This is a genomic window from Paraglaciecola sp. (assembly GCF_039964565.1).
GTDB lineage: Bacteria > Pseudomonadota > Gammaproteobacteria > Enterobacterales > Alteromonadaceae > Paraglaciecola.
The window spans coordinates 173,015-230,685 of the sequence record NZ_JBDVXF010000030.1 but is presented as its reverse complement, the minus strand read 5'-3'; the positions used below and the strand labels follow the sequence as shown (position 1 = coordinate 230,685).

44 protein-coding genes (2 of these 44 running past the window's edge) are annotated in these 57,671 nt (G+C 40.4%); 30 read left to right on the top strand and 14 right to left on the bottom strand.

Annotated elements, in window-relative coordinates; translation table 11 throughout:
* The 5 genes from thrA to ABJK37_RS14190 form a co-directional block, all read left to right on the top strand.
* A protein-coding gene (thrA, locus tag ABJK37_RS14210; RefSeq protein WP_348355072.1) for a bifunctional aspartate kinase/homoserine dehydrogenase I crosses the window boundary here: on the top strand, window positions 1–1,268 show its 3' portion. Its footprint begins 1,195 nt before the window's first position; the window shows 1,268 of its 2,463 coding nt (coding positions 1,196–2,463); its start codon lies off the left edge, out of view; it ends in the stop codon at window positions 1,266–1,268.
* A complete protein-coding gene (thrB, locus tag ABJK37_RS14205; protein ID WP_348355069.1) occupies window positions 1,268–2,263 on the top strand; it encodes a homoserine kinase in 996 nt (331 codons plus the stop codon). Before thrA ends, thrB begins: the two co-directional genes overlap by 1 nt.
* Before the next feature lie 87 nt (window positions 2,264–2,350).
* Entirely contained in the window at window positions 2,351–3,634 is a 1,284-nt protein-coding gene (gene thrC, locus ABJK37_RS14200) for a threonine synthase (RefSeq protein WP_348355066.1), read from the top strand.
* Between the two features lie 9 nt (window positions 3,635–3,643).
* The gene (gene ung, locus ABJK37_RS14195) at window positions 3,644–4,303 is read left to right on the top strand and encodes a uracil-DNA glycosylase (protein ID WP_348355063.1); all 660 of its coding nucleotides are present in this window, start codon (window positions 3,644–3,646) and stop codon (window positions 4,301–4,303) included.
* A 224-nt stretch (window positions 4,304–4,527) separates the two neighbouring features.
* Window positions 4,528–6,165, top strand: a complete 1,638-nt coding sequence (locus ABJK37_RS14190) for an FMN-binding glutamate synthase family protein (RefSeq protein WP_348355060.1) — start codon at window positions 4,528–4,530, stop codon at window positions 6,163–6,165.
* A gap of 103 nt (window positions 6,166–6,268) precedes the next feature.
* Here the strand turns inward: ABJK37_RS14190 and ABJK37_RS14185 are convergent, their stop codons facing one another.
* Window positions 6,269–6,439 carry a DUF3545 family protein gene (locus ABJK37_RS14185; RefSeq protein ID WP_215930539.1) on the bottom strand — a complete coding sequence of 57 codons (171 nt, stop codon included), beginning with the start codon at window positions 6,437–6,439 and terminating at the stop codon, window positions 6,269–6,271.
* Between the two features lie 350 nt (window positions 6,440–6,789).
* On the opposite strand from ABJK37_RS14185, the gene ABJK37_RS14180 reads away from it, so the two are divergent.
* Entirely contained in the window at window positions 6,790–7,635 is an 846-nt protein-coding gene (locus ABJK37_RS14180) for a fumarylacetoacetate hydrolase family protein (protein WP_348355056.1), read from the top strand.
* Between the two features lie 61 nt (window positions 7,636–7,696).
* The gene (locus tag ABJK37_RS14175; protein ID WP_348355053.1) at window positions 7,697–9,958 is read left to right on the top strand and encodes a multiheme c-type cytochrome; all 2,262 of its coding nucleotides are present in this window, start codon (window positions 7,697–7,699) and stop codon (window positions 9,956–9,958) included.
* A gap of 126 nt (window positions 9,959–10,084) precedes the next feature.
* On the opposite strand, the gene ABJK37_RS14170 is transcribed toward ABJK37_RS14175, so the two are convergent.
* Both ABJK37_RS14170 and ffh read right to left on the bottom strand, forming a co-directional pair.
* The gene (locus tag ABJK37_RS14170) at window positions 10,085–12,364 is read right to left on the bottom strand and encodes a bifunctional diguanylate cyclase/phosphodiesterase (RefSeq protein ID WP_348355050.1); all 2,280 of its coding nucleotides are present in this window, start codon (window positions 12,362–12,364) and stop codon (window positions 10,085–10,087) included.
* Window positions 12,365–12,471: 107 nt separating this feature from the next.
* Window positions 12,472–13,848: a signal recognition particle protein gene (gene ffh, locus ABJK37_RS14165; protein WP_348355047.1), complete on the bottom strand. Its 1,377-nt coding sequence runs from the start codon at window positions 13,846–13,848 to the stop codon at window positions 12,472–12,474.
* Between the two features lie 242 nt (window positions 13,849–14,090).
* Between ffh and ccsA the strand changes: the two genes are divergently transcribed.
* Entirely contained in the window at window positions 14,091–14,888 is a 798-nt protein-coding gene (ccsA, locus tag ABJK37_RS14160) for a cytochrome c biogenesis protein CcsA (protein ID WP_348355044.1), read from the top strand.
* 57 nt (window positions 14,889–14,945) lie between these two features.
* The gene (locus tag ABJK37_RS14155) at window positions 14,946–16,247 is read left to right on the top strand and encodes an HlyC/CorC family transporter (protein WP_348355041.1); all 1,302 of its coding nucleotides are present in this window, start codon (window positions 14,946–14,948) and stop codon (window positions 16,245–16,247) included.
* Window position 16,248: 1 nt separating this feature from the next.
* On the opposite strand, the gene ABJK37_RS14150 is transcribed toward ABJK37_RS14155, so the two are convergent.
* Together ABJK37_RS14150 and sixA are read right to left on the bottom strand one after the other, a co-directional pair.
* On the bottom strand, window positions 16,249–16,437 hold the full coding sequence (locus ABJK37_RS14150; protein WP_348355038.1) for a hypothetical protein: 189 nt from the start codon (window positions 16,435–16,437) through the stop codon (window positions 16,249–16,251).
* A gap of 32 nt (window positions 16,438–16,469) precedes the next feature.
* On the bottom strand, window positions 16,470–16,946 hold the full coding sequence (gene sixA, locus ABJK37_RS14145; protein ID WP_348355035.1) for a phosphohistidine phosphatase SixA: 477 nt from the start codon (window positions 16,944–16,946) through the stop codon (window positions 16,470–16,472).
* Between the two features lie 341 nt (window positions 16,947–17,287).
* Between sixA and ABJK37_RS14140 the strand changes: the two genes are divergently transcribed.
* The 3 genes from ABJK37_RS14140 to ABJK37_RS14130 all read left to right on the top strand — a co-directional run bounded on the left by ABJK37_RS14140 (window position 17,288) and on the right by ABJK37_RS14130 (window position 25,120).
* Window positions 17,288–20,044, top strand: a complete 2,757-nt coding sequence (locus ABJK37_RS14140; RefSeq protein WP_348355032.1) for an insulinase family protein — start codon at window positions 17,288–17,290, stop codon at window positions 20,042–20,044.
* Between the two features lie 183 nt (window positions 20,045–20,227).
* Window positions 20,228–24,760: an EAL domain-containing protein gene (locus ABJK37_RS14135; protein WP_348355029.1), complete on the top strand. Its 4,533-nt coding sequence runs from the start codon at window positions 20,228–20,230 to the stop codon at window positions 24,758–24,760.
* Between the two features lie 198 nt (window positions 24,761–24,958).
* Window positions 24,959–25,120 carry a hypothetical protein gene (locus ABJK37_RS14130; protein ID WP_348355026.1) on the top strand — a complete coding sequence of 54 codons (162 nt, stop codon included), beginning with the start codon at window positions 24,959–24,961 and terminating at the stop codon, window positions 25,118–25,120.
* 523 nt (window positions 25,121–25,643) lie between these two features.
* On the opposite strand, the gene fadJ is transcribed toward ABJK37_RS14130, so the two are convergent.
* Both fadJ and fadI read right to left on the bottom strand, forming a co-directional pair.
* Entirely contained in the window at window positions 25,644–27,788 is a 2,145-nt protein-coding gene (gene fadJ / locus ABJK37_RS14125) for a fatty acid oxidation complex subunit alpha FadJ (RefSeq protein WP_348355023.1), read from the bottom strand.
* Between the two features lie 10 nt (window positions 27,789–27,798).
* Complete coding sequence (gene fadI / locus ABJK37_RS14120; protein WP_348355020.1) at window positions 27,799–29,109, bottom strand: acetyl-CoA C-acyltransferase FadI; 1,311 nt, start codon at window positions 29,107–29,109, stop codon at window positions 27,799–27,801.
* Between the two features lie 427 nt (window positions 29,110–29,536).
* Here fadI and ABJK37_RS14115 point away from each other — a divergent pair, with 427 nt between their 5' ends.
* The 8 genes from ABJK37_RS14115 to ABJK37_RS14080 all read left to right on the top strand — a co-directional run bounded on the left by ABJK37_RS14115 (window position 29,537) and on the right by ABJK37_RS14080 (window position 37,983).
* Window positions 29,537–30,493, top strand: a complete 957-nt coding sequence (locus ABJK37_RS14115; protein ID WP_348355017.1) for a MoxR family ATPase — start codon at window positions 29,537–29,539, stop codon at window positions 30,491–30,493.
* A 21-nt stretch (window positions 30,494–30,514) separates the two neighbouring features.
* Window positions 30,515–31,480 (top strand): DUF58 domain-containing protein, encoded by a 966-nt coding sequence (locus ABJK37_RS14110; protein ID WP_348355014.1) that lies wholly within the window; start codon window positions 30,515–30,517, stop codon window positions 31,478–31,480.
* Window positions 31,477–31,980 carry a DUF4381 domain-containing protein gene (locus tag ABJK37_RS14105; protein WP_348355011.1) on the top strand — a complete coding sequence of 168 codons (504 nt, stop codon included), beginning with the start codon at window positions 31,477–31,479 and terminating at the stop codon, window positions 31,978–31,980. Before ABJK37_RS14110 ends, ABJK37_RS14105 begins: the two co-directional genes overlap by 4 nt.
* Window positions 31,973–32,971 carry a VWA domain-containing protein gene (locus tag ABJK37_RS14100; RefSeq protein ID WP_348355008.1) on the top strand — a complete coding sequence of 333 codons (999 nt, stop codon included), beginning with the start codon at window positions 31,973–31,975 and terminating at the stop codon, window positions 32,969–32,971. The genes ABJK37_RS14105 and ABJK37_RS14100 overlap by 8 nt, the downstream gene beginning before the upstream one ends.
* On the top strand, window positions 32,968–34,863 hold the full coding sequence (locus tag ABJK37_RS14095; RefSeq protein ID WP_348355005.1) for a VWA domain-containing protein: 1,896 nt from the start codon (window positions 32,968–32,970) through the stop codon (window positions 34,861–34,863). The genes ABJK37_RS14100 and ABJK37_RS14095 overlap by 4 nt, the downstream gene beginning before the upstream one ends.
* Before the next feature lie 2 nt (window positions 34,864–34,865).
* Window positions 34,866–36,584 (top strand): BatD family protein, encoded by a 1,719-nt coding sequence (locus tag ABJK37_RS14090; RefSeq protein ID WP_348355002.1) that lies wholly within the window; start codon window positions 34,866–34,868, stop codon window positions 36,582–36,584.
* 141 nt (window positions 36,585–36,725) lie between these two features.
* Window positions 36,726–37,283: a sigma-70 family RNA polymerase sigma factor gene (locus ABJK37_RS14085; RefSeq protein ID WP_348354999.1), complete on the top strand. Its 558-nt coding sequence runs from the start codon at window positions 36,726–36,728 to the stop codon at window positions 37,281–37,283.
* Window positions 37,276–37,983: a DUF3379 domain-containing protein gene (locus tag ABJK37_RS14080; RefSeq protein WP_348354996.1), complete on the top strand. Its 708-nt coding sequence runs from the start codon at window positions 37,276–37,278 to the stop codon at window positions 37,981–37,983. The genes ABJK37_RS14085 and ABJK37_RS14080 overlap by 8 nt, the downstream gene beginning before the upstream one ends.
* A 103-nt stretch (window positions 37,984–38,086) precedes the next feature.
* Here ABJK37_RS14080 and ABJK37_RS14075 read toward each other — a convergent pair whose 3' ends face one another.
* A complete protein-coding gene (locus tag ABJK37_RS14075) occupies window positions 38,087–38,527 on the bottom strand; it encodes a GNAT family N-acetyltransferase (RefSeq protein ID WP_348354993.1) in 441 nt (146 codons plus the stop codon).
* Between the two features lie 98 nt (window positions 38,528–38,625).
* Between ABJK37_RS14075 and putP the strand changes: the two genes are divergently transcribed.
* From putP to ABJK37_RS14045, 6 genes are all read left to right on the top strand, one after another.
* Entirely contained in the window at window positions 38,626–40,140 is a 1,515-nt protein-coding gene (gene putP / locus ABJK37_RS14070) for a sodium/proline symporter PutP (RefSeq protein ID WP_348354990.1), read from the top strand.
* Window positions 40,141–40,332: 192 nt separating this feature from the next.
* A complete protein-coding gene (gene cysD, locus ABJK37_RS14065; RefSeq protein WP_348354987.1) occupies window positions 40,333–41,247 on the top strand; it encodes a sulfate adenylyltransferase subunit CysD in 915 nt (304 codons plus the stop codon).
* A complete protein-coding gene (cysC, locus tag ABJK37_RS14060; protein ID WP_348354984.1) occupies window positions 41,247–41,843 on the top strand; it encodes an adenylyl-sulfate kinase in 597 nt (198 codons plus the stop codon). The genes cysD and cysC overlap by 1 nt, the downstream gene beginning before the upstream one ends.
* Entirely contained in the window at window positions 41,843–42,631 is a 789-nt protein-coding gene (gene cysQ / locus ABJK37_RS14055; RefSeq protein WP_348354981.1) for a 3'(2'),5'-bisphosphate nucleotidase CysQ, read from the top strand. The genes cysC and cysQ overlap by 1 nt, the downstream gene beginning before the upstream one ends.
* 2 nt (window positions 42,632–42,633) lie before the next feature.
* A complete protein-coding gene (cysN, locus tag ABJK37_RS14050) occupies window positions 42,634–44,040 on the top strand; it encodes a sulfate adenylyltransferase subunit CysN (protein ID WP_348354978.1) in 1,407 nt (468 codons plus the stop codon).
* A 33-nt stretch (window positions 44,041–44,073) separates the two neighbouring features.
* Window positions 44,074–45,801, top strand: a complete 1,728-nt coding sequence (locus tag ABJK37_RS14045; RefSeq protein WP_348354975.1) for an SLC13 family permease — start codon at window positions 44,074–44,076, stop codon at window positions 45,799–45,801.
* 47 nt (window positions 45,802–45,848) lie between these two features.
* Here the strand turns inward: ABJK37_RS14045 and ABJK37_RS14040 are convergent, their stop codons facing one another.
* On the bottom strand, window positions 45,849–46,241 hold the full coding sequence (locus ABJK37_RS14040) for an OsmC family protein (protein WP_348354971.1): 393 nt from the start codon (window positions 46,239–46,241) through the stop codon (window positions 45,849–45,851).
* Between the two features lie 980 nt (window positions 46,242–47,221).
* On the opposite strand from ABJK37_RS14040, the gene ABJK37_RS14035 reads away from it, so the two are divergent.
* The 3 genes from ABJK37_RS14035 to ABJK37_RS14025 all read left to right on the top strand — a co-directional run bounded on the left by ABJK37_RS14035 (window position 47,222) and on the right by ABJK37_RS14025 (window position 52,300).
* Window positions 47,222–47,833, top strand: coding sequence for a hypothetical protein (locus tag ABJK37_RS14035; protein WP_348354968.1), 612 nt, complete (start codon window positions 47,222–47,224; stop codon window positions 47,831–47,833).
* Between the two features lie 137 nt (window positions 47,834–47,970).
* A complete protein-coding gene (locus ABJK37_RS14030; protein WP_348354965.1) occupies window positions 47,971–51,777 on the top strand; it encodes a M4 family metallopeptidase in 3,807 nt (1,268 codons plus the stop codon).
* Between the two features lie 70 nt (window positions 51,778–51,847).
* Window positions 51,848–52,300, top strand: coding sequence for a hypothetical protein (locus ABJK37_RS14025; RefSeq protein WP_348354961.1), 453 nt, complete (start codon window positions 51,848–51,850; stop codon window positions 52,298–52,300).
* A 166-nt stretch (window positions 52,301–52,466) separates the two neighbouring features.
* Here the strand turns inward: ABJK37_RS14025 and ABJK37_RS14020 are convergent, their stop codons facing one another.
* A complete protein-coding gene (locus tag ABJK37_RS14020) occupies window positions 52,467–52,715 on the bottom strand; it encodes a DUF3297 family protein (protein WP_348354959.1) in 249 nt (82 codons plus the stop codon).
* 218 nt (window positions 52,716–52,933) lie between these two features.
* On the opposite strand from ABJK37_RS14020, the gene ABJK37_RS14015 reads away from it, so the two are divergent.
* Window positions 52,934–53,647, top strand: coding sequence for a 2OG-Fe(II) oxygenase (locus ABJK37_RS14015; protein ID WP_348354956.1), 714 nt, complete (start codon window positions 52,934–52,936; stop codon window positions 53,645–53,647).
* 106 nt (window positions 53,648–53,753) lie between these two features.
* Here the strand turns inward: ABJK37_RS14015 and rluF are convergent, their stop codons facing one another.
* The 4 genes in view from rluF to ABJK37_RS13995 are tightly spaced (at most 3 nt apart) and all read right to left on the bottom strand, a layout consistent with a single transcriptional unit that may run on beyond the window.
* Window positions 53,754–54,488, bottom strand: a complete 735-nt coding sequence (rluF, locus tag ABJK37_RS14010) for a 23S rRNA pseudouridine(2604) synthase RluF (RefSeq protein ID WP_348354953.1) — start codon at window positions 54,486–54,488, stop codon at window positions 53,754–53,756.
* On the bottom strand, window positions 54,485–57,298 hold the full coding sequence (locus tag ABJK37_RS14005) for a DUF349 domain-containing protein (protein ID WP_348354950.1): 2,814 nt from the start codon (window positions 57,296–57,298) through the stop codon (window positions 54,485–54,487). The genes rluF and ABJK37_RS14005 overlap by 4 nt, the downstream gene beginning before the upstream one ends.
* A complete protein-coding gene (locus tag ABJK37_RS14000) occupies window positions 57,288–57,581 on the bottom strand; it encodes a DUF1315 family protein (protein ID WP_348354947.1) in 294 nt (97 codons plus the stop codon). The genes ABJK37_RS14005 and ABJK37_RS14000 overlap by 11 nt, the downstream gene beginning before the upstream one ends.
* A 3-nt stretch (window positions 57,582–57,584) precedes the next feature.
* Window positions 57,585–57,671, bottom strand: the end of a protein-coding gene (locus ABJK37_RS13995; RefSeq protein WP_348354944.1) for a zinc ribbon domain-containing protein. 240 nt of this gene lie beyond the right edge of the window; the window shows 87 of its 327 coding nt (coding positions 241–327); its start codon lies beyond the right edge, outside the window; it ends in the stop codon at window positions 57,585–57,587.

Below are 57,671 nucleotides of genomic sequence, written 5' to 3'. Positions count from 1 at the left end.
TTACCTTAGTGGGTGATGGAATGAGACATTCTCAAGGTTTAGCTGCTAAATTCTTTAGTTCCTTAGCTCAAGCTAGAGTCAACAATGTAGCCATTGCACAAGGCTCGTCAGAGCGTTCAATTTCTACTGTAATTGAATCAAGTAAAGCGAAGAAAGCCGTTAAAGTAGTCCATCAGAATTTTTTCTCTAATCTACATGCCATAGACGCTTTTTTAGTAGGTAGCGGCAGTGTTGGTAAGGAATTATTGGCCCAAATCGCTCGTCAGCAAGCATCTTTGCTCGAAAAAAATATCAGTTTAAAAGTGTTTGGCATTGCCAACAGTAAAAAATTATTGTTGGAATCTAATGGCATAGACTTAAATATATCTTGGCAAGAAGCTCTGCAGCAAAGTGAAAAACAATTTTCCATCGAAACCTTAATGAATTTTGTACATGACAATAGTTTAATTAACCCAGTTATTATTGATTGCACCAGTAGTTCACAAATTGCAGAACAATATCCACAAATGATGCTTGATGGTTTTCATGTTGTCACTCCAAATAAAAAGGCCAATACCGCCAGCACTGAATTTTATGATTTATTGCGAGAAACTGCTCAGCAAACTAATCGCCAGTTTCTTTATGAAACTACTGTAGGAGCAGGTTTACCTGTTATCGATAATTTACAAAACTTATTTTATGCTGGAGATGAATTAGTCCGGTTTGAGGGAATCTTATCTGGGTCATTGTCTTTCGTTTTTGGAAAGTTAGACGAAGGCTTGAGCCTTTCTCAAGCAACGGAAATTGCTAAAGAAAATGGATTTACTGAACCTGATCCCCGCGACGATTTGAGTGGTATGGACGTCGCACGTAAACTGCTGATTATGGCTCGTGAGTCAGGGCTAACGCTAGAATTATCTGATATTACCATAGAGCCAATATTGCCGTCTTCGTTTGATGCCAGTGGCAGCATTGAAGACTTCATGTCGCGGTTACCTGAATTAGACGGCCACTACGCCGAAAAAGTGGCTGCTGCGAAAGAAGAAGGCAAAGTACTGCGGTATGTGGGGTCGATTGAACATGGTAAATGTGTGGTTAGTATTGAAGCAGTTAACGAGGCGCACCCACTATACATGGTAAAAGAGGGCGAAAATGCTTTGGCCATCCATAGTCATTATTACCAACCAATACCTTATGTTATTAGAGGATACGGAGCCGGTGCTGCAGTAACGGCCGCGGGTGTATTTGCTGATGTAATGCGCACTATGCCATGGAAACAATCACTATAATGTCAAATGCTAAAATGAAAGATACTATCTTAAAGGCCTATGCGCCTGCTTCTATCGGCAATGTAAGTCTAGGGTTTGATTTACTTGGCGCAGCATTAAAACCAATAGACGGTAGTTTATTGGGAGACGAAGTTGAGATTGAAATAGCAGAGCAGTTTAGTTTAGTGGTGAAAGGACGTTTTGCAGACAAGCTGCCGCCTGACGCCAAAAGTAATATAGTGACACGTTGTTACCAGCACTTCATCGCTGAGTTGCAAAAGCAAGGTCATCCCCAGAATACCTTGCCCGCGCTGAAAATAACTTTGCATAAACATTTGCCAATTGGCAGTGGATTAGGCTCAAGTGCCAGTTCAATTGTCGCGGCGTTGTGCGCTTTAAATCAGTTTTTTACTGAGTATTTGGGTCACGCTCCGTTCGATAACAATGAGTTGTTGTTAGTGATGGGGAAACTCGAAGGGCAAATAAGTGGCAGTGTACATTACGATAATGTTGCACCATGCTTCCTTGGTGGTCTAACCTTAATGGCCGAACATCAAGATCAGGTAGCGTTGCAATTACCTGTGTTTGAAAACTGGTATTGGGTGTCGTGTTATTCTGGGATCAGCGTTTCTACGGCAGCAGCAAGGGATATTCTACCCAAACAGGTTTCAATGCCTAATACTATCCAGTTTGGCCGTCAATTAGCTGTGTTTGTTGATGCGTTGTACCGTAATGACGAAAAGCTCGCAGCTGCTATGATGTTTGATGTGATTGCCGAACCTTACCGCAAGTCACTGTTGCCAAAATTTGACGAATCGCGTAGCTTCGCAGAACAACATGGGGCGCTGGCTTTTGGAATTTCTGGTTCTGGCCCAACGGTATTTGCTGTATGTGACAATTTAGAAAACGCTAAAAGAATTAATCAATGGCTAGCTGATAACTATATTCAAAATGACACGGGTTTTAGTCATATCTGCCAGCTAGACACGAGTGGAGCATCCGTTAGCCACTCTTGAAAGCGTAACGCTTTCTTACGAGCTAGTTACATTGAGCTAAACAGCACATAACTAGCGCAATATTATAAGTATTAAAAAGGTAGTAAAGTGGAACTTGTTAATTTAAAAGACGCCTCAGAGCAAGTAACGTTCGCAGAAGCGGTTAAAAAAGGTTTAGGAAATAACCAAGGTTTATTTTTTCCCAAACATTTACCAAAGTTTGATGATATAGAATCACTATTGGCCAAGCCTTTTGTTGAGCGAAGTGTAGAGATACTAAGTGCTTTAATTGGTGATGAGTTGCCTCGAGAAACGGTTGCCGGCATAGTTGAGCGCGCATTTGTGTTTGATGCCCCTTTGGCTAAAGTCACTGATAATGTGTATACCTTGGAATTGTTTCATGGTCCTACGCTGGCATTTAAGGATTTTGGTGGTCGTTTTATGGCCCAGTGTTTGGTCGAAATTTCCGACGGGCAACCCATCACAATTTTAACCGCCACCTCCGGTGATACCGGTGCTGCGGTGGCACATGCATTTCATGGTATAGACAATATTAATGTCGTGATTTTGTATCCAAAAGGTAAGATCAGCCAGCTCCAAGAGAAGTTATTTACTACGCTTGGAGACAATATTCACACTGTTGCAGTTGAAGATGATTTTGATGCCTGTCAGCAGCTAGTTAAAAGTGCATTTGATGATCCTGATGTACGTGATGGATTACACTTAAACTCTGCAAACTCTATTAATATTAGCCGTTTAGCAGCTCAGGTATGTTACTACTTTGAAGCAGTTTCTCAGCTTACAGTGGCAGAGCGCGAAGACTTAGTCATTTCGGTCCCTAGCGGTAATTTTGGTAATTTGACTGCCGGCTTAATCGCAAAAGTGATGGGGCTTCCAGTCAAACATTTTGTAGCCGCTACTAATCTTAACGATACGGTTCCTCGTTATTTAAAAACGGGTGAGTGGCAGCCAAAAGATACCGTTGCGACTTTGTCTAATGCTATGGATGTCAGTCAACCCAACAACTGGCCGCGTATAGAAGCCTTAATTGAACTAGGGTTGGTAGATAAATCGGCTATTTCTGGTGACACAGTAGACGAAGATTATACCCAAGTCGCAATGCGTCAACTTGCCCAGCTAGGTTATGTCAGTGAACCCCACGCTGCCATCGCGTACAAAGCGCTGATCAGAAAGATGGAAGAAGGGCAAACGGGTATTTTCTTAGGTACCGCACATCCTGCTAAATTTCGCGAAACAGTTGAAAATGTTTTGGGGCAACCAATCAGTTTACCTAAGCCACTGGCAGATTGCGCGGGAAGAGAAGGCTTGTCAGCTGAATTGCCTAGTGACTATCAGGCGCTAAAAGCGCACTTGTTTAATATTTTAAGTTAACGTGCTTTGATGAGCACTTGGGAAGATTTTTTAGGTCAAGAAAAACAGCAAGCTTACTTTCAACAAATGATGCAATTTGTTGAAAGTGAGAGAGCTGCTGGAAAGACTATTTATCCTCCCAAACAAGATGTATTCAATGCCTTTAGTTTAACTGAGCTAGATAAGGTCAAAGTAGTGATATTGGGGCAAGATCCTTATCACGGTCCTAATCAAGCCCACGGATTAAGTTTCTCGGTATTGCCAAACGTTAAAACACCCCCTTCATTGGTGAACATATATAAAGAGTTGGCCACTGACATCCCCGATTTTAGTCTCCCACAGCATGGCTTTTTACAAAGCTGGGCCGAGCAGGGAGTATTGCTTCTCAATGCCGTGCTCACCGTCGAACAAGGACAAGCACACTCCCATGCAAAAATTGGCTGGGAACAATTTACCGATGTAGTTATTCAACAATTGAGTAAGCAATGCAGTGGGCTGGTATTTTTGCTTTGGGGCAGTCATGCTCAGAAAAAAGGTGAGGTGATTGATACGTCAAAACATCATGTGCTGACTGCACCACACCCTTCTCCATTATCAGCTTATCGTGGTTTTTTTGGCTGTAAACACTTTTCTAAAACAAATCAACTACTTCAACATCAAGGTAAAACTCCCGTCAATTGGCAGGTTTAGATGTTCTCTGCTTGATTGCGTAAGTTGTTGATTAGCGACAATGTCGTTGCATAATTGAAAACCTATAATGACGACGTGTTTGAAGCAAAAAATACAATATTTATTGGTCAGATATTAATATCGTTTACAGATTCTAACCTAGTCATACTAATTTTTGTTGAAAGACAAAGGTGGCTATGTTGTTCTTATGCATTCAAATAAATCTCTCGTCTAAAGGTCATAAAATGAGAAGTATTTTTGTCATCGCTACAGTTACTGCGTGGATACTGATGTTATTACTTGGTATTAAATGGCCAAGCATGCTTTGGGGCAGTCTAGTACTTATCCCAATTTCCCTAGTCGGCTTGTACGACATGTATCAGACCAAACATGCTCTTAGGCGAAATTTTCCTTTTGTCGGTCGTGGACGTTGGGTCATGGAGTTTTTTAGACCTTTTCTACGTCAGTATTTTTTCGAGTCTGAAACTGATGGAGTGCCTATTAGTCGAATGTTTAGATCGGTGATTTATCAACGAGCTAAAGGGGCTCAGGATTCTATTCCTTATGGCACTAAGCTTGACACTCAGGCCGTAGGGTATGAGTGGATTGGGCATTCATTAGCCGCAATTCATGCAGATAAAGAGACCTTAAGTCAGAGAATTGTGGTGGGTTCAGATGATTGTCTGCAGCCATATTCTGCTAGTGTTTTTAATATTTCAGCCATGAGTTATGGTGCCTTAAGCGGCAATGCAATAGAGGCGTTAAACAAAGGTGCCAAAAAAGGTGGTTTTTACCACAATACCGGTGAAGGTAGCGTGAGTGCTTCGCATTTAAAGCATGGAGGGGACTTAGTTTGGCAAATAGGAACCGGATACTTTGGTTGTCGAACTGCCGAAGGCGGATTTGATGCTGATAGCTTTGCTAAAACGGCCATAAAAGATAATATTAAAATGATTGAAATTAAATTATCTCAAGGTGCCAAGCCAGGGCATGGTGGAATTCTACCGGCCCACAAAAATACCATAGAGATAGCTCAAATTCGTCACGTAGAGCCCGGAACTCGAGTTGAATCACCTCCAACCCACTCGGCATTTTCCACTCCCTTAGAAATGATGCACTTTATTAAGCAGCTTAGGGATTTATCAGGTGGTAAGCCAATCGGCTTTAAACTATGCATAGGCCGTAAAAGTGAATTTATTGCATTGTGTAAAGCTATGGTTCAAACAAAAATTAAGCCAGATTTTATCACTGTTGATGGCGGGGAAGGCGGTACAGGCGCTGCGCCACTTGAATATTCTAATTCAGTTGGCATGCCATTACGCGAAGCCTTGGTTTTTGTGGTAGATGTATTGGTTGGCTTTAGTTTAAAAAAAGACATCAGAGTCATTGCTAGTGGCAAAACCTTTACGGGGTTTCATCTTGTCAAAAACTTGGCTTTGGGAGCGGATATGTGTAATAGCGCCAGAGGTATGATGATAGCGCTTGGGTGTGTTCAGTCTTTAATTTGCCATACCAATGAATGCCCAACAGGAATTGCTACCCAAGACCCAACGTTGGCGTCTGGGTTAGTGGTGGGTGACAAAGCCACAAGGATTGCGCGTTTCCATAAAGGAACCGTAAATGCCACTTTTGATCTCGTTTCTTCTGCTGGCCTATCAAACCCAAATCAATTAAACCGTTCACACATTTATCGAAGGGTCAGCCAGTCTCAAATAAAGCGCTATGATGAAATTTATCCCAGTTTAGCAGAAGGTTGTTTGTTGCAGGAAGACTGTCATCCTGATCTGTTTGCGTTAGAGATGAAAGAGGCAACAGTCGATAGCTTTATGCCTAAAAATTATGTGGTAGAAGGGCATTCTGGAGCGGAAAAAGTCGCCAGTTGATCTGAGACAAAAGTGGCTGCAGCCTGATATCGAAAAGACTCAGGCCGAGTTAGTTGTAAAGTCGATGAACAAAAAAAGCCCTGAAAATTCAGGGCTTATAATATTACAAAAATTCTAATTCATCTTCTGGTGACATTCCTAACTCTCTTAGTTCTAGCTTGAGTCGGTGTCTGTCGTGTATGGCTTCAATTTCCCGCCATTTTCGCTTACTTGTTTTGCTTTTGGATGACTTGGTTTCTGAATCTAAGGTAGACAATAATTCGGACTTATCCATTTTGATCTCCTTTATTATTTTTTTCGCGCACTTATTATTAGGATACTCTTTAAGCAATTGTGATTTATAAATAAATCAAAAGCTTATTAACTATGTACCACACGGACAGTTAAAATAGAATAAGTATTTGTACTTTTTATTAACATAACGTGAACATTTAATGACAAAAAACAAGCAGCTACAAGTGTCGAGCAGGGAGCTTCTAGCTTTAAAAACTGATAAGAAAAAGGGGGGTTGATTAAAATATCCTCTTTGATTGCAAGTGAAGTTTACCGTACAACAATACTTGCGTAGCTCGTAGCTCGTAGCTCGTAGCTCAAAAATTTATATTTAACTTACAGGACAACACAATGAAATTATTACGTTTTGGCGAAACAGGCCATGAAAAACCAGGGATAATAGATAACAACGGCGATATCCGCAGTCTTGAAGGGGTTGTGGATGATGTTACTGGTGACATGCTTGGTGCAGATAGTTTAAACAAAATAAACGCATTAGATTTAGCCACCCTACCCTTGGCACCAAAAGGAACCCGCATAGGGCCGTGCGTAGGTAAAGTAGGTAAGTTCATTTGTATAGGTCTTAATTATAGCGACCATGCCGCTGAGTCTGGTATGACACTGCCTGATGAACCAGAAGTATTTACTAAAGCCACCAGCGCAATTTGTGGTCCAGATGACGAGATTATTAAACCCAAAAACAGTACTAAAATGGATTGGGAAGTAGAATTGGCTCTGGTCATTGGTAAAGAAGCAAAATATGTTTCTGAAACCGAAGCGGAAGCCTATATCGCCGGTTATTGTGTATGTAATGATGTATCCGAACGAGCGTTTCAACTTGAACGAGGCAGTCAATGGGATAAAGGCAAAGGTTGCGATACCTTTGGACCAATCGGCCCATGGCTAGTCACCAGCGATGAAGTCGGCGACCCAACCGATTTAGATATGTGGCTCGAAGTAAATGGTAAGCGTTATCAAAATGGTAGCAGTCGTACTATGGTGTTTAAGCCTGCATTCATCGTCAGCTATTTAAGTCAATTTATGAGCCTACAACCGGGTGATGTTATTTCAACGGGCACTCCCCCAGGTGTTGGCTTAGGTCAAAAGCCTCCGGTTTATCTAAATGTAGGTGACAAAATTCAGTTAGGAATTGAAAAGTTAGGCACACAAACACAAACAGTAGTTGGCTATTGTTAGTGTAAATTGGTTATCATGTTTAAAACAGTTTGCGAGTCTTAAACATGCAGTACCGTAATCAATGAGAAATCGTTTTTTTGTTATAATTATTTTATATTCTGTTTGGAGCTGGGGTGATGCCGCAGCTTCATCAAATCAATATATTGGCTCGGACAGTTGTAAAAGTTGTCATGAAATTGAACATCAGCAATGGCAGACTTCTGACCATCATAAGGCAATGCAATCACCTAGCGCTGAATCAGTTCTGGGTGACTTTTCAAATAAAACCGTTGAATTTCATAATATTAAAAGCCGTTTTTTTGTTGAAGATAAACAGTATTTTGTTGAGACCCAAAATAAACAAGGCAAAACGCAAATCTTTCCGGTTATCTATACATTTGGTTTTGATCCATTACAGCAATATATTTTAGATACAGGTAATGGCCATATGCAGGCGTTTAATATCGCGTGGGATACTCGCCCCGATGCCGATGGAGGACAGCGTTGGTATCATCTGCAACCCGACGAATCTATCACCAACGAACATCCGTTTTTTTGGCAACGGCATTTTCAAAACTGGAATAGCCGTTGCGCTGAGTGTCACACCACCGGGTATGACAAAAACTATCAATTAGAAACAAACAGTTACGCCACGCAGTTTGCTGAAGCAACAGTGGGTTGCGAGAGTTGCCATGGTCCAGCGGCTTTACATCAAACACAAGCTACCTCTAACAAATTTGACGCCAATAAAGGCTTTACTCAACAACTGATTAAACCACCTATTTGGGGTTTTGCTCCTAATGATCCCATTGCTAATTTAGTGAGCGAAAGAACCAACCAATACATGCAACAGTGCGCTGACTGTCATTCACGGCGCTTACCTATTGCGGACAAAACACAAACCATCAACAACGCCCCAACAGATTATCACGACACTAATAGCTTAAGTTTATTGTCGACAAATTTATATTTTGATGACGGTCAAATAAAAGATGAAGTGTTCGTAATGGGGTCTTTCTTACAAAGTAAAATGGCCAAAGCGGGGGTGACTTGTTCGAATTGTCACAATCCTCACAGCGGAAAGTTAAAGTTACCGGGGAATCAAACTTGTACTCAATGCCATAGTGCGGCTACTTTCGACATACCCGAGCATCATCAACATAAGGCAGATTCACTGGGTTCTCAGTGTGTTGAATGTCATATGCCATCACGCACTTATATGCAGGTAGATGATAGACGTGATCATAGTTTTGTGCTGCCTAACGCCGCAGTATCGGCCGCTATTGACTCACCCAATGCCTGCATGAACTGCCATCAAAAAGAAGATTTACCTTGGGTAGCAACCCAACTTGCGATCTGGCGCAGCGAACAACCTAAGTCTAGCTCTCCCCTAGCGCAAACTGAGCATTGGACTGACATACATCGACTACCAAACAGCGAACAACTGCCCTTTGCAAAACAACAACTGACAAAAACCTCACCTATAGTGGCTGCAAAATTACTAGAAATCATCAATCGTCAGCCAAGCCAAGAGTCAGTCACGTTAGCAATTGAACAACTCAACTCACAAGAACCTTTGTTAAGGCGCGCTGCCATTGACGTATTACGTGCCTTACCGCCTAATCAGGGCTATCAGTACCTATACCCAATGTTGAAAGATCCCGTAAAATCAGTGCGTTTTCATGCCAGCTCATTATTAGCATCTTGGCTATCACAAATACCCGAAACCTTGTTGCCAGAATTATCCTTTGCAATAGAGGAATATACAGCTTCCTTGTTGCTCACCGCAGATTTTCCTACTTCTCAACTTAGTCTTGCGCAATTGGCTTTGGCGATGGGAGACAACAAAAAGGCGCAACAACATTTCGAGCAGGCGTTAATCATTGCGCCTAACTTGCCTATTGCCATGTTGTCACTTGCAGATTACTGGCGGCAAACCAACAATCAAACAAAAGAGCTGGCGATATTAGAGAAAGCGGTCGCTATACACCACGACTTTGCTGATGTATTTCACCAATATGGTTTATTTTGGGTACGTAAAAAGGAATATTACAAAGCGGCGAAATGGTTAGTTAAAGCCAGTGAACAAAACGATGCGCAACCCTACTACGCCTATGTAGCAGCCACTGCCTTAGATACTATAAAGCGCACTACACAAGCTGTTGATATGCTGCTACAAGCTAACCGTCGCTGGCCGCAACAGAACGATTTGTTATATTCACTTGCGCTTTACAGTGAAAAAACCAAAAACGAGGCGGCACTGAAAATGGCCCTAAAAGATTTACGGTCGTTGATGCCAAACAACCCTCAAGTACAACAGTGGTCGCAACAATATGATCAATAGTTTTGACTATTAAAAACACGCCCTTCGCTGCTAATGCCTTAGGACCGAAGCCAATAGGCTCAAGCAGTAGCTTTATTGCGAAAGTGGCTTAGTATTTTAGCTATATTTTTGATCTTAGGATAACGCTTAGTTTGGTGAAGAAATGACTTGGTGGCGCTCAACAAAATCAATGAATTGTTGTTCTGGAAGTGGTCGACTAAAGTAAAAGCCTTGTATTTCGTCACACCCCATTGAGGCTAAAATATCCTGTTGTTCGAGCCCCTCAACTCCTTCGGCGATAACTTTTAATTCTAAGTTTCGGCCTAATTCAATAATGGTACGCACAATCGACTGGTCTGCAGCTTGATGCTGGATATCTTGAATAAACGACTGATCAATCTTGAGTTTATCAATATTGAATTTACGAAGATAACTGAGGGAAGAGTAGCCAGTTCCAAAATCATCTATTGCTAGGTGTACACCTAGTTTTTTAAGCTCCTCTAAAGTTTCAATGGCCTCAAGTTCATTATATATGATGACCCCTTCGGTCACTTCTAGCTCTAGGTTTTTCGCTTCCAATCCAGTCTCTTTTAATACACCTTTTACTTTGCTCAGAAAATCTTTACGGCCAAATTGTAGAGGAGAGATATTGACAGCCATAACCAAATCCTTCCAACCTGAATTTACTAAATTCTGTGCTTTCTTACATGCGGTATGTAATATCCAATCACCTAGAGAATCAATAAGGCCGTCACGTTCTGCCAAAGGAATAAACTCACCTGGGGCAATCCACTGCCCATTTCTTTCCCAGCGAATAAGTGCTTCAGCACCAATTATTTTGTTATTCGAAAGCGCTAACTGTGGTTGAAAATACAACTCAAACTGCGCCTTTTCAATCGCCGTCCGCATGTCTTCAACTAGCTGCTGTTGGTAAAATAATTTATCGCCCAATTGAATATTAAATACAACATGACTTTTATCACCGCTTCTGGCCGACTTATCTAACGCTGCTAAGGCATTTTTGTGCAATTGTGTGTAGTCACTGCCATGTTGGGGAGCATTGGCGAAACCAAAATCAAGTTGCACTTGATATTGGCAATGGAAAATTGTCGAACTTATCTTGGCGTCTATTTGTTCAACCAAATTGTTTATTTGTTGGTTATTCAAATCACAGGTGCAAACTAAAGCAAAACTTTTTTCACCGGTATGGAAAATACGGAAACCCGTCTTGTGTATTGACAACAATATGTTGTCCAATGCAGAAGCCACTTCTTTAACGACTGTCGCTGCAACGGTTACCCCTTGACCCGACATCAACTGACTAAAAGAGCGAATTTCAAGCAGTCCAAAAGTAAATGTTTGTTTAGTTTGGCACAGCTCGGTGACAGCTTTCTCTAGTTCATATCGATTAAGTAACCCCGTTTGAGGATTAAAACTCGCTCTATACTGTAATTCTTGTTCAAATTTTTTACGTTCCGTAATATCAGTTAAATGCATATCCCATTGCTGTAAATCTTCAAGCCAATGCAGATCACATTGAAAATAGAGTTCGGCTATTTGATATTCAAATTGTTTAGAATCATTCGCCCCTTCTTCCAAAAGTTGTTTTTGATGCTCTTCAATATCTTTGGCTAGCAACAAATCCACTTTGCCTTCGGCGAACCCTAAATTTTTGAGTAAATTTTCAGTGGCAGGGTTGTAATAGGTCACCACATTTCGATTATCAAGGCTAATTACTGGATTAGGGTTTCGTGTAGAAAAAAGTGAAAGTCGTTGATTATAGACAGAGGTATAAAGATAAGCCTTAATCGCCTTTGCCACTATAAACGCCACAATCAAAGTAGCAAATCCATACAACACCACAAATAATCGAACCAACTCTAGGCCATTTAAAATAACCATTTCCGAGTCTTCAACTTTTTGTTCGGTTAAATTGATTAACTGCTGAATTTGAGGGCTGGTAGCTCGGCGTACATCACTAATGGTGCGCAATTGCTCACGGGCTAAATCCCAGTTGGTTTCGGTGGAAGTAATGTTTGCTACAAACGCTTCTGCAAGTTTGTTCAACTCAACCAGACTAGACTGAGTAATACGTAAAGGTGGTATATCGCCAAATCTAACCAGTAACTCATCAAATGCATTTTGTGCCTGGAGGTTACTTTTGGCGTAACCTAGTTGGAAATCACTTTGTTGCTGGGTCGCATAGAATTCGTACAAGAAGCGTTCTTTTTCTATCAAGCTGCCGTTTAATTTGCTCAACAGATCATATGAAGGAATTTGCTGTGCTATTAAATCAACGGTTTTCTGGGCGATATTCTCACCTTTATAAAAAACCACTCCACTGACGGCCATTCCTAAAACCAACACTAGTGCAAATATTAGGTTGATAAGCTTATTGGAAGGTTGGTTGAGAATATTGATCGACAATGCAAAAAACCTATCTAGGTAACACTTAAGTTAAGATAAACCAATAGGACACTAAAATGAAAAACCCACGTTTATACATTTCCTTGTCCTATCAATTATATCAATGTTTAACGAAACGGCGGCATGCCTCCAGGCCCACCTGGAGGCATCATGCCTTTCATATTACGCATCATTTTTTTCATGCCTCCACCAGACATTTTCTTCATCATTTTTTGCATCTGAGTAAATTGTTTTAGCAACCTATTTACATCTTGAATTTGCGTGCCTGATCCTGCTGCAATGCGGCGTTTTCGTCCGCCCTTTATCACATCTGGGCGAGTGCGCTCACCAGGTGTCATAGAATTAATAATGGCTTCCATTTGTACAAACGATTTATCGTTAGCCTTATCTTTAATTTGCGATGACATATTGCCCATGCCCGGCATTTTATCCATCAACGACATCATGCCGCCCATACTGCGCATTTGCTCCAATTGTTCCTTGAAGTCTTGTAAATCAAACCCTTTACCTTTTTGTACTTTCTTGGCGAGTTTTTGCGCTTTTTGTTTATCAACTTTGCGTTCAACTTCTTCGATTAGGCTTAACACATCCCCCATACCCAAAATACGCGAAGCGATACGCTCAGGATGAAAAGCCTCTAGCGCATCAAGTTTTTCACCCATACCGATAAACTTAATGGGTTTACCTGTGATATGCCTAACTGAAAGTGCTGCTCCGCCTCGCGCGTCACCATCAGCTTTAGTCAAAATCACACCTGTTAGCGGTAACGCATCATTAAACGCTTTAGCGGTGTTAGCGGCATCTTGTCCAGTCATTGCATCAACTACAAACAAGGTTTCTACCGGGTCAATCGCCTTGTGTAGTGCTTGAATCTCGCTCATCATTTCGCCATCAACATGCAAACGACCGGCTGTATCTACTAACAACACATCAAAGAAATTCTTACGAGCAAAATCGATGGCCGCGTTGGCTATATCAATTGGCTTTTGCGTTTCAGATGATGGGAAGAACTCCACGCCGACTTCTGTGGCGAGGGTTTCAAGTTGTTTAATGGCTGCCGGTCGATATACATCGGCACTGACCACCAATACTTTTTTATTTTCACGTTGCTTTAATAACGAAGCTAATTTACCAACACTAGTGGTTTTACCTGCCCCCTGTAAACCTGCCATTAGCACAACGGCGGGAGGTTGTGCAGCCAAATTCAAGGACTCATTAACCTGCCCCATCACCGTCTCTAATTCGGACTGAACAATTTTAATGAATACTTGTCCGGGATTCAGACTTTTACTTACTTCTGTACCTACCGCCCGCGCTTTAACTTGCGCAATAAAATCTCTTACTACCGGCAATGCCACATCAGCTTCAAGCAACGCCATACGCACTTCGCGTAAAGTGTCTTTGATATTATCTTCGGTGAGTCGCCCTTTTCCGCTAATATTTTTAAGGCTTTTGCCTAAGCGTTCGCTAAGATTTTCAAACATGTACAATGCTACCTAGAGTTTTTTATGTGGATATTATATAGAAAATGCTAACAGATAAGAATGCTCAAAAGCATATCTATACAGAGATTTTATCAGTTAATGCTTAAAACTGAATTGGACTATGTTATGTATTGAGAATAAGTGTTATTTTCTTTAGTAACTAGTTGTCACTTTGTTCATGGAAAATTCAATAAGTAAATGTCTATCTCTGCTCTCCTAAATATTGATTCAGGTGGTCTGTCATGTTGACGGTCACCATTTGTTGTATTTTTTATGTGCTGGCATCGAGCATTATTGTCGCTGGTATGTTCCGTGAAAAAGGTCCTAATAAGCCCGCAGCTATTTTAACTGTAGTGGTTGCTATTGCTCTGCATCTTTTTATTTTAAGTAGCGAAATATTAATTGAGCCCGAAATGGGACAAAATATGAGCATGTTAAATGTCGCTTCTTTAGTGGGCTGGCTAATTAGCGTTACTATGCTTGTGGCTTCTTTTAGATTGCCCAATACCATTTTATTACCCGTTGTTTATGGTTTCACTGGGTTATTAGTGTTACTCAACAGTTTGATACCCAACTCCCATGTAATGCAAATCAGCGTTAAGCCGAATTTACTGATTCATATTAGCTTGGCATTGTTTGCCTATGCGTGTTTGGCCATCGCATCGTTATATGCCGTGCAATTGTCTTATATAAATTTACGCCTAAAAGAAAAAAATGCTTCACTGTTACATTCTTCTTTGCCGCCTTTAATGGCAGTCGAAAATATCCTGTTTAAATTATTGCTCGTAGGCACGGTTTTACTGACGCTATCATTAGCCAGTGGTTTCATGTTTTTAGATGATATGTTTGCCAAGGAGCAGGCACATAAAACCCTCCTTTCTCTTTTAGCCTGGGGGCTTTATAGTGTAATTTTGATTGGCCACTCTCGGTTTGGATGGCGCGGAAAACCGGTTATTTGGTCGACAATATTAGGAGGTATATTGCTTACCCTAGCCTATTTTGGAAGTCGATTTGTTAGAGAAGTCATACTTAACGCTTGAATAGCAATTAATTTGCCCTTAAAGTGCGACTTCATTTTTACCATAGGATTTCCATAGTTGGAAGACATTGCCACCAGTAGTTTATTTATAATTCTCGGTGTTTTGATTTTATTCTCTGCATACTTTTCAAGCTCAGAAACGGGTATGATGTCGATTAACCGGTATCGCCTCAAACATCTTGAAAATGAAGGGCATAAAGGTGCTTTGAGAGTACAAAAATTGCTGCAACGTCCGGATAGATTAATTGGACTCATTCTAATTGGTAATAATCTTGTCAATATCGCCGCGTCCTCCATTGCGACTATAATTTGCATGCGTTTATTTGGCCACTTAGGGCTTGGGGTAGCCACAGCTATCACAACCTTTTCTTTGACCTTAATCATTTTGATTTTTGCAGAAGTAACGCCTAAAACACTAGCCGCTTTATACCCTGAAAGAATATCGTTTCCTAGTTCGTTTATTTTATTACCCTTACTGACATTGCTTTATCCTTTTGTGTACTTGGTTAACGGTATATGCAACGGTTTATTAGCGTTGTTTCGAGTTAGGCCCACTGGTAATGATGGCAATAGTCTTAGTCGTGAAGAGCTTCGTACTGTTGTGCATGAAGCTGGCGCGTTAATCCCGCAAAAACACCAAGAAATGTTAATGGGTATTTTAGACCTCGAAAACGTCACCGCAGAAGATATTATGGTGCCACGCAGTGACATTGTATCTATCGACATTAATGATGAATGGAAAGATATTCAGAAAAAATTAGTCAACTCACAGCACACTAGGGTTTTATTATATCGAGATAGCATAGACGACGCAGTCGGGTTTGTGCATGTCAGAGATGCGCTTAGACTACTTTCGAAAGATGAATTCAGTAAAGCGACTTTACTTAGGGCTGTGCGCGAAATTTATTTCACTCCTGAGTCCACCCCGTTACATACCTTAATGTACAAATTTCAAGAAGAAAAAGAACGCATTGGTTTGGTGGTTGACGAGTATGGCGACATACAAGGTCTAGTGACCCTAGAAGATATATTGGAAGAAATTATAGGTGATTTCACAACCAGTTTTTTACCGGACCACAGTAAAGAAGCCAATCTGCAACAAGACGGGAGCGTGTTAATTGACGGCAGTGTCAATATTCGTGAACTCAACAAAGAGTTAGATTGGCAATTCCCAACCGAAGGACCAAAAACCTTAAACGGATTAATTTTAGAGTATTTAGAAGACATACCTGAAGCTAATATTGGGTTGCGCTTAGCCGGTTACCCGATTGAAATCTTAGAAATGAAAGACAATATGGTCAAAACGGTGAAGGTACTACCAGAATTTTATCGTAATGATGAAACCCATTTTTCCGAGTAGTTCACACTTCAGTTTTTAGTCGATTATTTTTAATTTTGTTTTTGAAAAATTCTACTTTTTCGTTCAAATTTGTTAGGCGATCATAAATCCCCTGAAGCTCATCATCGTGAGTCAGTTGCGATTCATTTACATGATATTCCAACGCCTGTTGTAAGACAGCCGGCAAACTTTTGCTAATCATATTCAGCATATCGGTTCGTACAAAGAATTTCTTAAACTAATTTAAACCGGATGATAGATATTTTCAATTACCCCAGTTCCATTGTTAGCATCATAGTCAAGAACCACAAGACTTGATGTGTCGAACAACATAGTTTGTTTGTCTCTGTGCACCTCTTCAAGGAAGTAACTGACAAATGGCATATGGCTTACAATAAGAAAAACATTGATAGAGGGTGTGTTCTCAATTAGGACTCTTACGAAATCATGTGCCACTTTCGGGTCGCCGTCTGGTGTCACATCGTCACAAATTTTTGTCTCCGTTATTGTCACCTCAGAACTAAGTTTTTGTTGTGTTTGCTGAGCGCGAACATAACTACTGGCTAGTGCAAAATCAATTGAAATATCTGCGCCTAAATAATTTGCTAACCATTTACCCGCATCTTTCGCTTGTTTTTCGCCGTGAATCGTTAAACTGCGCGTCTTGTCCTGCACTCGAAACGTTTCAGCTTCGCCATGACGCATTATAATTAATTTCATAGGTCTCGCGGAATTTGTGTTTGCAACATTAAGGTTTGTAACGGCTAATATAGCAAAATATATAATTAAAAATCTGCCCCTTTAAAAATATAGTTTATGCTTGAAATGTCTTATACCAATCAGTATAAAGAATTGCTATTTCAGAAATTTCAGGGCGATTTTGGGCAAAACGTCGCTGATCGGAATAACAATATGAGCTTAGACCAGCTTTGATGGAGCTATTTCGTCAGTAGTTGCATTACTTCTGAGTTTTTTGACCTAGAGCAAAATTTCGAGCTTTGGGTTAACACTTACGCCATATTCATTTCTCAACACGAATTACAATTTAGGAACAGACAATTTTGTTAAAGAGTGCCTACGATAATCGTCAATTTAACCACATAAAATTGGCTAATGGGCTGCGAATTTTGCTAGTACAAGACCCTAATTGTATGAAAAGTGCCTGCTCTATTACTTTTAATGTAGGCCATTTTGATGATGATAAAGACTGCCACGGTATTAGTCATTTATTGGAACATATGCTGTTTTTAGGGAATTTGAATTATCCACGGCCGAATGAATTTAATGATTTCGTTAGCACCCATGGTGGTTGCATTAATGCATTAACAGGCACTGAATACACAAGCTATTTTTATGATATTGCTTGTGAATATGAACAGCAGGCGCTAGTCCATTTACGCGCAATGTTTAATAAACCTCTTTTCAATCCGGCACTTATTGAAAAAGAAATTAATGCAATAGACTCGGAATTTCTATTGAAACTAAAAGACGATTTACGACGTCTTTATCAAGTTCACAAAGAGACATGTAACCCTAACCACCCCTTTAGTCAGTTTTCAGTAGGAAATAAGGATACGTTCGCCCCTTTCAGTTGTGACCAACTGCAACAAAAGTTACAACGTTTGTTCCACGGTTTTTATCAACCGCAAAATGCTTGTTTATGTTTAGTTAGCCAGCATGATTTATCAATTACAGAAGGTTACATTCGTGAACTATTTAGCGATTGGTCTGGAAATTGTAAGTTAACTCGCGACGCGCAACCAGCATTGTACCTAACCTCAAACTTAGGTGTACAAATTAACATATTGCCTTTGCAAAAAGCCAAAAGAATGATTTTAACTTTTGCACTTCCGCAGCAACGGTCACATTACAGAAGTAAACCTTTAAGCGTTTTGAGCCACATTCTAGGTGATGAAGGTGAAGGAGGCTTACTACATTTCTATAAAGCTCAAGATTGGGCAACAAACTTGAGCGCCGGTGGCGGCGTCGAAGGCAGTACTTTCAAAGATTTTAATATCAACCTGCAGTTAACGGATAAAGGAATTGCACAAAGTGATGCGGTAATCACCGCGCTATTTTCCTATATTCAATTGATAAAAGACAATGGAATTGAACCCTGGCGAATTAAAGAAACCGCCACGCTAAATCAGTTAATGTGGGACTTTCCGGATCGGGCAAAAGCGATTGACGAAGCAAACCACTTTAGTCAGGTAATGTTCGAATATCCAATTCATCATCTAGTGGCTGGCGACCATATTTTGGATAAACCAGACGTGGGCATAGTTTTACAAATGTTAGATTTTTTCTGCCCCGAAAATATGCGCATAAAGGCTGTAAACCCTTCAGTGAACGTTAATCAAACTGCCAAGTGGTACCAAACACCTTACAGTGTTGAAAGTATTTCAACGCAGCGAATGCAACGTTTTTTGAGTGGTCAATGGCGATCTAGTTTTATGTTGCCAAAAGCGAATCAATTTTTACCAACATGCAAAACATCACAACCAATTGATAAACATTATGTTTTGCCTAAAAAAATTATCTGTGAAAACGGCTTAGACTTTTGGTACGGGCAGGACAATAAGTTTAAGCAACCTAAAGGCGACTGCTTTTTAACCTTTGATTGTCCCGCCATTAATGAAGGTGTACAGCTGACAACAGCGAAACGACTTTGGGTAGCGCTATTAAACGAAAAACTTAACCAAAAGTATTACCAAGCCAATTTAGCGGGTATGCATTTTCATTTTTACCCTCATCAAGGAGGGTTTTCCTTGCAAACTAATGGGTTTAGCGCAAACCAATTGGAGTTTTGCACTAACCTTTTAACGAAAATAGTCATACACGAAGATTTTTCTAATAGTTTCTCTCAGGTAAAAGCGAAACAGTATCAAGGCTTATCTAACGCGGTTTTGAATAAACCCATCAACCGACTATTTGCGACGCTTGCAGTGATTATGCAGCAACAAAATCAAGCATCATCAGACATGATACAAATAATGGAAAACTTAACCCTTGATGATGTCGAATCGACCAAAATAAAACTACTGAACCAATTTCACTTAGAGGGAATGATGTATGGCGACTGGTCTCAAGAAGACGCTAACCAAGTAAGTGTTGATATTAAAGCATTTAGAAAAAGACATGAACCCGCACAGAAAATCCATAGAGGGGTAGCAGATATTAGACATGATAAAGCTATTTCTTTTGAGGTAGAGTGCCAGCATAAAGATCCAGCGGTTGTCGTATATTTTCAAGCCCCTGATGCGAGTCTTAAAAACGTTGCATTAACCATTTTGGCAGAACAATTATTAGCTACCCCCTTTTTTAATCAATTGCGGACCGAGCAACAACTAGGGTATTTAGTTGGTAGTGGTTACATCCCTTACAATCAGCATCCTGGTATTGGTTTTTATATTCAATCACCACAACACAGTGCAGAATATTTGATAGATGCCATTCACCTATTTTTACAGCAAATCGCTGAAAACATTCATCAGTTTACTCATATTTGGGAGCCGCTCAAAAAAGGAGTGATAAAACAATTAATGGAAAAAGACACTAATTTAAGTATGAAGAGTCAACGATTATGGATGGCAATTGGCAATCAAGATACCCAATTTTCCTACAATGCTAGGATGACTCAAACCATTGAGGAAATTGATTTTTCAGCTCTTAAATCCTATCTCTTTGCATTAGTATCTAGACAAGGCTTTGGGGAAGTCATTTTGTACAGCGCCACTTCATCACAAACACTTTTGAGGTTTCCAACACATGTAATTACAAGCATTCAAGATTTTAAATCAAGCATACAATACATTTAGAAATTGGATTATCTAGTTAAAAAAGCAACAATCAGACACTTTTATCCTTAAGACTCCTGTTTAATCAAGATTAACACTTGTAGCAGCCCTATAAATTAGGCATATTTAGGGGTGGGCGATATGGATATGCTGCCGACAGAACCCAATAATATAAGAAGGTAGAAGACTACCTCAAGGTGAGAATTGCATATTCGTAATTTACTAACATTCCGCAGTTTTTTATTGCCGCTATTTCTGTGCATCTTTCTGGTGCATGCTTCTCATGCAGCAAACAACGTTTTTGTTAAATATTCCAAGTCTCAAGGATTAGTACAAAATACTGTCACCAATATTATTGAAGATCCTAATGGATTCATGTGGTTTTCTACTTTTGAAGGGCTGAGTCGCTTTGATGGATATGAATTTAAGAACTACAGATATTCGAACAAAGACCCTAATTCTCTTCCAAATAACTTTGCCAAAAAACTTCTGCTTGATTCCCAAGGGGAACTTTGGGTTGCGACCGGAAATGGGTTAGCCAAATACAATCCGTTAACAGACAATTTTAAACGTTATACCAAAGATAATAGTCAATTAAATAGTAATGAAATATTTACTATTGCCTTGAATCATGACGGTAACTTATTAGTTTCCACCGCAGAAAACCTATACCTCTACGACAAGCAAGTCGATTCGTTTCTGCCTTACTCAGTTAATGGTGAAAATCTGCCCGCTGATATCAAAGTGATTTTTAGTGAACAAGATAAAACGTGGTTGGGCAGTTTAGCTAGTGGTATTTTTATTTTAGAACATTCCACAAATACTTTATTTAGTATGAAAAAAGATAACCCTTGGAACGTACAGATAAATGCTAATGCTATATTAGATTTAAAAAAGATTGATAATTACTATTGGCTCGCAACAGGAAGTGGAGCTTTTAGGATTGATGCCAATCTTACGTCGGTGAAACTTTTAAATACTCATAGTGAACCAGCAATTATTGGGGACTCAGTATGGAGTATAATAGAAAATAAAAATGGTAATATCTGGATAGGAACAGAAACAGGGATAAGCATATTGACCCCTGATGGCGACCACTCATTCTCATACAACGATCGAAATAATATTAACTTTGGCTTAAAGAGCTCATTTATTCTAAGCCTGTTCATCGACTCCAACAATTCGATTTGGCTAGGCACCTATTCTGGTGGAATTTACCGATACAATGCTGATGGTTCAGAAATAAAACACTTCCGAAAAGAAATTAATGAGTCAACAAAAAGTCCTACTGTAGACGGACTATCTGGAAACAATATTTGGGGAATATCCGAAGATAAAAAGGGCAAAATTTGGATAGGAACTCAAAACAACGGTATAAATCAGCTCGATACTGAAAATTACGTTTTCAAGTCCTTTTTGAGCGAATTTGAACACCATATTTTTGCTCTTGAAGTCGATGACTCCGATCAAATTTGGGTAGCGAGTTCTGGTGGCATTTTCGTTTATTCGCAAACTAGTGATTCAGAAATAACCTTGGTTAAAAATATTTATCCAGAAATGGCTGTTCTAAGACTAAAATATTTTTACGGTCGTATGTGGCTACGCTCTGAAAATGGAATAGTGAGTTGGATTGATCCTAAGAGTTTAGAAACGAACAAAATTAATCTCACTAACGATAATATTAATTACATGGATCCACTTCATGTAGATACTGATAAAAACCTTTGGCTAAATACAAATTTAGGGATGGTACTGTACAACCTTGAAAGCAAATTAATTAAGCAATTAGTCATAGAATTGGAAACTTCTGTTAGGCACTTTAACTCTGTAATTGAAACCCAAGACAGTTATTGGGTATCGTCTTTGACACAGGGAATTATCAAACTAGATAAAAACTCGTATCGTGTGCTCAAAAAACTTAGTGATCAAAATGGACTGGCAAGCAATCAGATCCTCAAATCAATAGAATTCAAAGGTAGCTTATGGGTATCTCACGTAAATGGTGGTATAGATGAGATCTCTTTAGAGACAGGTAAAGTATTGCAGAATATTGCAAATGGGCGATTCGGGTTTAATGAGCTAAACGAGGATTCTGGATTACTCACCAGCACAGGCAATATATTATTTGGAGGTACCGATGGTTTATTAATGTTCGATGCTAACAAATTGTCTTTTAAGTCTAATGAACTAAAAAGCACTATTGAACAACAACCAAAAAGAAAAACACCAACAATTACTCAATTGCGCTTGTTTAATTTACCTATATCAATTCATTCGGATAATTCGCCGCTTTTAATTCCTATCAATTTGTCGAGTAGCATTGAGTTGCCAAATGGGTCTTCCATGCTAAGTATTAAGTTTGCTGAATTGAATCCCGTTAATCCAGAGGCGGTAAGATATCGTTATAGACTTGTGGGTTTATCCGATAAATGGATAGAGACAGATGCAGAATCGTTGAGGCGAGCCGAATTTTCGTACTTGGATTTTGGCAGTTATAAATTTGAGGTCCAAAGTAAGAGCCCCTTAGCTGCTTGGTCTGATTCCAAATCACTACAAATCAACATCGCCCCCCCCATATGGTTAAAACAAAACGCGTTGATTTTATATGCATTTCTAAGCATTTTGATTTTACTTTATTGGTTCAAACAAATCCGCTCTCGGAATGCGATACGCCAATCCATAAAAGAAAACGAAGAACGCTTAAAATTAACGCTCTGGAGTAGTGGAGATGAGCTTTGGGATTGGGACATCTACCAAGGACAAGTTTTTCGTTCAAACACTTGGGGAACGTTAGATTTTCCACAGGATGATATAAGAGTAAACAGCTCATACGAAGCCAATATTCACTCCAATGATATCCAGCGTGTGCAGCAAACACTAAATGAACATCTGAGCGAAAAAACCGAGCACTACGAAATTACCTATCGAGCCAAGACCTATAAAGGTGACTGGATTTGGATCCTTGACCGAGGAAAAGTAGTCTCTAGAGATAACAACCATCAGCCACAAAGGATGACGGGTACATTAAAAAACATTAGTCATCTAAAAGAAGCTGAAGAGCAACTTAAATTATTCAAACGTTCTATTGAAACCATATCTGATGGTGTATTTATCACCGACACCTCTTTTAAATTTATCTCGGTCAATAATTCATATTGTCAGTACACAGGCGAAACTCGCGATCAAGCCTTAGTCAGTTATTTAACATTTCATCAATATCCCGGGGCTTTTACTGAAGAAGTTAAAAAATCATTACAACAAAAAGGTAATTGGTTTGGAGAGGTGGAGTCTAGGCGTTCCGATGGCGAAAAATATGAAATGGAATTGAATATAGATGCGATCACCGATGAAGATGGCAAGATAAGTCATTACGTTGGAGTATTTTCAGATATTACTTCGCGTAAAGTGACAGAAAAAGAATTGCTTAAGTTGTCAAATACCGATCCTTTAACCGAGTTACCTAATCGCTCGTTCTTCCAAGCGAGCCACAACAATATTGTACGCAGAGATACTCAGCATGCTTTAATTTGTTTGGATATGGATAACTTCAAAAAGATTAATGACTCCCTAGGGCACCAAACTGGGGATATATTAATTAAACAAATTGCAAAACGGTTACAGAAAATAGGGGGAACCAAAGCTACCTGTTATCGACTTGGCGGTGATGAGTTTAGTATTTTAATTGATAACTCTACCGATATTCATTACATCACACATTTTGCACAAACAATATTAGATAATATGGCGCGACCATTTATTATCAACAAACAGGAGTTTGTGCTCGGCGCGAGCCTTGGTATTGCTTTTTATCCAGAAGATGGCAGTAATCCACAAGAGCTGTTGAAAAATGCCGACACTGCAATGTATTTTGCAAAAAATTCTGGAGGCAATAAATACCAGTTTTTCAGTGGTGAAATGAACCAAAACGCAGTTCGCCAATTACAAATAGAAAACCTTATACGACATGGTTTAAAAGAAGATTTATTTACGGTTTTTTATCAACCTAAAGTGGATATTGCTACAGGTAAATTAGTCAGCATGGAAGCCTTAGTGCGCTACGAACACCCAGAGAAGGGATTAGTTAGTCCCGCACAGTTTATTCCTTTAGCGGAACAAACAGGACAAATCATAGAAATTGGTGAAGTGGTTCTTAGAAAAGCCTGTGAAGACACTAAACGTTGGGTTGATGCGGGCCTCTTCACTGGCCGTGTCGCAGTGAATATTGCAGCCCGCCAATTTGAGATCCCAGACTTAGATGAGCGTATTGCCACCATTTTACATAAATCCGGTTTATCAGCGCTGCACTTAGAGTGTGAGATTACTGAAGGCACACTGATGCAAAATCCAGAGAATGCACTCAGGATGATGCAACGTTTACGTGAACGTGGTATTCACTTAGCTCTCGATGACTTTGGCACGGGTTATTCATCCCTTGCGTATTTAAAGCGCTTCCCCATTAACACATTAAAAATTGATAAAGCTTTTATAGATGACATTGCGAAAAGTGCCGAAGATAAACATATGACCCAAGCCATTATCACTATTGCCCATAATTTAGGATTGAAGGTAGTGGCAGAAGGTGTTGAGAATGAAAATCAATTGTCAATTTTACGACGCTATAAGTGCGAAATGTTGCAGGGCTACCTTTACAGCAAGCCATTAAATGCCACTAGATTCGAGCGGCTACTAAAAGAAAACCATCAATTACAAAAAGTTATCCAAAGTACTAGCGTTTAAGTCATTTTCAAACGTAACGCCCAATCCCTTACCACATAAGACATCCAGAAAATTAACTACCCGAGAATAAAAACATAACACTGTTTTATATGGTAAATATTATTCACTTTTCAATGTTGGCACAGTTCTCGCTTTTATTACGTTGACCGGCAAAATAATGTCGGCATAAACGTCAATAAAACAACGAGGAAATAAAAGATGTTAAAATCTTATGCGGTAGCACTAGTATTAGCCACAACTACTCCGGTAGCCGTTAAATCAGTAGAAACTGTAGAAGCACCTGCTAAAAACCAGACTGCTACTACAACAACCACTGCAGATACCACTAAAAGCGGTGTAAAAACTGGTAAACATTGGTAAACCGCACTAGATAATCTTAATGCATTGTCTATGTTTGTGTTACTAGTAGTGATTCATCAATAGTGGCTAGCCATCTTACGATGAAACATCTAATTCAGTTAATTGCTAACTGAATTGACTTTAAAAAAACAAAAGAGAAGGATCCTCTTTTTTTTTAAGCTCGGAAAAGCGCTTTACCCATTCCTCTTGCTTTAATTAGTTTTATTCTTTGCCTAGATCTAAACAATGGATAGATAACCGGTCCAAAAACCAACCCCGCCAATGCCCACCTTTTTGCTGTTAAGCCCGTCTTAAAAGACTGTACATAATACATCACGCTAAAACATACTGAACTTATGAAAAACAACAGCAACTTGTGAACTCCTGCGTTAGGGTAATTAAAATGGTATCTACTAGAGCGTACTAAAATAGCAACACTCTTGGAAAATGGGCCGCGATTCTACCAAAACCTAGGCCATAAAAAAGCCCAACTTTGCTATATGAAAGTTGGGCTTCGAATAAGAAATTATCGTTTTCCTATTATTTAGTAAAAAGAGCGCCCTTCTGCCACCATCTTTTTCAAGCAGTCAGCAGGTGTAAACTTATCTCCGAGTAAACCTTGGTAATACTCTAATCTAGCCACAATATGTGCGATGCCTAAAGTGTGCATGTAACGGAAAGGTCCACCTAAGAACGGAGGGAAGCCTATGCCGAATATCGCCCCGATATCACCGTCACGTGCGTTACGCACTACGCCTTCATCTAAACACATCGCAGCTTCATTCAACATTAATAGCACGCAACGTTCGGCTATTTGCTCGCGACTCATTTTAGACGTTGGGGTAATTCCAAGTAAGCTGTAAATACTTTGATCTACTTCTTTCCCTGGTTTTTTTCCTGAGTAGTCATAAAAGCCACGTTTATTTTTCTTACCTTTACGGTCATCCGCTAATATTTTTTCGAATCCAGGGTTAGACGCAAAACGATCACCAAATTGAGCCTGCAAGAAAGGACCAATTTTGGTACCAACATCTATACCAACTTCATCTAACAATTTAACGGGTCCAACTGGAAACCCAAATTTCACTAAAGATTTATCAATGTGATCAATTGGCTCTCCGCTCAGCAACACTTCAGCAGCTTCGTTCATATACGGCGCTAAAATTCGGTTCACATAAAACCCAGCACCATCTTTTACTACTATAGGTGTTTTTCCTTGTTTTTTGGCCAACTCAACAGTAGTTGAAATAGTTTTGTCAGACGTTTTATCGTGAGCAATAACTTCGGCCAGAGGCATTTTGTCTACCGGAGAAAAATAGTGCAAACCAATCACTTGCTCAGGTCTTTTTGCTTTCTCAGCAATTTGTGTAATCGGTATTGAGGAAGTATTAGAAGCAAATATTGTATGCTCAGCACAATTTTCTTCTATTTCTGCAACCATCTTTTGTTTTAGATTTAAGTCTTCAAATACCGCTTCAATTACGACATCTGCATCACCAAACCCAGAATAGTCCACCGACCCAGTCAACAATGCCAATTGTTTTTGCATTTCAGACTTTTGCATAAAGCGGCGCTTAACTTTTTTATTGAGAATATCAAAACTATACTTTATAGCGTTGGCAATACCTTCAGTTCGAATGTCTTTAATACGGGCTGGCAGTCCTGCTTTAGTAGCAGTAACAAAAGCAATACCGCCCCCCATTAACCCTCCACCTAATACTCCAACCTTCTTCAATGGTGCTGGTTGCACACCTTCTACACCGTTTTCTTTTTTCATATCGGTAGTAGCAAAAAATAAACTTCTAAGGGCTGCAGATTCAGAGCTCATAACTAAATTGCCAAAATGTTTCGCTTCAACTTCTAAGCCTTTTTTGAAACCTTTGCTCAAGCCCGTTTCAATACAATCAATAATCAGTTCTGGAGACGGATAATTTCCTTTGGTTTGACTGGCAGTTTGTTTACGTGCTTGCTTAAACATCAGGTTGCGACCAACGGGGGTTTTTTCTAAGAACTTCCCCATCAGATCTAGTTTAGGACCTTTGCGCTTTGGTTTAGGTTTTTTGGCCATTTCGATCGCAACATCCAGCAAAATTGACTGGGGCACCATATCATCAACTATCCCGTATTTTTTGGCCTGTTTAGCCCGCACTGAACCACCAGTTAGCATCATTTTCATTGCTTGTTGCACGCTAATTAGCTTAGGTAACCGTTGAGTGCCACCACTACCAGGTAACAATCCTAGCTGGACTTCAGGTAAGCCCAATTGTGTTTTTGCATCATCACTACATACTCGATAGTGACATGCCAACGCGAGCTCTAAACCGCCTCCTAAAGCAGGGCCATGGATTGCAGCAACAAAAGTCACAGGCATATCTTCGATACGCTGAAACATATCTTGCCCCCCCGTGGCAATAATTGTTGCATCTTCTGCACTATTACACGCCGCCAACATACTGATATCAGCACCAGCGACAAAAGAATTATCCTTACCACTTACTACCACGACGCCTTTTATGCTGCTATCTGCGCTTATCTGCTGCAACACGGTATTGATTTGTTCGGCGAATTCCACTTTTAGGGTATTCATACTTTCACCGGGAACATCCATAGTTAAAATGGCGACCCCGTCTTCGCGTACATCAAGAGTAAAGGCACTTTTCAATTCTGTTGTTTCATTGTTTGTAGTCATAATCTTAACCTTACTCCGTTTCAACTATCATAGCTGCAGCTAAACCACCTGCGGCACAAGCCGTTAGTAACCCCGTACCGCCTCCGCGACGATTTAGTTCATTTAACATCTGAGTGATCATTCGAGTACCAGTCGCTGCAAATGGATGCCCATAGGCTAAAGAACTACCCATAACATTAAATTTATCCATATCGATTTCACCCGTAGCTTTACTACGGCCTAATTTTTCTTGGGCAAATTTATCACTTGCGAACATTTTAAAATTGGCTAAAGTTTGTGCCGCGAAAGCCTCATGCATCTCAATTAATGTCAAATCGTTTAATGTCATGCCTGCTCTATCGAGTGCCATAGGTGTGGCATAAGAGGGCCCCATCAACATGTCTTGCCATACATCGATTGCAGCCCATGCATAACTCTTAATGTACCCAAGCGGGGTATAGCCTAACTCTTTGGCACGGCTTTCCGTCATCATTAATACTGCGGAACCACCATCGGTTAGTGGTGTTGCATTTGCCGCTGTGACTGTCCCATGTTTTTTGTCAAACACTGGTCGCAGTTTGGAGTATCCTTCGAGTTTTGAATCAAAACGAATGTTGTTGTCTTTTTCTAGTGCCCCTTTGAAAGGTTCAGCGTATGCAGTCATGACTTCATTGGCTAAGTTACCCTGATTCCAATTTTGGGCGGCTAAGGAATGTGAACGGTGGGCTAAAGCATCTTGGTCTTTGCGGCTAATATTATGCGATTTAGCCATTTGCTCGGCAGTTTGCCCCATAGATAATCCAGTGGAGTATTCTGCTACTGCAGGAGGAACTGGTAGTAAATCTTTCAAGCCTAACTTTTTAAGTACTTGCCATTTTTGCCCAAGGGTTTTAGTTTTTTGCAAGTCAGTTAAAGCTCTCGCTAATTTTTTGGACACACCTATAGGCGAAACCGAGGTAGAGTCTGCTCCACCTGCAACTCCGACGCTAATATTACCTGCCATCATTGACTCGGCAATATTGACGGTTGATTGGAAACTTGTCGCACAGGCTCTAGATACGCTGTAAGCGTCGGTATGCACATTCATACCAGTGCCTAGCACTATTTCACGGGCTATATTTGGGGCTTCTGGCATTTGAACCACTTGGCCGTAAACCAACTGTTCAATAATCATAGGGTCAACGTTATTGCGAACTAACATTTCGTTGACTACCATTTTTCCGAGATCAACCGCTGGAACGCCATGGAAATATGTAGCCATTTTGGCGAATGGCGTTCTGAGACCTGCTACAATAGCGATTCTATCGCCTTCTCTCGTTTTGACTATCTGCTTAGCTGTCATTTTATGCCCTTATAAATATTCAAACACTAGTGGTCTGACCTGTAAAGTTTGCGTGATTGTACCTAGTAACGAATACGACTTCAAGGCACCTCTAATTACCACCGATTTACGCTTAACTTGAAACAAAAATTTGTCAGCTAGCCGGCCAACCTGCAATTTAAATTAACAAAAGGGTTGCCGACCTAAGAATAAGTTTTTAGTTAAGACGTAATCACGCCACTTAAATTGCTTTATTTTTATCCAACCAGTGTTTTTTAAAGCTTTGTAACATTGTTTTTCAAAAGGGGAACCTTATATCGGTTAGCATAGTCAGTAGTCTGGGTTTTGGATCCATAATTCCTACTAACCCAACACTTTATTACTTTATTAATGCGACATTTACTTAATTTTCTGAATATCCACAAATAAGAAGGACGTAGTTAACACTATGGCAGCAGCACAATTTAAACAATTACAAGCTTACTTAGATAGCCAAGTGGTGGGTCAACAAACCTTAACGCAAAATATTTTAGTTGCACTTTTAGCGGACGGTCACCTGTTAGTTGAAGGCCCTCCCGGTTTAGCGAAAACTCGTGCGGTTAACGCTTTAGCAAACGGTTTAGAAGGTGATTTTCACCGTGTACAGTTTACCCCTGATTTACTGCCAGCAGATTTGACCGGTACGGATATTTATCGACCCGAGAACGGCACTTTTGTTTTTCAAAAAGGACCACTTTTTCATAACTTAGTATTAGCAGATGAAATTAATCGTGCTCCTGCTAAAGTACAATCCGCTTTGCTTGAGGCTATGGCAGAACGACAAATCACAGTAGGCAATACGACTTATGCCCTGCCACAGTTATTTTTGGTTATGGCTACACAAAATCCTATTGAACAGGAAGGCACCTATCCTCTACCCGAGGCACAACTTGATCGATTTTTGATGCATTTAGAAATAGATTATCCTGGGGCAGAAACCGAACTCGAAATTTTGCGCTTAACTCGTAACGAAGCCATGCATTCAGAAGTGGTCAGCCCGCCTAACTTAAGTCAGCAAGATATATTTAATGCGCGCCAAGATGTACTGAAAATTCACCTGGATGATGCGTTAGAGCAATATATAGTGCAATTGATTATCGCAACTCGTAAACCACAGAGTTACGACGCAAATTTAGCCAACTGGATAGAGTTTGGAGCAAGTCCTCGTGCCACTATAGCGTTAGACAAATGTGCTCGTGCACATGCATGGTTGATGGGCAGAGATTTTGTTGGTCCCGATAATATTCAAGCTGTATTTCATAATGTGTTGCGCCACAGATTACTACTCAGTTATGAAGCCGAAGCAGAAGGTGTCAACTGTAATCAGGTGCTCGACAAAATTCTACAGCTAGTGGCTGTTCCTTAAACACAAGGTTAAGGAAGCAGTATGCAAGACATTGCAAAGTGGTTAGCTAAATACCAAAGCGACGGCGTACGAATAGGTATTAAGGAACTGATCCACTACCAAGGTAAAACAGCATTATTAAATCTGTCACCCCGTAAAACGGTGCAAGCCAAACTCGCTGGCGCCTATTTGGCCAAAACCAAAGGGCGTGGCATGGAATTTGATGAAGCACGCCATTACCAAGCGGGTGATGATATCCGAGCCATTGATTGGCGAGTTACTGCGCGTACCGGTAAAACCCATACTAAATTGTATCGTGAAGAAAAAGAACGCCCGGTATTTGTCTTAACGGACTTATCATCGAGTATGCAGTTTGGCACACAATTTTTATTTAAGTCGGTACAAGCCGCTCATTTGAGTGCGCTGATCGCATGGTCGGCTAGAAAGCGCGGTGACCGTATTGGTGGTCTAGTCTTCAATCAATTTCAACATATAGAATGCAAACCTTTCACCCGTCAAAAAGCGGTGTTGTCGCTGTTAAACAGCATGATGAAAGTGCAACAGGGTGCGCAACATCAAGAAAGCACGTTAAATGAGGAGCCAATTACCTTAGCCAATGCATGTGCCAGATTGCGAAGGTTGGCTCATCCCGGTAGTTTGGTTTTTATCATCAGTGATTTTAGTCAGTTGGATGAAATAGCTAAGCAACATATCGCGCAGTTAAGTAAACACTGTGAGGTGATTGCTTACCCTATCAGCGATCCTTTTGAGCATCGTTTACCACAAGTAAAAATGAGTCAAAGGGTAACCTTAAGTGATGGTCAAAATAGGCAACAAATAGTGTTAGGCGAAAAAGATACAGAAGTTCTTTACTGTAACCAACATCAGGCGCAATTTGACAAAATTGAAAATACTTTAAAACAATGTAAGGCACAGGTAATCCAGATTGATGCTGGCTCCCCCCTAGAATTGCAGTTAGATCGACTTTCTGGGAGTAGATACAAATGAATCCACTACAAGATTTAAAAGACATTCATCCACCTAGTGCCATAGAGTCATGGCCACCTGCATATGGATGGTGGTTACTTGGAATATTCTCTATCGTTGTCGTGGGCCTTTTGATCATGTGGATTTTGCGCGTGAGAAACAAGTCACTAGCTAAACGTCAAGCTTTAAAATCACTGCAACAAATTGATGCCTCAAATCCCGACTGCGTATCGCAACTCAATCAATTGCTAAAGCGGGTGGCCATGACGTACTTCCCTAACCAAAATGTTCGCGAATTATATGGTTCACAATGGGTTGAGTTTATAATAAACACTCTTCCTAAAAACAAAACTAAAGACTTCTCCGAATCCTTCGAGTCGATGCAACAAATGTTATATCGCGCACAGACTTCAGAAAATACTGCCTATCCGCATTATTATAAGTTAGTTGAAACATGGATCAAATTTGCCCTGCCCCCGCGCAGAAGGGTCATTCAACAGATGGAGCAAAAAAATGCTTGAATTTGAATGGTTGTGGGTGTTGTTTTTGCTACCTTTGCCACTATTGACTTTGTTGTTGCCTAGCAAAAAACAAAGTCAAGAAGCCGCACTTCGAGTACCAAGTCTTACAACAGGAATAGAAACAACAAGCCAAAGAAAAGGCACCAATAAACTCAGTTTGTTGTTGGCCACGTTAGCATGGATTGCGTTAATTGTAGCTACGGCGAGACCCCAATGGTTAGGTGACCCTGTTAGTATTCCTGCTGAAGGGCGAGATCTAATGATCGCGGTAGATTTATCTGGCAGTATGAAAATTGACGATATGCAAGTTAACGGCAGACAAGTAGATCGACTAAAAATGATCAAATTTGTATTAAGTGATTTTATCAAGCGCAGGGTCGGAGACCGATTAGGGCTAATCTTGTTTGCTGATACAGCTTATTTGCAAGCACCTCTGACTTACGATAGAGAAACAGTTGAGCAGCTGCTCAACGAATCTTTGATAGGTTTAGTAGGTGAACAAACCGCGATTGGTGACGCGATTGGACTAGCGATTAAACGTTTTGAAGCCCGCAAAGAATCAAATAAAGTACTAGTTTTACTAACCGATGGCCAAAATACAGCTGGAAACATAACCCCAGAGCAAGCAAACGAATTAGCAATTAACAATGGGGTAACCATATACACCATTGGTGTGGGTGCTGACAAAATGTTAGTGCAGAGTTTTTTTGGAAATAGGCAAGTCAACCCGTCGCAAGATTTGGACGAAGATATGTTAACAGAAATAGCCACCTCGACGGGAGGCCGTTATTTTAGGGCCAGAGATGCTGAGTCACTTAAGCAAATATACGCTACGTTAGACAAACTTGAACCCATAGCCAGAGAAAGTAAACAGATGCGACCTCTGCAGGCCCTGTATTTCTACCCTTTGGGTTTAGCCTTGTTAATAACCGTTTTAATGGCGATGTTTCCACTGATGAAGCTGATTAGACTGCGGGGGACGCCTCAATGATTGAATACATGTCAGGTTTAAGTGAGTTTCATTTTATTCGACCGCATTGGTTATGGCTGATAATCCCACTGTTGATAATTGTTGCGTTAATTCGCTATGTTAACAAACAAAAATCAGGTTGGCAGTCTGTACTTGCCAGTCATTTATATCAGCACCTAATCACAACTCAAGGGATCAAAAAAGCTCGCCCTCCGCTATTGTTATTAGGATTTTGTTGGGTTTTAACTACCATCGCGTTGGCAGGCCCAACTTGGGAAAGATTACCCCAGCCGGTTTATCAATTAAATGCGGGAAAAGTCGTGTTAATGGATATGTCGCTATCTATGCGCGCCACAGACGTCAAACCTGACAGACTCACTCGTGCAAAATACAAAGCAATAGATTTAGTTAACGCAATTACCGAGGGTGAAACCGGATTAGTGGCTTATGCTGGCGACGCATTCACTATCAGTCCATTAAGTTCAGACGCACAAAACCTTACCACCCTTATTCCCAGTCTGACGCCAGAAATCATGCCTATTGCCGGCAGTGATCCTGCGTTAGGTTTACAAGCTGCCATTGAGTTACTCAGCAATGCTGGGTACCAACAAGGAGAGATATTTTGGATCACTGACGGGATCAGTAACCAACAAATGAAAGAGGTGAGCGAAATATTTAATAATTCGATGTTCCGGTTATCCGTGCTTGGTGTTGGCACTACAGAAGGCGCGCCAATACAACAAGTTGATGGAGAATTATTAAAAGATAGTCGTGGTGCAATTGTACTCCCCAAATTGACAATTAATAATTTAAAATCGCTGAGCCGAAGTAGTGGTGGGCGCTATGCGTCTATGCAATCTGACGATAGCGATATCGATTATTTGATTGAACAAACTCTAATTGAGGAAACGCCCGATAAAGATGACGACAATAAACAAGAAAAATTTGGCGACAAATGGCAAGAAATGGGACCTTATTTACTACTACTTATTATCCCCTTTGCCGCATACAGTTTTAGGCGCGGTATAATAACCGCGCTATTTATTGGCATTTTACTACCTACTTATTCTCCTCAAGCTAGAGCTGACTGGTGGCAAGATATGTGGAAAACCCCTGATCAGCAAGCTATGCAAGCATTTAACCAAAACGAATACGAACAAGCCGCAAATACTTTTGTGGATCCTATGTGGCAAGGCACTGCACATTATAAGAATGGTGATTACCAAGCGGCTCTAGAATCCTTTTCACAGTTAACACCTAACGATAAAAACTATACCGATGCGGCTTATAATGCGGCTAATTCTTTGGCGCAACTTGGAGAAATAGATCAGGCAATTGCAGCCTATGAAAAGGTATTAGAACAACAACCTGAACATGAAGATGCAGCAGCGAATAAAGCGTTACTTGAAAGACTGAAAAATCAACAAGAACAGCAGCAAGAGCAATCTGGAGATCCGTCACAAGATGAAAATCAAGAAGGCGAGAACCAAGAGCAACAAGACAGTCAATCGAGCGACCAACAACAACAACAAGAACAACAATCTCAAGACTCCCAGTCAGACCAAAACTCGGAACAAAATGAATCACAACCACAGGACTCTGAGCAACAAAGTCAAGCTGAACAAGATCAACAGGAGCAGCAAGCAGAACAGCAGGCCGACCAAGAGAAGGATGAGGCTGAGACTCAAGCTGAATCAGACCAAAAGCAATCCGAGCAAGAACAGCAAGCTCAGGCATTACAACAAGGTAAAGAAGAACTAACCGATGAACAAAAAGAACAAATGCAACGAATGCAAACTCTGCTCAATCGGGTACCTGACGATCCAGCATTTTTATTAAAACGAAAAATGCAAATTGAGTCACAACGACGAAAAAGAGAAAGATTGCCAACTAATATACAGGGGAATTGGTAATAGTGAGTAAGTTAAAAATACCTAAAATAATAATCTGCTTAGCTTTGTTTATGATAACGAGTGCGCTACAAGCTCAATCGATTGATGTCAGTGCCGCTGTTGATAAAAACCCGGTAATGGTAGATGAATCGTTTATTCTGTCTGTGATAGCCAATGGCGAGGTAGATAGAGATGCTTTTGACTCTTCGTTCTTAATGAAAGATTTTGTAGTAGGCCGAACCTCAATCAGTTCACAAACGAAAATGGTTAACTTCGACACGACCAGAAGCACAACATGGTCAACTGTTCTTATTCCTAAAAAGAAAGGTCGTTTTACTATACCTGCATTTAACATTGCGGGATCTAAAACCAACCCCATAGAAGTGTTAGTCATCCCCGTGTCAGCTAATGCAGCAGCGCAGGGGCGTGATCTGTTTATTACGACTAGTGTTGATTTAGAGAAGGCTTATTTACAGCAACAAATTCGCTACACCGTTAAATTACACTTAGGAAAAGATCTACAAAGAGGCAGTCTATCTAGTCCAACACTAGAAAATGCCGACATAAGGCAAATAGGTAAGGATAAAGAATACAACGAAGTGGTTGATGGCCGCCGATATCGTATTATTGAGCGTTCTTTTGCAATCATTGCTCAGCAAAGTGGTACCTACACCATTGAAGGACCATTGTTTGAAGGGGAAGTGATAGATAACACAAGACAAAGTTTTGGTTTCTTTAACCGTAGTAAGGCAGTTAACAGAGTTGGACCTAGTCAAAGTATTACTATTTTACCTATACCAAGTAATTACGACCAACATTGGTTACCGAGTGACTTTGTGCAATTAGACGATGAATGGCAAGGCAATACCAGCGACTTTGTCGCAGGTGAGCCGATCACTCGAACCATTACTTTAACCGCAATTGGTGTGGTCGAAGAACAACTTCCCTCTATCTCTAGTGTTTATCCAGACTCGGTAAAAACGTATCCAGATCAAGCTGAAACCACCACAGTTGAGAAAGATAGCTCCTTAATAGCGCAGCGCAAAGAAAGCATTGCGATTATCCCCAGCCAGGCGGGTGAACTGGTCATTCCTGAAGTGCGGATCCCTTGGTTCAATACCATTACGGGTAAAACGGAATACGCAGTGTTGGCCGAAAAAAAATTGCAGATATTACCTGCAACAACTCAACCCACTACAACGATTCCTATCAGTCCGAGCATTCCAAGCGTTGCGGTTGACCAACCGCTACCGCCCTCCTCGGCTGATTTAAAAGCCCAACACAACAATATTCCACAATATTGGGTGTGGCTTAGCGCCAGTTTATTTTTGTTATGGATCATTACATTAGTGGTGTGGTGGCGACAGGTTTCGTTACTAAAATCTGCGACTCAACAGTCACATCAATCGGTAGTTAGGCATACCCAAAGTGAACAGTTATTATGGAAAAACCTTGAGAAAGCATTAAACAAAAATGCTGCGGCCGATACACAAAAAGCCCTTGCTTTGTGGCTGGGCAATTATATAAATGACAAAAATGTTTCCTTAGAACACAGCTTGAAGGTGATTGATGATGCCATGCTGTCTAGAGCGGTCAACACACTACTTGCCGCTCGTTTCTCAAAAAGCCAAAGTGAGTGGCAAAGTAAAGAGTTACAACAAATATTGCGGAAAATCCGTAAAAAAGGCAGTATCAAAAAACAAACTCAACAAAATTTGTCTCCGCTGTATCCAGCCACTTAGTATGTGAAGCTGTGTGTTTCGACAAATTTTAGATAGTTTTTTCAACGCTGTGAGCCAATTATCTGACTATTTAGCTTTGCGGTAAAATACCAGTAGTGATTGTAATAACCCACTGGCCAAAAAATAATGATGGAAATTTAGATGTTTTCACGAAAGCAAAATAGTCAAGCCTCGGTCTCTACTGACATGCTAAATAAACAAAAACGATATGAAGTGTTAGTGCTAGCGCTTCATACTGATATATTCCGGTATGCATGTTGGCTTGTTAAAAACAAAACAGTTGCAGAGGACATAGTACAGGAGACTTTTCTTCGCGCATGGAAATCTTTGGATTCACTCAAAGACGAAAAAGCCGCGAAGTCTTGGTTGATTACAATATTGAGAAGAGAAAATGCGAGACGATTTGAACGTAAACAATTTGATTTGGTTGACATAGATGATGTGTCGATAATTGATGATCAATTGTCCAATGAAGTCGAAATTGAACATAGGGAATTGCGCGCAGTTATGGGATCGTTAAGTGAAGAATACAGAGAACCTCTAATGTTACAGATAGTGTTTGGCTATAGCGGTGATGAAATTGCACAGCAGCTTAACTTAAACAAAAATACCGTAATGACCCGATTATTCAGGGCTCGTAATCAGGTTAAAGAAGCCTTAGACAAAGCCAATGAAAACAGGGGGCGTGAGAATGGATGAGTTAGAATTCCGTCGTACCTTATATGCCGATCCGAATTGTTCTGATGAACGAATATTAGCGGCCATAGCTGAGGATCCTAAAAAGCAAGCGTTCCGCAAAGAGCTTAAACAACTTGATAAAGATATGGATTTAGCTAGCCAAGTAAAAGTACCGGACGACTTAGTACATAAACTGCTATTACGGCAAACTATGCAATCACATAGAGCAAGTAAAGTGCGCAATCGCATTCAACTTGCGATGGCAGCATCGGTGGCTTTTGTAGTGGGTGTGAGCTTTACTATGTGGCAGCAACATAACCTTTTGAATATTGCCGACCAAGCTATTGCCCATGTTTATATGGAAGGCAATTACGCACTAGAGGCCCAGAATAATGTATCGCTGCAACAAGTGAATGCGAAGTTAGCGCAATTCGGTGGTGAGTTTACCGAAGAGTTAGGGCAAGTGTATTATGCCAACTTCTGTGACTTTGAAAATGTCAGAAGTCTTCACATGGTAATGCAAGGTGAAAACGGCAAAGTGTCGGTATTTGTGATCCCGCACGACGACGCCCACAATGCTGAAAGTACAGCTAATGGTCGAGGTTATCAAAGCCAAGCATTGGATCTTAAGCGCGCCAGCATTGTTGTGGTGGGCGAAGAAGGTGCAAATATTGAAGGTATGAAACAACAACTTAAAAGCAAGATACACTTCTCGGCTTAAGATTTTTAAATCGCAGTTTAGAATATTAAAAATGCTTCAATTTACGAAGCATTTTTATTAATTGCATATATGTCGAGAGAACCACAAACCATTTCGTTTGTGGTTATTCCAAACGATAAACCATCCCAATATGCATAATGCCGCCATCATCATATTGCTCACCATACTCAACAAACCCCAACCGACGATAAAACTCACTGGCCGCAATCTGAGACGACAAGGTAATTTTATCCGAAGGATGTTTTTCTTGAATTTCCTTCAACATGGCGACAATTAAAAATTTCCCTAGCCCCTGCCCCCTAGCTTGATCAGTCAACACTACCCGCTCGATTTTTACTTCTTCAGCCTCTAAAATTTTTCGATATCTTCCATAGGCCATCAAGCGATTTTGCGTGCCAAACTCTAAAAAATGCACTGCCTCTTGGTCACAATCGTCGAGATCTAAGTAAATACTATTTTGTTCGACGATAAAGACTTCTTGGCGCAATTTTGCCAAAGCATAGAGCTCATCTTTAGTGAGTTGTTCAAAGGTTTTTGTATACATTTTGTCATCTGACTAGCGAATTGAACGTTGAGTTGTTAGCATACGTCAACTGCTAAAAACTTCATATCTTTTCGTCACTTACTTCTAAGGTAACTTTCATGGATCCCTTTACGTTTATCTCTCTTGGCCTGTACTTTTTGGTTATGCTTGGCATTGGCTTATATTCTTTTAAACAATCCAGCACAGATGTTGAAGGCTATATGTTGGGTGGCAGAAGTTTAAGCCCTAAAGTGACCGCACTATCTGCTGGCGCATCTGATATGAGCGGATGGATGTTAATGGGTTTACCGGGTGCCATGTATGTATCTGGACTTTCAAGTGCTTGGATTGCGGTTGGTTTAGCCATTGGGGCTTATCTTAATTATATTTGGGTTGCTCCGCGTTTGAGGATTTATACCGAACTTGCAAAAAATGCCCTGACTATACCTGATTATTTTGCTAATAGATTTAACGACTCTAGCCATAGCTTGAGATTAATCTCTTCAATTGTAATTGTAGTATTTTTTACCTTGTATACGTCATCAGGAGTAGTAGCCGGAGGTAAGTTATTTGAATCTTCATTTGGCCTAAGTTATGAAATGGGTTTGTATGTCACTGCTGGTGTTGTCGTAGCCTATACTTTGTTGGGCGGATTTATGGCGGTTAGCATTACTGATTTTGTGCAGGGCTGTATCATGTTTATCTCTTTAATACTGGTTCCTGTTGTTGTGTTATTTGAACTAGAGGGATTCAGCGGTGCCGCAGCGCAATTGGGAACTTACGATGCTGATTTTTTAGATTTATTTATTAACGCTTCAAACGGCCAAGCGATGACCGCCATAGGTGTTATATCCTTATTATCATGGGGTTTAGGTTATTTTGGTCAACCCCACATTATCGTGCGTTTCATGGCAATCCGTTCGGTTAAAGACATAAAAACGGCCCGCAGAATAGGCATTAGTTGGATGTTAATTTCAATCAGTGGAGCCCTTGCTACAGGCCTTTTAGGTCTTGCCTATGTCACAAAAACTCAAGGCACTATGCAAGATCCTGAAACGATCTTTATTTACCTATCTCAGATTCTGTTTCATCCTTTAATCAGTGGTTTTTTATTGGGTGCAATACTAGCAGCAATAATGAGTACCATTTCCTCACAATTGTTAGTGACGTCTAGTTCCCTAACTGGAGATTTTTATCAAGCATTTTTGCGCAAAGATGCCAGCCAACAAGAACTCGTTACTGCAGGTAGGATATCTGTAGCATTGGTCGCGTTAGTCGCGATTTTTATAGCCTATGATCGCGATAGCACTATTCTTGACTTAGTAAGTAATGCTTGGGCTGGATTCGGGGCAGCGTTTGGTCCTTTAGTATTGATTAGTCTCGTTTGGAAGAAAATGACCAGATTATCAGCCATTCTTGGTATGTTATCAGGAGCGATAACAGTGTTGATTTGGATTTACGCACCTATCACCATAAACGGACAGTTGTTGAGTGCTTGGGTTTACGAAATTGTACCTGGTTTTTTAGTATCAAGCGTTACTATAATTGTTGTTAGTTTATTAGGTAAACAAGAAGACAAGCTAGTAGCAGATACATTCGATAGAGTACAACAATCACTCAAGCAACTTGATTAATTAGGTGCAGCAATAAGTATAAAAGTTGGACATTCATTAGAGTACAACTTTTATACTTATTGAAGATATATGCGCCTCAGGTCATTTGAAACTGTTTTAGTACAAATAAGAATACAGTTCACTCGTTTTTTTTGTTATTGTTCTAGGTATAGAACTTTTTAATATAACCGAACATCTTTGCGTGAGAAAGCCATGTCTAACTCGATCCCAACCGTATCCCATTTAAAGCAACTTGAAGCTGAAAGTATTCATATTTTCCGCGAAGTAGCTGCTGAATTCGACAACCCAGTGATGTTATATTCTGTGGGCAAGGATTCATCAGTGTTATTGCATTTAGCCCGTAAAGCGTTTGCACCAGGAAAAATTCCGTTTCCATTATTACATGTAGATACCACTTGGAAATTCCACGAAATGATTTCATTTCGTGACGAAATGGCCAAAAAACATGACTTAAACTTACTGGTACATATTAATCCAGAAGGCTTAAAAATGAATGTCGGTCCGTTCAGTCATGGTAGTTCTAAACATACTGACATCATGAAAACCCAAGGTTTAAAACAAGCCTTAGACCATTATAAATTCGATGCGGCTTTTGGTGGCGCCAGACGCGACGAAGAAAAGTCTCGAGCAAAAGAACGAGTGTATTCGTTTCGCGATGAGAATCACCGTTGGGATCCTAAAAACCAACGTCCTGAGTTATGGAACGTCTACAACGCGCAAATAAATAAGGGCGAGAGTATTCGTGTATTCCCCATGTCTAACTGGACTGAGTTAGATATCTGGCAATATATTTATATGGAAAACATTGAAATTCCCTCGCTATATTTAGCAAAACCTCGCCCAGTAGTTAAACGTGATGGTGTTTATTTTATGGTCGACGATGATCGTATGCCATTGGAAGAAGGTGAAACACCTGAAATGCGTTCGGTACGATTTAGAACCTTAGGCTGCTATCCATTAACAGGTGCCGTTGAGTCTACCGCCGCGACGTTACCAGAAGTGATTCAAGAAATGTTGTTGACCAAAACCTCTGAGCGCCAAGGCAGAGTCATTGACCATGATTCTTCCGGCTCTATGGAGAAGAAAAAAATGGAGGGTTATTTCTAATGTCTACCAATATAGTATGGCATCAACATGATGTAGATAAAGCTCGCAGAGCGGAAGCAAAAAAACAGAAACCTTGCGTATTGTGGCTGACTGGTTTAAGTGGCTCCGGGAAATCTACTATTGCCAATTTACTGGAAAAAAAATTAGCTGAGCATGGTAAACATACCTACTTGTTAGACGGTGATAACGTGCGTCATGGATTATGTGGTGATTTGACTTTCAGCGATAAAGACAGAGTCGAAAACATTAGGCGTATTGGTGAAGTCTCTAAATTGTTTGTGGATGCAGGCATGATAGTGTTAACGGCCTTCATCTCACCTTTTAAATCCGAAAGAGACTTTTGCCGTCGTTTATTAGCCGATGGCGAATTTATCGAGATTTTTGTAGATACACCGATAGAGGAATGTGAAAAACGAGATCCTAAGGGTTTGTATCAAAAAGCCAGACAAGGCGATATTAAAGATTTTACAGGAATAGATTCGCCTTACGAAGCCCCCGAGAACCCTGAAATCACTTTAACATTTTCAGAGCAAACAGCGGAACAATCAGCAGAGCAACTATTTGACTTATTAAAACAAAAAGGAATTGTGGCCTAATGTTAACGGAAGAACTCGTGCAAAATATCATCGATATCAGCCACCAAGCAGGCGACAAAATTATGGCCATCTACCAAAAGGATTTTGGTGTCTATGAAAAGTCAGATGCCAGCCCTTTAACAGATGCAGACTTAGCTGCCCATAATTGTATTGTAGAAGGCCTAAATGAAGTATCTGATTTGCCTATTTTGTCTGAAGAATCCGCGGATATTTCTTGGCAAGAGCGCAACAGTTGGGATACTTATTGGTTAGTGGACCCTCTCGACGGCACCAAAGAGTTCATCAAGAAAAACGGTGAATTCACTGTCAATATTGCGCTTATTGAGAATGGTGTACCGGTTTTTGGTGTGGTGTATGCACCGGTTTTAACTCAAACCTATGTAGGCATTTTAGGTAAAGGCGCGTTTAAGATAACCGCTGGTGAAAAAACTGAAATCTCTCCCAAAGCTTGGACTAAAGGGGAAACGTGGAAAGTTGTGGGTAGCCGGTCCCATCAAAGCCCAGAGATACAAGCCTTGTTGGACTCCTTAGAAGGTGAGACAGAGTTAGTCGCCATGGGCAGCTCGCTCAAGTTGTGCTTAGTGGCTGAAGGTGCTGCACATCTCTATCCCCGCTTAGGCCCAACCTGTGAGTGGGATACTGGTGCTGCCCAAGCTGTAGTAGAAGCTGCTGGCGGCAAAGTAACAATAATTGAAGATTCAGCAGATGCGCTAAAAGCTGACGCTGCACCTCTTAGATACAATCAAAAAGAATCTGTTTTAAACCCTTATTTTTTGGTGAGCTGCTAATTATGAATAGCGAAAATACATTATTACAATCCGATATTTTGGGTTACCTAGAACAACATGAAAAGAAAGACCTACTGCGCTTTTTAACATGTGGCAGCGTAGATGACGGTAAAAGTACCTTAATTGGCCGGTTGTTACATGACTCAAAAATGATATTTGAAGATCAACTTGCGGCAATCACTAAAGACAGTAAAAAAGTGGGGACTACCGGAGACAAGGTTGACTTGGCGTTACTCGTTGACGGATTACAATCAGAACGTGAACAAGGGATTACCATCGATGTTGCATATCGTTATTATTCGACTGACAAACGTAAATTTATAATCGCTGACACTCCTGGGCACGAGCAATACACGCGCAACATGGTAACAGGTGCGTCAAATTGTGACGTTGCAGTGATTCTTATCGATGCCCGAGCTGGTGTAAAAACACAAACTCGCCGTCATTCGTTTTTAGTGTCTTTATTGGGAATCAAACACGTAGTCGTTGCTGTCAACAAAATGGACTTAAAAGACTACAGTGAAACAGTGTATGAAGAAATAAAGGCAGACTATCTAGAGTTTTCTAAACAATTAGAAATTCCTGATATTCAATTTATCCCCTTGTCGGCGCTAGATGGCGACAACGTCGTCAACCCTAGTGAAAACACGCCTTGGTATAAAGGTGAAACCTTGATGACTATGTTAGAAAACGTAGAAATCAACGACGATATTAATGCTGATGATTTCAGATTCCCAGTACAATACGTAACCCGTCCCAATCTTAACTTCCGAGGTTTTGCAGGCACAGTGGTATCTGGGCAGATTAAACCCGGAGATAAGATCACTGCACTACCCTCTGGTAAGCAATCTAAAGTGAAAGCGCTGGTTAATTTTGAAGGTGAACAAGAGGTTGCCTATGCTCCTCTTACTACAACCATTACATTAGAAGATGAAATTGATATTTCTCGTGGCGACATGATAGTTAAAAGTGACAACTTGCCATTACATAGGAATGCTTACAGAACTAATTTAGTTTGGATGGACGAAGAGCCGATGATGCCTAACAAGCAATACGGTTTTAAGTTTGCTACAAAATTTGTGCCTGGAAGTATCACAAACGTAGAATATCAAATAGATGTCAACTCGTTAGAGCATAAAGATACGGTACGTATGGCGTTAAACGAAATAGCCGTAGGTAAAATTAAGCTTACCCAACCTGTTGCCTGTGACCCTTATACTAAAAACCGGGCGACAGGTGCATTTATCATTATTGATAGAGTCACTAATGGTACTGTGGGTGCTGGCATGATAATAGACGTAGCCGAAGATACCAGTGCAGGTCAATTTTCTGAATTTGAATTAGAATTTAATGAATTAGTCAGAAGACATTTCCCGCATTGGAATGCCACTGATATCAGTAAACTGTAGCCCCCTGATAATCTGAAAAAAGAATAAGGTAATATGGACATTAATCAGTATCTGGTATTAGCAATTTTTGCAGGTACTATATTGGCGCTTGTTACCACTAACCAGCGCCCGTCTTTAATTTTTTCAGCTTCACTTTTAGCGTTAATTGCGAGTCAGCAATTAGTGCTTACTGATGTCATTCACAACTTCACTAATCAGGGCTTGATCACTTTAGTATTATTGCTGTTAGTCAGTTCAGCGGTAGACAAGACCTCTCTGATAAAACGCTTCGGAAGAACCTTAGTCACTGCTAATTTTAAAAGCAGTTACTGGCGTTTATTTGGTTTAACTTTTTTCTCCTCCGCGCTTCTCAATAACACCGCAATAGTCGCGAGTTTGATTGGTCCGGTAAAACAAAATCAATACCATCATGCTTCTCGGTTGCTGATACCTTTATCTTATTCAGCAATTTTAGGGGGGACAGTCACTCTAATTGGCACCTCAACCAATTTAATTGTTGACAGTTTTTTAATTGAACATGGCCATCCCGGATTCAATTTTTGGGATTTCACCCTCTATGGACTGGTAGCAGGTTTGAGTTGCGGTTTGTTAATGTTTTTAATCACACCTTTATTGCCAGAAATCGCCAATAAAAACACCCAATACAATAGCTATTTTATCGAAGCAGACGTAGATGCAGACTGTGAGTTAATTGGCAAAAGTGTTGAAGAAAATCATCTCAGAAATTTACCCGAGTTATTTTTAATTGAAATAGCCAGAGGTGGAAAACTTATTACCCCAGTTACTCCTGACGAGGTGATCCAGTCTGGCGACAAATTGATATTCTCGGGCAATATTCAACATGTAGGAAATTTAAACCATATTAAAGGATTAAAACTTTTTGCTGAGTCTAATGGCTTATTAAGAGAAAATCTTACCGAAGTGATCATTTCAAATCGCGCTCAAATTATCGGGCAAACTTTAAAGGCACTAGGCTTTAGAGCGCTGTTTGATGCAGCCGTAGTCGCCATAAGACGTGACGGTGAATCCTTATCTGGAAAATTAGGTGAAATAAAGCTGCAATCAGGTGACTTTTTGTTGCTCGCGACTGGCCCAGATTTTATGCAAAGGCATAACCTCGCCAAAAACTTTTTTATACTTTCTGAAAAGAAGATGGAAACAAAACTGAGTAGCAAGCAAGACTTGATCACCCTAGGTGGCTTTCTGCTGACTATTGCTTTAGCAGCAACTTCAATCCTAAACCTAGCAACAGGTTTGCTATTCTTTATCGCCGTGTTGGTGGTCAGTGGCGTGACGTCAAACTCCGAAATTAAACGTAGTTTGCCAATTAATCTAATAGTCGTAATAGTTGGTGCACTAAGTCTTGCAACCGCCCTTGAAAAGTCAGGGGTAATTAGCCAAGTTATGCATTTAATTGGTCCTTGGGCCACAAGTGTTAGCCCTATTTGGGCATTAGTCACGGTGTATTTACTCACCCTAGTACTCACAGAATTAGTTACTAATAACGCCGCCGCTGCGTTAATGTTTCCCTTATCCTATGGTTTGGTAGAAACCTTAGGTGTGCCAATTATGCCTTTTGCATTAGCCGTCGCCTTTGCAGCCAGCGCCAGTTTCGTCTCACCTTATGGTTATCAAACCAATTTATTGGTATTCAGCGCCAGCAATTACCGATTCAAGCATTTTATTAAGTTCGGTTTACCCATATCTATATGTTATTCAACTATTGTACTAACACTGCTGAAATATTCATATAACCTTTAATTTGAATAAACTTGCTCAAAACTTATCAATACTATTGAGATAGTTAACTACTCAGCTATTTGAATTTCAAACTCAGGCATAGCTTGGATCACTTTTTTGACGGTACATGTATTGGCAGCTGCGAGTAACGCTTTTTTGTACTTTTCGGGAAAGTCGTTAGGCAATGTTACTGAAATAGTAAAACCTTTATGATATTTATCCTCACCTATAGTGGCATGCTCTTGCGTAAGACTTATCCCGTCAGTGCTGATGCCCCGCGATTCACAGAATTTTCTAATATAAAAAGCAGCACACAATGGCATACTCGCCAAAAAATAATCAAAGGGTTCAGGATAAGATTCATCACCACCGGCAGATACGCTCTGATCACTTATAATTTGATGCTTACCAAAGCTTGCTTGGAGTTTTTGCCCTTCAAGTAGCGTCACATCTATTTTCATATCACATACCTATAGTTTGTTTTGAAGCTAATTTTAGATTTAGAATCATACTGAGAGCAAGCTAGTCTTGGGTCAAGTCTTTATTAAATGAACATCACAAAAGGTGGCAATAACATCTGTTAATTTTGTAATACAAGATGTATGTCCATCATGTGATGCTCAATATAGTCTAGTTCTAAGACACACGCGTTTATATAGGTTTAATAAACCTGCTTTTTGAGCTTTCCAAATTAGCTTTCATCTTCTAAATTACCTCGATTAAAACTCAGAATTTAAGGGGTGTAAGTCCGAGGTTTTAGGGGAGCTAATAACAGATAAAAAATCCAAGCAAACCAAGAGACAAAAATAACAGCCAATATCCATGCTAATTTTTCACCGCCCCTCGTCCGATCAGAAACACCAATTAGTATGATTGGAATAATCCAAACCAAGAAAAATACTACTCCACATAACAAGCCAATCATATTTAACCCTCCACTTAAAAAAATCTGTACAAACCGGCACTTAATAAAGCACCACCTTAAAAATGAAACAGCAAAGTCCGTTCCAAAACTAAAGTTGTTATTTTTCAACGTTTTAATAGAAACCAGAAAACCGCAACCTACCCGAAATTACCAATTGATAGCGGTTTTAACTAATTTTCGTAAGATAGAACAGAATATATCCAGTAACTCTATTTTTGACATTTTGACAATTAGAAAGTTAATATGGTTTACGGTAAAAAATACAACCAGTGTCAACTTTCTTTACAATAAATTTACCAAACCAATATTGTTAATATGCAAACCACTGAAAAACAAAGAATTTTAAATTCAGGTAAGAAAAATGCATAAGTTATAACAGCATGAAAAATTGCTACAACGTCGGTGAAATATTTAGTTGAGTGGATAAGAACTCATATTTTAATTACACCCAACTAATTATTGAGTCGGCAATTAAAAAAACACATATAAATTTTATATTAAAAAAAGGAAGTCATTATGAAAGCAGTTAACCGCCTTGTATTAGCCGTTAGTTTCATGTTTGCCAGTATGGCAAACGCCAATGTGATTTTATCGCTTGATCCAACAACACAGACTTCACCAGGAGGTGAACTTATATCCGTTACACTTAGAATTGATGGCCTTGGTAATGAGGTCCCTTTGTCACTTTCTGCATTCGATATTGATTTAAAATACGACATGAGTGCTCTGGCTTTCGCTGGCTATAATTTGTTTGATGACTTAGGTGTTGTTGGCCCGATAGGTACTCTTGCTGATGCCGAGGACTGGAGTTGGGGTGAATTTGCTCCGGGATTCATCAATATTGCGGAAGTCAGTTATCTAGATACCTTTGATCTTTGGGATTTTCAACCAGGTGGTTTTGCTTTAGCTGAACTGTTTTTTACTTCTATTAAACCAGCTACTAGCGCCATTTCAATTGTTTATGCAGACCTTACTGATGCTGGAGGTTCTCCAGACCCAATCAATGTAATTGGTGTCAATAACGCATCAATTGAAGTCCCTGCACCAGCTGCTTTGACTTTAATGGGTCTAGCACTTTTAACTATGTTTGGTAGACAAAAAATCAATGCAACGGGTTTCAACAAGTAGTAAATAAAAAGACAACTTACGTTCCAAAAATATAAAAATATAAAAATATAAAAATATAAAATTCCTACTAGACCTGTAATAGCTGTCCAGAGTATTTAGGAAATTTAATATTTCAACGTCAATACAAGGAAATAAGCATGCATCATGTTAGTAAAATTGCAGCAATGTTGTGTTTAGCTTTAAATACAACTGGCGCACTCGCTCAAAAAGTGAAAGGCGCCGAAAACCTTATGGCTGACAGAGCAGGTCAAGCTCAAATCAGCGTCGATGAAAATACTGGGTACGCCCGTTTTATTCGTCTCACCCCCACATCACAACTGGGTCCTGTAAAGGCTCAAACTCGCAGCTCTTCGGGAAGTCGCTCTAAGGCGGATACGAATGACATGTCAGTATCATTCCTACGGGACTACGGCAGTGCGTTTGGGGTACAAGATTTTGATTCTGAATTAACTTTGGTAGACACCAAGAAAGATAAATTAGGATCGGAACACAATATATTTAAGCAATACTACAAAGGCCTGCCGGTTTTTGCTGGAGAGTTAAGAACTCATTTTAATGCTAATGGTGAAATGGTCGCCGTTAATGGTAAGTTTATCACCGATATCAAAGTAGATACAAAACCTGTTATAACTTTGTCTCAGGCCACCAGAATAGCATATGTAAAGGTAGAACAAGATCCAACCAAAGCCATTACCGCAGAAACTATGAAAAATAGAGAAGACAGGTTGGGTACACCACAGGCGCTTTTCACAAATTCATCTACCTTAATGGTATTTCGAGCAGGCACGATAAAAGGTACGCCTGGCCAGGACCATCTAGCCTACGAAATAGAAGTAGTAAATGGTGTTGGTAACGTGCGTGAATTTGTTTATGTTGACGCAATTAATGGTGAAGTTATTGACCAAATAACAGGTATCCATGATGCGCTGCACCGCAGAGCATATGACGCCGAAGGCGCTGCCCATCCTGGTCCAAACTATCCAGAAACTCCGTTTTGGGTTGAGGGAGATCCACTACCCACAAGCGAAGTAGAAGCAGATAATATGATTGTATCGTCTGAGGAAACCTATTGGTTCTTTGAACACGCTTTTGGCCGAGATTCATTTGATGATGCCGGTGCGACTATGGACGCTATTTTTAACCGTGGTGATTCCTGTCCAAACGCTTCATGGAACGGTGTCTACATATCTTTCTGCCCCGGGTTAACCACCGACGATGTGACTGCTCATGAATGGGCCCACGCATATACCGAGTATACGAATTCGTTAATATATCAATGGCAGTCCGGTGCGCTGAATGAATCTTTCTCAGACATTTGGGGTGAAACAGTTGATCGCATTAATGGTCGTGATGCTACTAGCAGTCCTGACGGACCTAGAACTGATGGTAGTTGTTCAATTTACGATGAAGGCTCAGGAGACGATAGCGTTCGCTGGTTGATGGGAGAAGACTCAACCGCTCCTGGATTAACTGGTTCGCTCCGTGATATGTGGAACCCCAATTGTGCGGGCGATCCGGGTAAAGTCACCGATAATCTGTATCACTGTGCAGAGACTGACTTTGGAGGGGTTCACATTAATTCTGGCGTTCCAAACCACGCCTATGCGTTAATGGTAGATGGCGGTAGTTTTAATGGATTTTCAGATACAGGTCTAGGACTAACCAAATCTGCTCATATTCACTGGGCAGCACAAAACATGTTGACTCCATCAAGCAACTTTTTTGATCATGCTGACGCCCTTGAAACCGCGTGTAGCGTTTTAACAGGATTGGACTTATCTGATTTAAGTGATGGTACGCCTACAGGAGAAATAATCACTGCGGCTGATTGCTCACAAGTAAGTGCTATTGTAGACGCAGTTGAACTTCGCACAGCGCCAACACAATGTGGATTTGTTCCAATATTAGCTGAAGCTCCAGCTCTATGTGAAGGACTGGGAGATGTTGAACCATTCTTCAGTGAAGATTTTGAGTCTGGAGCGTTACCAGCAGGATGGACTGTTAGCTCTCACGATGTAGCGAATCCAGCTACCTTTGATAGCCCTGGATGGCTAGTAGTGGACGATTTACCTGCTGGTGCAGATGGGGGATTTGCAGCCTTTGCTCCTGACCTTGCAGTAGGAGATTGTGGGGTAGATACAGAGGCAGGTGTAGTAAACATTGACAGCCCTGTGATTGTACTTCCAGCTTCAGCTACTCCTCATGTTGCGTTTGACCACTATGTATCCACCGAAGCAGGTTGGGACGGTGGTAACCTTAAGTTGAGTGTTAATGGTGGTCCATTTGTTGTAATACCTGGTTCATCCTACTCTTTTAACCCTTACAACAGCGTTTTAACAACACCAACTGACAACCCTATGGGCGGCGAAGAAGCATTCACGGGTGCAGATGGTGGCAGCTTAAGTGGAAGTTGGGGCCAATCTCAAGTTGATCTATTTGGGTTAGCCTCACCTGGTGATAGCATTCGTTTGCGTTTCGACTTTGGTACTGATGGCTGTAATGGCACTACAGGATGGTATGTTGACAGTATTGAAGGTTATTCGTGTTCCGCTGAAGTTGCACCGATTTGTGGTGACAGTCAACTTGACTTAGGCGAAATGTGTGATGACGGTAATTCAACAGGTGGTGACGGTTGTTCCGCAACATGTCAAGTTGAAAGCGGCTTTGCTTGTACCCTTCCAACTGATTCGGTTAACAGTACCAATATAGTTACCGACTGGAGCTTTGAAGGTGGTGTACCGAACGACGACTGGCTAGCAACATCTACATTCGGGGGGTTACAGGAATTCCCGCTTTGTGGTCCGGGTAATAGCTGCCCAGCGGTACCCACTTCTACTGGAAATTGGATAGTGTGGATCGGAGGATTAGCTGATGGCGTAACCAGCAGTGTCACGCAGGATATAACTATCCCCTCTTCAGCCACTGAATTGACAGTGAAAACTCTACGTGGACTCTGTGATGCGCCCACTGATTTCATAGAAGTGAGTATAGACGGTAATGCTATTGGAACCGTTACGTGTGATACAACTGATGGCAATTATGTTGAACAGGTTTTATCAACTGTTCCGTATAACGATGGCGGAGTTCATACACTTGCTATAGGTGGAACGGTTGGAGGTACAAACGGTACGCACAGTAATTTCTTTATTGACGACGTAGTCCTTGAAGATAATATTCCAAAACCGGCTATGCCTAGTGTATGTACCGAAATTGTCACCGACATCGCTTGTAATACCGCACCTGTTGGTTTTGATGATGGTATCGCACCAAGCTGGAGCGTTGTTGACAACGCAGGAACAGGTGTTGTGTGGTCAAACATTGCAGGCTCTGGAATTGGGGGTAACTTTACTGGCGGTTCAGGTGACGCTGCTACTGCCAATAGTGATGCAAACTTCTTTACTGACTTCGATACTGAACTACATTCCAATTCCTTTAGCTTGGCTGGATGGACTGGTGCGACGTTAAACTATCTTGTTGATTATCAGAACTTGAATTTCCTTGATTTCCTTAACTTAGATATAAGTACAGACGGAGGCGCTAGCTGGACTAATATCTTAAGTTGGAATGAAGACCATCCAGTTGGTGGCCTTCAGAATACTACAGGGGAAGTGGTTTCGGTTGATTTAACCCATTATGCAGGTGAAGCGGACGTTAAATTACGCTGGCATTACTTTGATCCTAATTCTGATGATTGGGACTGGTATGCTCAAATTGACGATGTTTCTTTAACTTGTGACAATGTGCCACAAGCCCTAAGATGCGACGTTAATTTAGATGGTTTTGTTGACAGAACTGATACCAGTTTGATTGGAGCGGCTCGTAACCAGGCTGCATCACCCGGAGATCCTCGTGATAATGACGGAGATGGCGTTATAAGTATGTCTGACATGCGCCAATGTATGGCGTTATGTACATTACCACGATGCGCAACTCCTTCGCCTTAGTCATTTTTGATGTCTAAAAACTTAAAAAGCTCGGCTTAGTCCGAGCTTTTTTATTTGGAGAAAAAAGTTTATGTTTAAGATAGTGTATTTTTCGATATTCATTTTATTGGGATGTAGTCTAGAAAGTTCTAACTTAGTTGAAAACACAGGCATTAAAGACTCACCTCCCCTTCAACATAACGCTTCGCTTAATAATGAAGAGCAACGCTCTGCAATTAAGTTAGATATTTCAAAAGTTGTAAAACATCGCGATTTGACGTTAAGGCTATTAGATATAGAAGACTCGCGATGTGCAACTGGGGTTACCTGTATATGGGCCGGCCAAATATTGGTGTCTCTTGAGATTTCGAATAAGGATGACAAGAAAAAAACCATAAAATTGATTCGTAAACGGGAACCGGAAATAGCTTATGCTTTTGGTTTTAGTTTACTTTTGTTAGACGTTACACCCCACCCTAAAAAAGGAAAAGAGATACAGTTACGCGATCAAACTGTTACCTTGAAACTTGTAAACCAACCATGAATTGCGTAAGTATAAAATGTAGACTCGGCCACTCTTTAACAATGACAGTGCCTAAGCCTTAAAGAGACATAGTGAGTCTTTAAGTTACTATTGAAGTGATATTCAGTGGGTAAAAACACTTCAATAGCAGTTAATAATTGGTGGGATAATTGTTAAGTTATCTGGCCTAACTATAAAAAGCCTCAACATTACCTTTTAACGTAATTAAAAGTGGTTGTCCTCGGCGGTCCAACGCTTTAGGGGATGGGATTTTTATCCAACCTTCGCTGATGCAATATTCCTCAACATTATTTCGTTCTTTGCCATTTAGGCGAATTCCAATATCGTGTTCGAAAATTTCTTCTACGTAAAATCGACTGCGGGGATTACTCGAAAGGCGATCCGGTAGTGCCGGTAGAGAACTGGTATCCTTCATGTTGTTAACCTGATTTAATAAAAGTGCGCTATTGTAGACAATAAAGATTTGCTGCTCAAGAAATGCAGCATGCATTAACGATTTTGTTAATTGGCTAGCGAAAACAAAGTTTACTATTACTTAATTCAGCAATTTTTTTCTAGGTTAGCGCTATGAATTAACCAGTCTTGTTCTGGTTTTAAATGATTGAATAGAAGTTCCAATAAGTTACAGCAGGCATGTGGTTAAATAAAAAACAACTAAACGATTCAGCAATACGCGAATATCGACAGACATTAAAACGCGTTACTCCAAACTATTTAGTCATTGACGGATTATTTGATCAAGCAAGTCTCGACAAAGTAGTGGATATTTTACAACACTCCCAACACTGGAAAACTCAAAAACACACCTACGCAGCCTTATATGTTGACGACAAACAATGGCAAGACGCCAGCGACCAGCAGCGTTTTGTGAAACGAGACGTATGGCAGCGAAGCGCAATAAATTCTGCAGATTTAAACGTCCAGCATCTTGAATCAACAAATATTGCCCTCGACTTTTTAAACTACTTACGAAGTAACGAGTTTATGGCTATATTGTCAGAAATTTTTACAGTTCGATTAACCGACGAAAACGTCGCAGACCCGTTAATTAATACTAATTATTTTCGCTTGAGTAATAGTGACTTTGTTTCTGAACATGCGGATGACTCACCCGGAAGAGAAGTGTGTATGTTGTTATACTTAAACAAAGATTGGAGTAATAGTGCCGGTGGCGAACTTGTTTTCTCAGGTAAGCACAATCGGCCTATTTATATCTCACCGCTTTACAATCGCTGCGTGTTATTTGATCCGGCCTCAGAGGGGTCAGAACACTGGGTAAAAAGCCTAAATAAGGAATTTACCCATCAATTTCGATATAACGTAACGAGTTGGTATTGGTCACAATAACGAAGGTTTTGCTGAAGCTTAGTGGCTACGAGGTTTGTTGCAATTTGACTTTAAAATGAGGATCTACGATAGACTGCATTTTAGACAAAACCCGATACAGCATAGATTAAACGGCTGTTTTACTCGAGCCTTCAACGGCACGGTTAATTTCAGCCATTTCACTTGCAGTCAAATCGCGCCACTGCCCGACTTTTAGGCCTGCTAAACGTACCGACATAATTCGGGTACGTTTAAGCTTAACGACTTCGTATCCTAAGTACTCACACATTCGACGAATTTGGCGATTTAAGCCTTGTGTCAATACTATGCGAAACACCATCTTACTTTGCATGGTGACTTCACAGGGTTTGGTGATAGTGTCTAAGATCGGAATACCTGACGCCATTTTCTTAATAAAATGTTCGGTCAAAGGCCGATTAACTGTTACTACATATTCTTTATCGTGAGCGTTTTCAGCCCGCAGTATTTTGTTGACTATATCGCCATCACTAGTCAAAAAAATTAGACCTTCAGAGGGTTTATCCAAACGTCCAATTGGAAAGATCCTTTGTTTATGGCCAATGGCATCCACGATATTACCTTTGATATGCAACTCTGTGGTGCAAGTAATACCTACGGGTTTGTGATAGGCAATATACACCCGATCCGTCTTATCAGTTGCACTGGCGTGAATGATTTGGCCATCGACAGTCACCACATCACCGGGCGCAACTTTAGTCCCTAACTCTGGGACTAGGTTATTGATCCTGACTCTTTGTTGCTCAATTAACTTATCGGCTTCACGCCTAGAGCTAAAGCCAGAGTCACTGATAAATTTATTCAGTCTAATTAGATTACTCATGAGTTCACAAACATAGGTGTAATGCGCTGCAATAAAGTCAAATCACTGGATTGCAAAGCGCCAGCACGAATCCAATCTTTAAGTAAAGCCTCCAAATCAAGGCTATCGCCTGATTGTAACTTTTGTGCCATCAATTGCATTTGGATATTTTGACGTTTTTCTGCATCTTCACTTGGTGAGTCAAGTTGCGCGACTATTTCCATTTTTAACGTTAACTCTCGACGATCTAAACCTGAATCCACTTCACGGAAACATTGTTGCCACTGTTTATTTAAATTGGCCACAGCGGCAGGTATATCGCTTTCGGATTGCCACTCTTGTAATGCAGAAAATAGCGCTTGATAGGTTTGACTTTTTGCCATCTTCGCAAACTCAGTCAGTTTTGACTGCTGCTGTTCAACTACCTTTTGTATCCTTTGTTCCAAAGCCTTGCGGTCACGTACAGGTAAACTAAGAATTGCATCGTTTATGTCTTGTTTTTGTTGCAAAGCGTTTTGAACACTTAGGTTATCTTGGGCACTACTACATAACTTTTCAAACTGAGAAACTTGTTCTTTAACTAAACTCACTTGTTGGTCGAGCACCGCTTTGTGTTGTTGATTTAGCTCAGACTTTTTAGCAAACAAAATATCGTTCGCCTTTCTAAATGCGGGCCATAATTGCGCTTCCGCTTTTCTACCAGCGTGCTCAATGGTTTTCCAAGTTTGCTGCAATTTTTTAGCTTGTTCTATGGCATCATCCACAGACTCTAATTCTAAAAGATTTTCAGCTTTGGTTAGCAATGCTTGTTTTTGCTCAGCATTGTCTTGATAAAAAGCAGACACCTTATCTCTTAGTGGTTTAAGTAATTGTTGATAATTATCGTTTAACGCATTACGTAGCTTGAAGTCTACTTCTCCGATCTTTTTCCATTTTTGTTGGACAGTTCTCAGGGATTTCGCAACTTCAGTTACCGACTCTTGGTGCTCCGCTAACTCTCTAATGTCAACCAAAACTTGTTGCTTCGCTGCCATGTTTTGTTCACGTTGTTTTTGTTGTTGATCGTAATATTCGCGACAGGGTGCAAACGCTTTTTCAATAGCAGTTTCAAATGCTTCGTTTAAGGCTTGGTCTGATTCAGAATTGGTTTTTCCTAAGCTATTCCACTGTGAACGCAAGGATTTAATTGCGTTAGACTGTTCCTCAATTTCTAAAGGCTGAACGATCAATGCCTCTACTTCAACTAGTAGCGCTGGCTTACGAGGCGCAGCTATGTATTCTTGCCAATCTTTTAAGTTTTCAATTTGTTCTTTAACGCTACTAAAAGAGCGTTCCAAATAACCCTGTTGCTTCTCCGGCAACTCGCTATACCATTTTTGAACTTTTTGATACAACCCCATCGCTGCTTTAAACTTACCTTGATTGATAAGACTTTCAACCGCTCTCAGTTTGTTTCTACATCGAGAAACGTCTCCATCCAGTTGATTTTTCAAGGTTTTAATTGCTTGTTGCCAATTTTTTAGTCCTTCGTGCCACTGCTGAGACAATTGCTTCGGCATATATTTTTGATAGTTAGCAACCGTGTCACGCCATATCACCTTTTGCTCCCTGATATAATCGTGAGCAGCTTCAATTTGGCTAGCGTCATTTGGCAATGTTAAATCATTAAATTTTTGCAACAATGATTGACATTCTTTAATCACCTGTTGAAATTCAGGCAGACTCGATAGTGTGTGTAAACTTGACAACAACTGATTGTTGAGTTGCTCTAGTTGTTTATGAATTTCTGATCTGGTAGCTGGTACTTGGCTAATTAACTCATTCAACTGGGCAGTGAGTTGCTCACTTCTTTCTACAAAACTATCAACTTCTGACGAACTTATTTCACTGATACGTGTATTTAACTGTGTTGCCACCTCCGCCAAACATTGTTCGACATTGCGAACCAAGGTTTGGATGTTTTCATTTAAGGCCAACTCTTGCTGCCGCGCTCTCCATTGAGGCTCCATCAAAGCAATACTACGTTCAATTCTTGCACTTATATCCGCAAATTTCTGTTCAAACTCTATGCGTTTAAGTTCGGACAAGCAGCTAAAACGTTCTGAGATTTGGTTGTACTGCTCAATGAGTGCTTTTTGTTGTTCTTGTATATTCAAAAAGTCCCCGTTGTCTTTCAAAGCCAGCAAACGAGATAGCACCATTTTGACTTGTTGTTCAACTTCCATTGGGGCTTTCTCAGCAGCTAACCAGCTATCGAGTTTCTCTTTGGCTAACGCTATAATATCCTTCGATGATGTTTTTTTCTGTATTTTAGTCAACAACTTACGGGATTGAGCCTGGTCCGATAAAGTTTCTAATATTGCAATTTGTAAACTCTCATTTTGAGTATCGAACAAAAGTTTATCTTGTAACTGTGGTTTATCCGCTTTTTGCAACAAACTCATCGCCAGTGGCGTGTCTTGCTGCACCCATGGTTGCATCAACAATTTTTCAACTATACGAATATCTTTTGTTTCAAGAATGAATTTTCGTTTTTCATCCTCTGAAAGAGCATTGTTTTGCTTATCCAATAAGGTATTTTCAACATACTGCTGAGATTTTTTTTGCACTCTTTCGTTTTTTGCAATCTCTGACATTTTGTACCACAGCACAAAACTATCAAGTTTTTGTAGCGCAGCCAAACTCACAGCCACATCAGAATCATTAAATGCCAATTCATGTAAAACAGATTTTTGCTGAGGATCTTCACTATTCAGATTTTCTATCGCTTTAAGGCGTACCTGAGGATCAGGGTTTTGATGTTTGGAACGAAAAATGTGCTTAAAGATCATCCTGTTTAAACCGCGCTATTGTTTGAATGTTATTAGAATTTTGTTGAAGTTCTTGCTGCAGAGATTCTCGACTTCTATGCACAATTTCGCCATCAGGTCCCACTGTCATGTGTTGATCTGATTTGAGGTTTTTGGCTTGATAATACATCACCGCTTGCATAGATGTTTCACGCTGCTGTTCGGTTAGGGGCGAACCGTCTAGCCATTTACCAGTAGCAACCGCTTGCAGCAATTTTTGGTATACCGGCTCAGACATTGAATTTAATAATGCAGAACTATCCATTTTTTAATCAGACCTTTTTAACAAAATAAGACGCACACGATTGACAATGTACCAAACGAAACCGATTAGCGAAGCGCCTATTGCCAGATT

Bases quoted from the DNA above. Each gene is read 5' to 3' on its own strand.
- thrB (WP_348355069.1), top strand. From the start codon at position 1,268: ATGTCAAATGCTAAAATGAAAGATACTATCTTAAAGGCCTATGCGCCT.
- ung (WP_348355063.1), top strand. From the start codon at position 3,644: ATGAGCACTTGGGAAGATTTTTTAGGTCAAGAAAAACAGCAAGCTTAC.
- ABJK37_RS14190 (WP_348355060.1), top strand. From the start codon at position 4,528: ATGAGAAGTATTTTTGTCATCGCTACAGTTACTGCGTGGATACTGATG.
- ABJK37_RS14185 (WP_215930539.1), bottom strand. From the start codon at position 6,439: ATGGATAAGTCCGAATTATTGTCTACCTTAGATTCAGAAACCAAGTCA.
- ABJK37_RS14180 (WP_348355056.1), top strand. From the start codon at position 6,790: ATGAAATTATTACGTTTTGGCGAAACAGGCCATGAAAAACCAGGGATA.
- ABJK37_RS14175 (WP_348355053.1), top strand. From the start codon at position 7,697: ATGAGAAATCGTTTTTTTGTTATAATTATTTTATATTCTGTTTGGAGC.
- ffh (WP_348355047.1), bottom strand. From the start codon at position 13,848: ATGTTTGAAAATCTTAGCGAACGCTTAGGCAAAAGCCTTAAAAATATT.
- ccsA (WP_348355044.1), top strand. From the start codon at position 14,091: ATGTTGACGGTCACCATTTGTTGTATTTTTTATGTGCTGGCATCGAGC.
- ABJK37_RS14150 (WP_348355038.1), bottom strand. From the start codon at position 16,437: ATGCTGAATATGATTAGCAAAAGTTTGCCGGCTGTCTTACAACAGGCG.
- sixA (WP_348355035.1), bottom strand. From the start codon at position 16,946: ATGAAATTAATTATAATGCGTCATGGCGAAGCTGAAACGTTTCGAGTG.
- ABJK37_RS14130 (WP_348355026.1), top strand. From the start codon at position 24,959: ATGTTAAAATCTTATGCGGTAGCACTAGTATTAGCCACAACTACTCCG.
- fadJ (WP_348355023.1), bottom strand. From the start codon at position 27,788: ATGACTACAAACAATGAAACAACAGAATTGAAAAGTGCCTTTACTCTT.
- fadI (WP_348355020.1), bottom strand. From the start codon at position 29,109: ATGACAGCTAAGCAGATAGTCAAAACGAGAGAAGGCGATAGAATCGCT.
- ABJK37_RS14115 (WP_348355017.1), top strand. From the start codon at position 29,537: ATGGCAGCAGCACAATTTAAACAATTACAAGCTTACTTAGATAGCCAA.
- ABJK37_RS14110 (WP_348355014.1), top strand. From the start codon at position 30,515: ATGCAAGACATTGCAAAGTGGTTAGCTAAATACCAAAGCGACGGCGTA.
- ABJK37_RS14105 (WP_348355011.1), top strand. From the start codon at position 31,477: ATGAATCCACTACAAGATTTAAAAGACATTCATCCACCTAGTGCCATA.
- ABJK37_RS14100 (WP_348355008.1), top strand. From the start codon at position 31,973: ATGCTTGAATTTGAATGGTTGTGGGTGTTGTTTTTGCTACCTTTGCCA.
- ABJK37_RS14095 (WP_348355005.1), top strand. From the start codon at position 32,968: ATGATTGAATACATGTCAGGTTTAAGTGAGTTTCATTTTATTCGACCG.
- ABJK37_RS14085 (WP_348354999.1), top strand. From the start codon at position 36,726: ATGTTTTCACGAAAGCAAAATAGTCAAGCCTCGGTCTCTACTGACATG.
- ABJK37_RS14080 (WP_348354996.1), top strand. From the start codon at position 37,276: ATGGATGAGTTAGAATTCCGTCGTACCTTATATGCCGATCCGAATTGT.
- ABJK37_RS14075 (WP_348354993.1), bottom strand. From the start codon at position 38,527: ATGTATACAAAAACCTTTGAACAACTCACTAAAGATGAGCTCTATGCT.
- putP (WP_348354990.1), top strand. From the start codon at position 38,626: ATGGATCCCTTTACGTTTATCTCTCTTGGCCTGTACTTTTTGGTTATG.
- cysD (WP_348354987.1), top strand. From the start codon at position 40,333: ATGTCTAACTCGATCCCAACCGTATCCCATTTAAAGCAACTTGAAGCT.
- cysC (WP_348354984.1), top strand. From the start codon at position 41,247: ATGTCTACCAATATAGTATGGCATCAACATGATGTAGATAAAGCTCGC.
- cysQ (WP_348354981.1), top strand. From the start codon at position 41,843: ATGTTAACGGAAGAACTCGTGCAAAATATCATCGATATCAGCCACCAA.
- cysN (WP_348354978.1), top strand. From the start codon at position 42,634: ATGAATAGCGAAAATACATTATTACAATCCGATATTTTGGGTTACCTA.
- ABJK37_RS14045 (WP_348354975.1), top strand. From the start codon at position 44,074: ATGGACATTAATCAGTATCTGGTATTAGCAATTTTTGCAGGTACTATA.
- ABJK37_RS14040 (WP_348354971.1), bottom strand. From the start codon at position 46,241: ATGAAAATAGATGTGACGCTACTTGAAGGGCAAAAACTCCAAGCAAGC.
- ABJK37_RS14035 (WP_348354968.1), top strand. From the start codon at position 47,222: ATGAAAGCAGTTAACCGCCTTGTATTAGCCGTTAGTTTCATGTTTGCC.
- ABJK37_RS14030 (WP_348354965.1), top strand. From the start codon at position 47,971: ATGCATCATGTTAGTAAAATTGCAGCAATGTTGTGTTTAGCTTTAAAT.
- ABJK37_RS14025 (WP_348354961.1), top strand. From the start codon at position 51,848: ATGTTTAAGATAGTGTATTTTTCGATATTCATTTTATTGGGATGTAGT.
- ABJK37_RS14020 (WP_348354959.1), bottom strand. From the start codon at position 52,715: ATGAAGGATACCAGTTCTCTACCGGCACTACCGGATCGCCTTTCGAGT.
- ABJK37_RS14015 (WP_348354956.1), top strand. From the start codon at position 52,934: ATGTGGTTAAATAAAAAACAACTAAACGATTCAGCAATACGCGAATAT.
- rluF (WP_348354953.1), bottom strand. From the start codon at position 54,488: ATGAGTAATCTAATTAGACTGAATAAATTTATCAGTGACTCTGGCTTT.
- ABJK37_RS14005 (WP_348354950.1), bottom strand. From the start codon at position 57,298: ATGATCTTTAAGCACATTTTTCGTTCCAAACATCAAAACCCTGATCCT.
- ABJK37_RS14000 (WP_348354947.1), bottom strand. From the start codon at position 57,581: ATGGATAGTTCTGCATTATTAAATTCAATGTCTGAGCCGGTATACCAA.